Consider the following 57431-nt stretch of genomic DNA (forward strand, 5'->3'; position numbering starts at 1 on the left):
GGGCTGGTTCATTTCGGCTCCTTGACAGCCACTAACATACTACCATACTAGTTGCCAAGCGAACGAGAACGGCTGCTAAGGCCGCCGCTTCACAGGGAGGAAAAAAGAATGCGTCACTGGCTGACAAGAACAATCCTGGCGACCGCTGCTGCCGTCTCCTTCGGCGGCATGGCGATGGCCGCCGACTATACGCTCAGCGTCAACACCGCGCTGACCACCGACGACCCGCTCTACAAGGGGCTCGAAGCGTTCCGCGAAAATGTCGCCGAGCGGACGGGCGGCGCGCTGGAGGTGAAGCTCTTTCCCTCCTCGCAGCTCGGCAAGGACGAAGACGTGCTGGAGCAGGCGAAGGCCGGCGCTCCGGTCGCCGTCGTCGTCGATGGCGGACGTCTTGCCGTCTATGTGGAGGAGCTCGGCGTCCTCGGCGCGCCCTTCCTGGCGAGCGGCTATGACGGCATGCGCAAGGTCGTCACCTCGCCGCTTTTCGAGGAATGGGTGACCAAGCTGCACGATACAGGCGGCCTGCAGATTCTCTCCTTCAACTGGTGGCAGGGCGAGCGTCATCTCCTGACCAACAAGCCGATCGAAAAGCCCGCCGACCTCAACGGCATCCGCATGCGCACCCCGGGCGCGCCGGTCTGGATGGAGACCATCCGCGCCATGGGCGCCACGCCGACCCCGATGGGCTGGACGGAGGTCTATTCCGCCCTCCAGCAGAAGGTGATCGACGGCGCCGAGGCGCAGGATCCGGCCACCTACGGCGCCAAGCTCTACGAGGTGATCTCCAACATCACCAAGACGGGTCACATCAACCTCATCACCGGCCTCGTCACCTCCGGACAGTGGTTCGATTCGCTGCCTGAGGAATACCGCACGGCGCTGCGCGAAGAGGCGCTCAAGGCCGGCGACATTGCCTCCTACGGCACGCGCGACGCGCTCGCCGAGATCGAGAAGAAGATGGAGGCCGAAGGCGTCACCATCTCCGAGATCGACGTGACGCCGTTCCGCGAGGCGACGGCTCCGGTCTACGACAAGCTCGGTTACGGCGACCTGCGCGACAAGCTCAGGGCGATCGCCGCACAATAGGCCGCTCCCGCATGAGAGCGAGACAGGCGGCGGCCGGCTTGTTCCCACCGGCCGCCGTCGCCCATACTGGCGGGCGGACAGGCGTTTCTGCGATGATGGGCGTTGTAGCCAGGATCGAGCTTGCCATCGGCATCCTCCTGCTCGCGGCGACGACGCTTCTCGTCTTCGCCGCGGCGATTGCGCGCTTTCTCGGCCATCCGATCATCTGGTCGGTGGATCTCGCCCAGCTCCTCTTCATCTGGCTGTGTTTCGTCGGCGCCAACCGGGCGCTGCGCGCCCGCGCCCATCTCGGCGTCGATCTTCTCGTGCGCCGGCTGCCGCCGATGGTGCGCCTCGTCATCGAGATCGCGCTCGCCCTCCTCGTCGTCGGCTTTCTTGTCCTGCTCGCCGTCGAAGGTACCAGGCTGACGCTGCTCAACAGCCAGCGCCTCTTCGGAGATTCCGGCATTCCCTATGCCTGGGTGACGATGGCCGTCCCGGTCGGCTGCGTCATCCTCGCGCTGACGACCCTTGGAAACATCGCCGAGGCGGTGCGGCGTTATTCCGAGCGCAAGGTGCTCGTCTTCTCGCGCATCGCCCAGAACGGGCCGCAGATTGAACCGGAAGGGGAGGCGCCGCTGTGATCCTCGTCGGCATCCTCTTTGCCGTCCTGTTGCTCCTCGGTCTGCCGGTCGCCTTCGCCATCGGCCTTCCGGGCTTCTACTGGTTCATGCAGTCCGACATCATGCCGATGTCGATCGGCGTGCAGAAGATCGCCTCGGTCTCGCAGAGCTTCCCGCTTCTGGCCGTGCCGTTCTTCGTGCTCGCCGGCCATCTCATGAACGAGAGCGGCATCACCGAGCGGCTCTTCGTCTTCTCCCGCGCCACCGTCGGCTGGATCGCCGGCGGGCTCGCCCATGTGGCGATCGTCCTGTCGACGCTGATGGGCGGCGTTTCCGGCTCGGCGGTCGCCGACGCCGCGATGGAGGCGCGCATCCTCGGCCCCACCATGATCGCCGAGGGCTATTCGCGCGGCTACACCGCCTCCGTCATCGCCGTCGGTTCGCTGATCACGGCGACCATTCCGCCGAGCCTCGGCCTCATCCTCTACGGCTATGTCGGCGGCGTCTCCATTGGCCAGCTCTTCCTCGCCGGGATCGTGCCGGGCCTCCTCATGATGACGGTGCTGATGGTGACGGCATGGGCCATCGCCAAGCGCCGCGGCTACCGCTCCGACGCCGCCGAGCCGCCGAGCTTCGGCCGCGTGCTGACCGCGCTCTGGTCGGCCAAATGGGCGATCGCCTTTCCGGTGCTCCTCGTCGTCACCATCCGCGGCGGCCTCTTCACGCCCTCCGAGGTCGGCGCCATGGCGGTGGTCTACGCCATTGTCGTCGGTTTTCTCTTCCACCGCGACCTCACCGTCCGCAAGGTGCTGAAGGCCTTCGAGGATGCCGTCAGCGACATCGGCATGATCATGCTCATCATCCTGATGTCGGGCATGATCGGCTACGCCATCATCTTCGAGCAGCTGCCGCAGGATATCGCCGCCTCGATGATGGCGCTCTCCTCGCAGCCCTACGTGATCTTCGGCCTCATCCTGCTCATGCTCTTCATCGCCGGGCTCTTCGTGGAGAGCACGGTGCTCGTCCTTCTCCTGACGCCCATCTTCGTGCCGATCGTCACCCGCCTCGGCATCGATCCGGTGCATTTCGGCGTCCTGATGATGATCATCGTCACCCTCGGCTCCATGACGCCGCCGGTGGGCGTGGCGATGTACACGGTGTGCAGCCTGATCGATTGCGACGTCGGCGAATACGTCGTGGAATCCGTTCCCTTCGTGCTCGCCGTCCTGGCTCTCGTCATCGCCCTGATCTTCCTGCCGGGCGTCGTCCTCTTCATCCCGCACGCGGTTTTCTGACGCCTGCCGGGCGCGCGCCTCTCGGTTGCGTGGCGGCGCGGAGCGGCCATAATGGCGCGGCCAGACAAGGGGCGTTCGGCAAGCGATGGCAGACGCACAGGGCGGCAAGAGCCCGGCTTTCCGTGCCGAGGGCCTGGCCAAGGTCTACGGCACGGGGGAGGCGGCCGTGCATGCGCTCAGGGGCGTCGACCTTGAGATCGGCACCGGCGAGCTCGTCTTCATCCTCGGCACCTCCGGCTCGGGAAAATCGACGCTGGTCAACATTCTCGGCGGCCTGGATCGGGCGAGCTCCGGCCGGGTGCGTTTCCACGATCTCGACCTGACGGGCGCCTCCGATCGCGCGCTGACGCTCTACCGGCGCAACTCCGTCGGCTTCATCTTCCAGATGTACAATCTGATGCCGAGCCTGACCGCGCGTGAGAACGTGGCGCTGGTGACGGAGATCGCCGCCGACGCCATGAAGCCGGAGGACGCGCTCGCCGTCGTCGGCCTCCAGGAGCGTCTCGACCATTTTCCGGCGCAGATGTCGGGCGGCGAGCAGCAGCGCGTCGCCATCGCACGGGCTATCGCCAAGCGTCCGGAGGTCCTCCTCTGCGACGAGCCGACCGGCGCCCTCGACAGTCAGACCGGCATTCGCGTCCTGGAAGCGATCGAGAAGGTCAATGTGGACCTGTCGACGACCGTGGTCGTCATCTCGCACAACGCCGAGATGGCCGCGATCGGCGACCGCACCTTGTTCATGACCGACGGGCGCATCGTCAACGAGACCCGCAACGAGACCCGCCGCGCGCCGGCGAGCCTGGCCTGGTAGGGGGTGGCCGTGCTGCGCATCCTCGACCGGAAGTTCCTGCGCGATGTCTGGCGGCTGAAGTCGCAATACGCCGCCATCTCCCTCGTTCTGGCCTGCGGCGTGGCCATGACCGTCATGGCTTTCGGTGCGCTGAGCGCGCTCAGGGAAGCCCGGCAGGCCTACTATGCCGAGACTCGTTTTGCCGAGATCTTCGTCACCCTTCGCCGTGCTCCGGTCCGCGTCACCCGCCCGCTGGCGGCCATCGACGGCGTCGCGGCCGTCGATCCGCGCATCGTGGAATCCGGTCTCGTCGACGTGCCGGGACGGGTGCGGCCGGCGAGCGGGCGGCTCATTTCCCTGCCGCGACCGAATGGGCTTAACCGCCTGCAGCTGACGGAAGGGCGCTTGCCGGAGCGCCAGCGCGGCAACGAGGCGGTGGCGCTCGAAAGCTTCCTCTCCGCCAACGATCTGAAGCTCGGCACGACGCTCTCGGTTCTCGTCCGCGGCCGTCTCCTCGACCTCACCATCGTCGGCGCGGCACGCTCGCCGGAATACGTGCTGGCCTCCACGCCCGGCAGTCTCGTGCCGGATTCCGCCTCCTTCGCCGTCCTCTGGCTGGACGGGAAGGTTCTCGCCGCCGCCAGCGACCTCAAGGACAGTTTCAACAGCGTCGCTCTTTCGCTGACCTCCGGGGCCGATCCGCATCAGGTTCTTGCCGATGTGCGGCGCGAGCTTGCCCCCTATGGCGTGGTCGATGCGATCGGGCGCGCCGATCAGCCCTCGCATGCCTATCTGGAGGCGGAATTCACCCAGCTTGCGACCATCGGCCTGATGCTGCCGCCGATCTTCCTGCTCGTGGCCGGCTTTCTCGTGCAGTCGGTCCTGTCGCGCCAGTTCGAGACGGAGCGCACCCAGATCGGGCTCATGAAGGCCTTCGGTTTCACCGCCTGGGAGGTCGGGGCGCATTATGCGCGCCATGCCGCCGCCACGGGCGGGCTCGGGCTTGTCGCCGGCATCGCCTTCGGCCTCTGGCTCGCCGACGCCATCATGGGGCTCTACGCCGAGTTCTACCGCCTGCCGAACGTCGAGTTCGCCATCTCCTGGCCGGCAATCGGCGGCGCCGCGCTCGCCGTGGCCGTCACGGTCGCCATCGGCGTGTGGCGCCCGCTGGCGCGCACCATTGCCATTCCGCCCGCCGTCGCCATGTCGCCGCCCGCCCCTGCAGTCTACCGGCGCGGTATCTTCGACCTCTTCGGCCTGACGGGCGCGCTCGACGCGCTCTCGCAGATCGTTCTGAGGACGCTGGCGCGCTGGCCGCTGCGCGCCGCCATGACGAGCTTCGGCCTGTCGCTTGCTCTCGCATCGCTCGTCTCCACCGTCTTCATCTTCGATTCCCTCGACCTCATCATCGCGCGCGCCTTCTACGAGGCGAACCGCTGGCAGATGAGCGTCACGCTCGCCGAACCCGTGCCGATGCGCGCTCTCACGCCCATCACCGGCGCGCCGGGGGTGATCGCAGCCGAGGGCTCGCGCAACGTCGCCGCCGAGGTGAGCGCCGGCGCGCGTTCCAAGCGCGTCGGCCTGATGGGGCTGAAGCCCGGCGCGCGCTTCGTCCAGGCGACCTATCCGGACGGCACGCCGATCTCCATTCCGCGGGAAGGGGTCATCCTCTCCGAAGGTCTCGCCCGCCGGCTCGGCGTCGGCGCCGGCGACGATGTCCGCATCGCCGTGCTGGAGCGCCGCCGGCCGGTCGTCATGGCTAAGGTCGTCGCGCTCAGCGAGGAGATGACCGGCTTCACCGTGATGATGAGCGTGGATGCCCTCAACCGGATGATGGGCGAGCCGCCACTCGTCTCCACGCTCAATCTCCTCGTCGCCGAGGACGGGCGCGCCGGCCTTTACGGCCTCCTCAAGCGCACGCCGCTGGTCGTTGGGGTGGATAACCGCGATGCCGTGGTGAAGGCTTTCGAGGATCAGCTCGCCAAGGGGCTCCTGACCTCGATGATCTTCTATATCGGCTTTGCCGCGGCGATCGCCTTCGGCGTCGCCTACAACACCGCGCGCATCGCGCTTTCGGAGCGCAGCCGGGATCTTGCCGGCCTTCGCGTCCTCGGCTTCACCGCCGGCGAAACGGCCTATGTGCTTCTCGCCGAGCTCGGGCTGCTGACGCTCTTTTCCCTGCCGCTGGGCGCCTTTCTCGGCTATTGGGGCGCGGCCTATTTCGCCTCGGCCTTCTCGACCGAGTTCTACACCATGCCGCTCGTCGTCTCCGCGCGCACCTACGGCATTTCGGTGGCCGTCGTCGTGGCGACCGTGACGTTGTCGGCCCTTGTGGTCGCCTGGCGGATTCGCCAACTCGACCTCGTCGGTGTCCTGAAGACGCGGGAGTGAGGATGCGCAAGAGCCGTCTCAAATGGATCATCGCTCTCCTGGTCCTTGCGGGCCTGGCGGCTTGGCTTTTCTGGGCCTTCCGGCCGCGTCCGGTCGAGGTGGAGCTTTCGACGATCGGTCGCGGCACGGTGAAGGTCGAGGTCGTCGACGAGGGCAAGGCGCGCTACCGCGACGTCTACGCGATGACGGCGCCGGCACGCGGCCATCTGCAGCGCATCGAGCTGGAGGTCGGCGACGAGGTCGTCGCCGGCGAGACCGTCGTCGCCCGCATCGTGCCGTCGACGCCAGAGCTTCTCGACGTCAGAAGCCGCCAGGAGCAGGAGGCGAAGGTGCGCGCAGCCGAGGCCGCGATCTCGGCCGCCAAGGCGGAGGAGGAGCGTGCCCGCGCCGTGGCCGAGAACGCCAGGCGCGGTTTCGACCGTCAGGAGCGGCTTGCCCTCCGGGGCGCCGCCTCCGAGAGCGAGCTCGACGCCGCCCAGCGCGAGATGCGCGCCAGCGAGGCCGCGCTCGCCGCCGCGATTGCCGCCGTCTCGGTCCGCGAGGCGGAGCTGCGCGCTGCGCAGACGCTTCTGGAAGAGGTTTTCGAGCCGGCGGCCGGCGGCAACGCCGTCACGTCGGCGCCCCCGCCCGTCCTTTCGCTGCGCGCGCCGGTTTCCGGCATCGTCCTGCAGATTCCCGAAAAGAGCAGCCGGCCGGTCAATCCGGGCGACGCCATCCTCGATATCGGCGACCCAGGCCGGCTCGAGGTCGTGGCAGACTTCCTCTCGCAGGATGCCGTGCGCATCGAGCCGGGCGACAAGGTCTTAATCATCGACTGGGGCATGCCGGAACCGCTTCCGGGACGCGTGCGCCGCGTGGAGCCCTTTGCGCGCACGGAGGTCTCCGCCCTCGGCATCGAGGAGCAGCGCGCCAACGTGCTCATCGATCCGGCCGGCGATGCCGAGGGCTGGCGCCGCCTCGGACACGGCTACGAGGTGCGGGCAAGCATCACCGTGGAGGAGCGCGCCGATGTGCTGACCGTGCCGCTGGGCGCGCTCTTCCGCAAGGATGGCGCCTGGGCCGTCTACCGGCTGGCCGAAGGCTCCGCGCATCTTGCGGGGGTCACGCTCGGCGCGCTCGGAGAGACGGCCGCGGAGGTCAGGGCGGGGCTCGCCGAGGGCGACCGGGTCATCCTCTTTCCCTCCAACGCGGTGGGCGAGGGCGTGGCGGTCGCCGAGGCGCGGTCCGACGAGAATTCCTAGCTCCGGGGCGGCTTTGCCGCACCCGCCAATCGTCGCGCTGGCGCGGCGGCCCCTCGGACTGTCATCTTCCATGCATAATGTGTCATGAACGGTGGAAGACGGATTGATCGGAGAATGTCATGAAGATTGCGGTTCTCGGAGGTGACGGCTTTATCGGCTGGCCCACGGTCCTGCATTTGTCGAAGGCTGGCCACGAGGTTCACATCGTCGACAATTTGAGCCGCCGCTGGATCGACACAGAACTCGGCGTGCAGTCGCTGACGCCGATGGATTCGATTCAGGAGCGCTGCCGCGTCTGGCGCGAACTGACTGGCATCAACCTGCGCTTTCACCTCATCGACGTTGCCAAGGAATACGAGCGCCTAAAGCACTGGCTCGCCGAGGAGCGGCCGGCGGCGATCATCCATTTCGCCGAGCAGCGCGCCGCGCCCTATTCGATGAAGTCGGATCGCCACAAGACCTACACGGTCGACAACAACATCTCCGCCACCCACAACATCCTCAACGCCATGGTGAGCGTCGATCTCGATGCGCATCTCGTCCATCTCGGCACGATGGGCGTCTACGGCTACGGCACGGTGCGCGCGCAGATCCCGGAGGGCTACCTGCCGGTGAAGATCAAGGCGGAGACGGGCGAGTGGGAGGATCGCGAGATTCTCTATCCGGCCAATCCGGGCTCGGTCTACCACATGACCAAGTGCCTCGATCAGCTCATCTTCCAGTTCTATGCCAAGAACGACGGGTTGAGGATCACCGACCTCCACCAAGGCATCGTCTGGGGCACCAACACGGCCGAGACGAGGATGCACGAGCAGCTGGTCAACCGTTTCGACTATGACGGCGACTACGGCACGGTGCTCAATCGCTTCCTCATCCAGGCGGCGGTCGGCTACCCGCTCACCGTCCACGGCACCGGCGGCCAGACCCGCGCCTTCATCCACATCCAGGATTCGGTGCGCTGCATCGAGATCGCTCTCAAGAACGCTCCCAAGTCGGGCGAGCGCGTGAGGATCTTCAACCAGGCGACGGAAACGCACCGCGTGCGCGATCTCGCCGAGCTGGTCGCGAAGATGACCGGCGCGAAGATCGCCAACCTGCCGAACCCGCGCAAGGAGGCCGACGAGAACGAGCTCTCCGTCTGCAACGAGCAGTTCCTGGCACTCGGCCTCGACCCGATCCGGCTGGAGGAGGGGCTCCTCTCGGAGGTGATCGATGTGGCGCGCAAATACGCCTACCGCATCGACAAGACGCGCATTCCCTGCGTCTCCGGCTGGACGAAGGAGCGCAACGCCGCGATCAACGCCCATCCGGGCTCGCCCAAGCTGACCGCGATCTCGTAAGCGCCTCATGGCAGAGGCCGCCTATGCGACGCTGGTCGCCAACGCCGACTATCTGATTGGCGCGCGGGCTCTCGCCCGCTCGCTGCGGCTGACCGGATCGGCAGCACCGCTCCTCGTGCTGGCGCCGGCGGGCCTTGTCGGCCTCGACGCGCTGGAGGCCGATGGCGCGCGCATCGTTCCGGTCGAGCCGCCCGACGTCTCCGAGGCTTTTCGCGAGCGCCACAGCCGCGACAGGCAGCATGCGGCGGCGCCTTTCACCAAGGGCGGGAAGCCGGCCTTCCATGACCCGCTGATGAACTTCGCCAAGCTCCGCATCTGGGAGCTGGAGGAATACGAGCGCATCGTCTTCGTCGATGCCGACGCGATATTTCTCAGGAACTGTGACAGGCTCTTCGCCTATCCTGAATTCTCCGCCGCGCCGAACGTCTACGACGCTCTCGACGGTTTCCACCGGCTGAATTCCGGCGTCTTCGTTGCAAGGCCCGACAGGCGCACCTACCAGGAAATGCTCGCCGCGCTCGATGCGCCGGAGGCTTTCTGGCCACGCACCGACCAGACCTTCCTGCAGGCGCATTTTCCCGACTGGCACGGCCTGCCTTACACCTACAACGTCCTGCAATACGTCTATTTTCGCCTGCCCGAGCTCTGGCACTGGCCGGCGCTGAAGATCCTTCACTACCAGTATGAAAAGCCCTGGCAGGAGGACCATCCGAAGCGCGCCGAACTCGGACCCCTCATCGATCTCTGGTGGGCGGTCCTCGACGGAAAACCGCTTCCCGAAAGCCTGGACAGCCCGCACGGCAAGGCATGAGCGAAGCCCCGCTCGTTCTCGTCACCGGCGGCACCGGCTATGTCGGCCAGCTCGTCGCCCGCCACCTCGCCGGCGCCGGCTACCGCATTCGCCTCGCCTCGCGCAGCCGGCCGCCGGAGGGCCGCTTCGCCTTCGCCGAAGACTGGATGCCTTTCGATCTCGACCCGCAGGCCGATTTCTCGGGCGCGCTTTCCGGCGTCACCCATCTCGTCCACGCTGCTTTCCTGCACGTGCCCGGCCGCTATCGGGGCGGGGAGGGGGACGACCTTGCCGGCTTCCGGCGCGCCAATGTTGACGGCTCGCTCGCCTTCTTCGCGGCGGCGAAGCGGGCGGGCGTGGCGCGGGCCGTCTTCCTGTCGAGCCGCGCCGTCTACGGTCGCCAGCCGGGACCGCTCGAGGAAGACACGCCTGCCGATCCCGATACCGAATACGGCCGGGCCAAGCTGGAGGTGGAAGAAGCGCTTGCTACCATGTCCGCCCCGCTTCTGCATGCGGGTGCGCCGCTCTCGCCGCTCGCTGCCGATGCGAGCCCGCTCGCCGCCCCCGCCGTTTCGCTGCCGGAAAAAGACGCTACCCCCGGCTTTGCCGGCGCCTCGCTGCGCGTCACCGGCGTCTACGGCCTCGTCGAGCCGCTTCAGCGCACGAAATGGTTCAGCCTTGCGTCCGAAATCCTTGATGGGACTCTGGAAGTCGCGCCCCGCGCCGCAACCGAGGTGCATGGCGAGGATGTCGGCGCGGCCGTCCGCATCCTGATGGAATCGGATCGTGCGGCACTTGCGCCAAGGTCCTTCAATTGTTCCGATCTTCTCCTCACCAACGCCGAGATCGTCCGGGCGCTTCGGGATGCGCTCGACATTGCCGGCCCGGTGCCGGAGGAAGGCGGGAAGGAAAACGTTGCGGCCATGCGCTGCGACCGCCTCCACGCGCTCGGCTGGCGGCCTGGAAGCCGGGCCCTGTTCGAGCGCACGGTTGCGGAGCTGGCGGCGCGGAGCGGGGAAAGCCGCATCCACTGAGGCATCGCCGCCGTTGAATATGAGCGGTCGCTGCACTAACCCGGGGAAGTTGCGCCTTGGGCGCCGGGGAGCACATACGGCATGACGAAACCGCCATTCCGCGAGCATTCGCAGCGCGAGATGCTGATCCGGGAGCTGCATGCGCGCCCATCCGAGCCGCTGAAGGCGCCGCTGCGTGTCTCGCAGTTCGCCGCGCTTTCCGGCGAACAGTCGCTGGATGCCGACCGCGAGCATCTGGCCAGGCTCTGCGCCCGGCTTGGTGGCGGCGCTCCGCCCGAAGGCGCCAAGCACCATACGGCCGATCTCGGCGGCCTCACCGTCAAATGGGAGCGCCACACCGAATTCTGTTCCTACACCTTCTTCCGCCGCGCCCATTTTTCCGATCCCTTCGCCGATACGGTGGTGGAGGAGCTGCCGGACGACTGGCTCGCCGAGGTCCCGGGCGAGATCCTCTCGGCCGTGCATCTGGCGATCGTGCCGGCCGACGTGGAGATGCCCTCGGCGGAGGAAATCTCGCTCCGCCATTTCAACGGCAATCCGCTGATCGGAAACGTGGTGGCCGGCGGCAAGGCGCTGGTCTGGGCCGATTTCCGCCTGCACTCGGACCATTTCACCCGCATCCTCATCCAGGACAAGGGCCTCGACCAGCCGCATGCCGGGCGCACCGTGCAGCGTCTGGTGGAGCTCAACACCTACCGCGCGCTCGCCCTTCTCGCTCTGCCGATCGCCCAGGAGGTGACGCCGAAGCTGCGCGCCGTCGACGAGGCGCTCGCCGACATTTCCACGCGCATGGCCGACAGGTCGGACAAGACGAGCGACGCCGAGCTCCTGGGTCGCCTGTCGCAGCTTTCCGCCGAAATCGAGAGCATCGCGGCGCGCACCTCCTACCGCTTCGGCGCGTCCAACGCCTATTACAGTCTGGTGCAGCAGCGGCTTGTCGATCTCCGCCTGGAGCGGCTGGGCGAGGTGCTGACCATCGACGGCTTCCTGGAGCGGCGCATGGGGCCGGCCATGGCCACCTGCGAATCGACCCATGACCGCCAGGAAGTGCTGGCTCAGCGCGCCTCGCGCGTCGGCTCCCTCCTGCGCGCCCGCGTCGAGGTCGGGCTGGAGGAACAGAACAGCCGCCTGCTCAATTCCATGAACAGGCGCGCCAAGATGCAGCTGAAGCTGCAGCAGACGGTCGAGGGCCTGTCGGTGGTGGCGATCAGCTACTATGCCGTCGGCTTGGTCGGCTATCTCGTCAAGGCGGCCGAAACCGCCGGCGCGCCGATCAATGTCGGCCTCGCGACCGGCATTGCCGTGCCCTTCGTCCTCCTCCTCGTCTGGTTCGGCGTGCGCAAGCTGCGCGAAGAGGTGGTGGGGGAGGACGGGGAGTGAGCCCGCAAGGTGGCGCGTCCCTCCGTTAGCAGCTTCTTCGCCATGATCGCCTAAACCGCTGGCCCGGCCCGGTCCTGGCCGGAAAATGGCTCCGCCGTCGAACGGAGGAGCGTGGATGGGCGAGGTTGTTCGCCTCCGGCCGGGCATGCGTGGCAGGCCCGCGCGCAAGGTCGGGCAGCCGCGGCGTCGCAGGGCAGTGACCCCGCAGGCGCCGAGAGCGCGTCGGCCGGCGCCCACCAGACGCCGCGCACCCTTCTGGCTGCCGCTCGCTGTACTCCTTGTCGCCAGCGGTCTCGGCGTTTTGGCGTTTGATTTCTGGCCGGCTCCCACGGGCATAGCCGTGAGCCGGGATTTTGCCGTCTGTCGCGGCCGGGGCCAGCCGACCTGCGTCGTCGATGGCGACACGATCCGTTACCGCGGCGAGCGCATCCGCCTTCTCGACATAGACACGCCGGAGATCTTTAGCCCGCAATGCGCGAGCGAGAGAGAGTGGGGAAGGCGGGCGATGTACAGGCTCGTGGAACTTCTCAACCAGGGATCGTTCGAGATCGTCGCCGGTTTTGGCAATGACCGCGACGTCTACGGCCGCCAGCTTCGTCGTCTCGTCCGCAACGGGAATTCCCTTGGTGACATGCTGGTGGAGGAAGGCCTCGCGCGACGCTGGACCGGCATGCGCGGCGGCTGGTGCGGCTGAGACCTGCAGGCCTCCGCTCGGCTCATTGCCGATGCCCGCAAAGGCTGGGCGAGTTCGCGAAGAAATCGCCATGAAAGGGCAGGGTCGCCTTCACCCAGCCGGCCGGCGGCGAGGACGCAGGGAAGAAGGAGCCGGTGCTGCGGGCGGCCGTGCGCTCGGGGGAGAATCATTGGCTGATGTTCGTCGGCCGTGTTCTTGAAGGGGGCTGATGGGCCTCTATCTGATCTACGATTCCGGCACCAAGCTGATTGCCGCCGAGCATCCGACGATCGGGCCCGTCCGCCTGTTCGGGCAGGAGATCTGGCTCGGCTGGCTGATGATGGCCGCGCTCGCCTATTCTGTGGTCCCGCCCGTCATCCTCGGGCGACTGAAGCAGCCTGTCGCCCAGAAGCTGCAGGACAAGGTGCTGCATACCGATGCCCTGATGCAGAAGGCCGACTGGATGACGGGCCTTGCCGCCATTGCCGGCATCACCGGCTTGGGCTTCGGCCTCTGGTGGGCAGATTCGGCCGCCGCCATGCTAATTGCCTTCGACATCGTTCATGACGGATTCCGCGCCTCGCGCGTCGCCATGGCCGAGCTCGCCGACGGCGCGCCGAGGGAGCTGGAGAGCCCGGCTCTCGCCGCTGAGGCGAAGCGGCTGAGGGACAGCCTCGCCGAACGCTTTCCCGGCGCCGATATCAGGCTTCGCGAGACCGGCCGCTACATGGTCGCCGAAGTGCACGGCGCCAGGGCACCGGAAAACGACGTCGATCCAAAGGATTACTGGCCGGGAGATCCCGAGCGCGCCTGGCGCCTGGCGGGGCTTTCATTCGCGCCCTGACGGGAGCCCAGGGCGGGCGATGGGAGCCGCGCAACGGAGATTAGCGCCGCCTCAGGCGTCCTCCCGCTGGAGCACGAAGAAATAGGGATCGGGCGAGCCTTCGATCTGCATCATCCCGAGAAGGCGGCCGTCATCGCTCTGGCGGAAATGGTCGATGATCGGCTGGTTCTCGTAGACCATCGCGGCGCTCTCCACGCCCTCGAAGGATCGGCGCTCAAGATGCGCGGCAGGCCGCTCTGTCTTCAGATGCGCGATGGCGCGGCGAAAGAGAAACGCCGCAGCCCCGCTCTTTGCCAGTCCCGGCATTTTGAGCACCAGGCCGAGGGGGAGTTTCTTCGGGTCGATCGCGACGACGCCGCCGCTGCCGTCCCGGAAGAGGAGGGGATGCGCGCTGCCATCGGCGCAAAAGCGCTTTCCGTACCAGCCGCAGGTGCCGAGCAGGCCGTCGAGCGGATGACCGGTCGAGATTTCCTTGCCGCGCCATGTGCCGGCCATCGCCGCCGCGTCGACGGCTGGCAGGGAGCGGAACCAGGAAAGCGCCTCTTCGCTCGACATCGCCTGCCGGGCGTCTTTGATGTCGCGGACGGTGCTGAGCGTGTCCGCCGTCTCGCTTTCGCCGGAGATGACGCTGAACGAGCCGTCGGTCTCCATCACCACGGCCTCCACGGAGGAGCGCCGCGAAATCCCCTGCGCGCGGATCGCGGCGAGAACCTCCTCCGGCGTCACCCGTTCCTTGCGCAGGCTCGCCGTCATGTAGCGCCCCCGGAAGAAGAGGAGGGTCGGCTCCGCCTTGACGATGTCCTGGAAAGCTTTCGAGCGGACCGAGGCGAAGGCGACCATCCATTGCAGGGCGCAAAGAAGCGCCAGCGCCAGAAACCCCTCCGACAGCGAGACGCTCTCCGACAGGAGGAGGCTTGCGAGGATGGAGCCGAAGGCGACGGTGACGATAAAGTCGAAGGCGTTCATCTTGGAAAGGGTGCGCTTGCCGGTGATGCGCAAAAGCACGACGAGCCCGCCATAGCCGAGCGTGCCGACCACGATCAGCCGAAAAAGGTCGTCCCAGCCATCGAAGAACATCGCCGCTCCTTGCATCGCCGGCGCTCTCGCCGCGATCGCGTTCGCAAGAGCAACAGCCCGCGGCCCAGCCGGTTCCCTGCTGTCGGCCTGGCCACCGAACGGTGCCGCGTCGCGGCCGCGGCCGAGCCCGGCGGCCGACGATCCCCGCTGTTCATGTCGCGGTGATCGAGGCATTCTGGAACGATGAAAGAGACACCGCTCAAGGCCGCCGGCGCGGAAGAAGCGCATGGCCGCAACCTCTGAAGGCACCCATTCCGAACCCGTGCTGAAGAAGGAAGTCTGTGTCTTCGGCGGCACGGGCTTTCTCGGCCAGCGGATCGTGTCCCATCTTCTTGCGCTCGGCTGCGGCGTGCGGGTCGTCTCGCGCCACCCCCACGAACCGACGAGGCCGCATGTCGCTGCGGTGAAGGCCGATATACGCGATCCGGCTTCCCTCGCCGGCGCGCTTGTCGGGGCCGATGCGCTGGTGAACGCCGTCAGCCTCTATGCCGAAACGCCGGATCTGAGCTTTGCCGATGTGCATGTCACCGGTGCCGCCGCCCTGGCACGCGCCGCCAGCGAAAGCCGTATTGCGCAATTCGTCCAGCTTTCCGGCATCGGCGCCAACCCGGATTCCGATTCAGCCTATATCCGCGCCCGCGGCGAGGGCGAGGCGGCCGTCAGATGGGAAAAGCCGAACGCCGTCATCGTTCGGCCCTCGGTGATGTTCGGGCCGGAGGACGGCTTCCTGGAAACGCTCCAGCGCATCATCCGCCTTTCGCCGGTCCTGCCGCTCTTCGGCTCCGGCGACGCGCTTCTCCAGCCGGTCTATGTGGAGAACGTCGCCGAGGCGATCGCCCGCATCCTGACATGCGACGATCATCACAAGCTCTACGAGTTCGGCGGTCCGAGGATCTACACCTACCGCGAGATCGTCGAGACCATCGCAAGGGTGCGCGCACGCCGCCTGCCGCTCCTCCTGCCGACGCCTTTTGCGGTCTGGCGGGCGGCCGCGCGCGCCGGCTCCACGCTCGGCCTGCGCGCCGTTTCCACCACCGAGATCGAACTGATGGAGCGGGACAACGTCGCGAGCGATCTGCCGGGCCTGGCCGAACTCGGCGTCACGCCCACCTCCATCGAGACGTTTCTCTACGAGAACTGATGTGCGTCCCCGCAAGAAAAGCGCCCGCCGCTTGCGCGGCGGGCGAGGCTGTGCCGGCGCGGGGGGACGCCGACGAAGAGCGGCCGCGCTTCTCAGGCGGCCGGCATCGGGTGATGGATGCAGATGTTCTTCAGCTGCTGGTAGGAGGCGAGGGCCTCCAGCCCTTTCTCGCGGCCGAAGCCGGAGAGCTTGTAGCCGCCGAAGGGAAATTCCACGTCGAGCCCGACGGCGAAGGAGTTGATCCAGATCTGGCCGGCCCTCAGCCGCTCGCCGAGGGAAAGCGCGGCGTTGATGTTGGTCGTGTGCACGCCGGCGACGAGCCCGAAAGGCGAATCGTTGGCGATGCGCACGGCATCTTCCGGTCCGTCGAACGGGATCACCGTCAGCGCCGGTCCGAAGATCTCCTCGCGCGCGATCCGGCTCTCGTTGCCGGCGCCGACGACGAGGGCAGGGCGCACGAAGGCGCCCTCGGCATAGCGCGCATCGCTCGGCGTCTCGGCGCCGAGGAGAAGTTCGCCTTCCTTGCCGGCGAGTTCGTAGTAGCGCTCCACCTCATCGCGGTGCCCGGCATTGATGAGAGGGCCCATGCCGGGATCCTCGATGCCCGGGCCGATCGTGATCTCGCTGATGTGGCGGTGCAGGCGCGCCACGACCTCGTCGTGCACGGAGCGCTCCACGAGGAGCCGTGTGCCGGCGTTGCAGACCTGGCCGCAATGGGTGAGGAAGCCGCCGGCGATCACCGGCAGCACCTTGTCCATATCCGCATCGGCGAAGAGGATCTGCGGCGATTTTCCGCCCAGTTCCATGGCGCAGGGAATGGCGTGCGAGGCGGCGGCGACCATGACGCGCTCGCCGGTCGGCACGGAGCCGGTGAAGGTGATCTGGTCGACGCCCCTATGCCGCGCGAGGAGGTCGCCCGCCACCGATCCGCGGCCGTTGACGAGGTTGACGAGACCGCTCGGCAGACCCGCTTCCTGGCAGGCCTTGACGAATTCCCATGCCGTGACGGGCGTGTCCGTCGCCGGCTTGATGATGACCGCGCAGCCGGCCGCCAGCGCCGGGGCGACGCCGCGCGCGATCAGCTGGAAAGGGTAGTTCCAGGGAATGATGTGCAGGCTGACGCCGATCGGCTCCTTCACCGTCCAGTCGGACCAGTCCGGGCCGAGCGGGATGGAGCTGCCGTGCATCTTGTCGACATGGCCGCCGTAGAACTCGAAGAAGCGGGCGGCGCAATCGACCTCCCAATAGGCGTCGCGCAACGGCTTGCCGCTGTCGGCGACTTCCTTGCGCGCGATTTCCTCGCGCCGGCTCATGATGACCTCGCCGATCTTCATGAGGATGCGGCCGCGCTCGAAGGGGCGCATCTTGCGCCAGGGGCCCTCGTCGAAGGCCGTCCGGGCCGCCTTGACCGCGAGATCGACCTCGCGCTCGCCGCCGCGGGCGAATTCGGCGATCGTCTTGCCTGTCGCCGGATCGAGGCTCTGACCGACGCCGTCGCTGCCCTCGGTGATGGTCTCCTCGCCGCAGACGATGGGGATGATTTCGTTGGCCAAGCTGTTCTCCCTGATGGGCGCACACGGGTCCGGAAAAGCCTCCGGGCGAGCGCCATTGCAGTACCTGTGCAAGTGTGTATACAATCATGCCTAGATTGTCGACATCATTTGATGGAATCGCCGGCCTGATGCCAGGCGGCGAAGGAAGGGTGGCCTGTGCGAGGATCGACGTGGAGCTAGGAATTGGAGGCAGGCGGGCCCTTGTGACCGCTGCGTCGAGAGGGCTGGGCAAGGCTTCCGCTCTCGCGCTTGCAGGCGAGGGCGCAAGGCTGGCCGTTGCGGGGCGCGATATGGCCGTGCTCGGCGAACTCGTCGAGGAGTTGAAGGCCGCGGGCGCCGAGGAAGCGCTTGCCGTCCATATGGACCTTGCCGATCGCGAGACGCTGAAGCCGGCCGCCGAAAAGGCCGCTGCCGAACTCGGCGGTATCGACATCTTCGTCGGCAATTGCGGCGGCCCGCCCTCCGGCCCGTTCCTTTCCATCTCCCGCGAGACCTGGGAGGAGGCGATCTCCTCGATCTTCCTGTCGATGGTCGACCTGTCGCATGCCGTCATCCCGCATATGCGGACCGGAAGGTGGGGGCGGATCGTTTTCGTCACCACGGTCGGCGTGAAGATCGTCCAGCCGAACATGGTGCTTTCCGATTCCATCCGCCTTGCGACCGTCGGCCTTGCGAAGTCGCTTTCCCACGAATTCGCCGGCGAGGGCATCGTCGTGAACTGCCTCTGTCCGGGTCCCTTCGCGACGGACCGGATGGAGGACCTCATCACCGCCAGCATGGCGCGTGACGGGCTCGACCGGGCCGCGGCCGAGGCGCTCTGGCTGGACGAGGTTCCGGTCGGGCGTTTCGGAGATCCGGCCGATTTCGGGGCGATGGTGGCGCTGCTCTCTTCCGAGCGCGCCGGCTTCGTCACCGGTACCGCCATCGCGCTCGACGGAGGCAAAAGCCGTGCCTATTGACCTTTCTGCCATTTCCGGCCGCCGGCCGACCGGCGGCGACGCCATCGTCGCCTGGCTGAAGAGCGCCGGCGTCGAGCATCTCTTCTCCGTCTCCGGCGGCCCGATCAATTCGGTCTACCGCGCCTGCGCGGAGATGGACCTGCCGCTCGTTCACACCCGCCACGAGGCCGCCGCCTGCTTCATGGCCGAGGCCGCCTCGCGCGTCACCGGCAAGGCCGGCGCGGCCATCGTCACGCTCGGCCCGGGCGTCACCAACACGGTGACGCCGGCCATGGTGGCGAAGATGGCCGGCACGCCGCTCCTCATCATCGGCGCCCAGGCGGGCACGGGCAGCCTCGATCGCGGGGCGGGCATGTCCTACGACGTGCTTCCGGCGATGGCCGCGGTGACCAAATGGTCGGCGCGCGTCATCGATGCGGCCCGCCTTCCCGAATATCTCGACATGGCCTGGCGCCACATATGGGCGGGCCGGCCGGGCCCGGTCTTCCTGGAGGTGCCGACGGATATTCTCTCGGCCGCTGTGGAGGCGGGCCTGCTGCAGGCTCTTCCCGACGCGCCGCCGACGGCTTCCGCGCCAGGCCTTTCTGGCGCGGACGGCGAGGCGATCGCGAAGGCCTTTTGCGAGGCGAAGCGGCCGCTGCTCCTCCTCGGCGACGAAGTCTTCTGGCACCTGCCGGAGCGCGCCCTTGAAGCCATCGAGCGCCACCATCTTCCCTTCGCCACGATGCGTCTCGCCAGAGGCGTCGTCGACGAGCGTCATCCGCTTTGGGCAGGGCCCGGCTACGCGCCCTGCAACCCCACTTTGCGCCGCGCGCTGGGCGAGGCCGATTGTATTCTCCTCCTCGGCCACCATTTCGAGTTCGACCTGGAGTTCGGCAAAGGCCTCGGCGAAGGCACCAAGGTGATCCAGTCGAGCGCGGATGCCGAGCTTCTCCACCGCAGCCGCCGCGCCGACATCGCGGCCAACGCATCGGCTCGTGACGTGCTCGCGATGCTGGCCGAACTTCCGGCCCTTGCGGCGGACAAGGCGTGGGTGGACGGGGTCACGGCCGGATGGGCCGCCGAGCGCGATGCGCAGGCGGGCGAGGGCGGCAACGACGGCATGCATCCGGTCGCCGCGGTCGATGCCGTCTGCGACGGTGCGCCCGACAACGCCATCTTCGTCTCCTCGCACGGCAACGTCGATTTCTGGGCGGATGCGCGCCTCAGGTTTTCGGCATCCGGCAGATATCTGAGGGCAGGCCAGTCCGGCTCCCTCGGCGCCGAAGTGCCTTATGGCGTCGGCGCCAGCTTCGCCGATCCACAGGCACCGGCCATCGTCTTCGTCGGCGACGGCGGTGTCGGCTATCACGTGACGGAGCTCGACACGGCCGAACGGCATGGGCGCAACGTCATCATCGTGGTGCTTGACGACCAGCTATGGGGCGCGATCGCGCTGCCCCAGCGCCAGAGCTTCGGCGAAACCTATGCGATGGACCTGCCGCGCCGCGACTGGGCGAAGGTAGCTGAAGGCCTCGGCGCCACTGGCGTCTTCTGCGCCGATCCGGCCTCGCTGCGCTCGGCCATCGCCGAGGCGGCCGAAAGGGGCGGTCCGACGCTCATCCATGTGCCGGTGAGAAGCGTGATCAGCCCTTACATGGCCTACATTTCGTGACGTTTCGAGAAGAGGGATTTGCCTGATGCAGATATGGAAAAATGGCGATGCGACAGGCGTGACGCCGCCCAATCACTTCGGCGGTCTCAACGTCCTCGATATCGTTCCCTTCGCCGGCAACAAGTTCTCCGTGCAGGTCTCCAAGGCCCCCAAGGGCGGCGGCGGCGAGATGCATCATCACGATCACTGGTCGCAGGTCTTCTACGTCGTCGAAGGCCAGCTGACCTTCGAGACCGGCAAGGAAGCCTTCACCCTGACGAAGGGACAGGCGGTCCTCTTCGAGCCGGGTGATCCGCACTACACGATCAATAACGGTGAGGAAGAGAGCACCACTCTTGTCATCACCGTCGACGAGAAATAGCCGGATGGCGACCAGCTTTTCCCAGACCGAGGCCTCGACCGGCGGGGAGGGCCAATATAGACAGGCACTCATGGCCCAGGCCGAGACCGCGACAAAGCCAGACATGGAACCGGATGCGCAAAAGCCGTCTTCGGCCTATCTCGTGCGCGTCCTGGAAGACGACATCCTCAACAACGTGCTGAAGCCCGGCGATCGGCTCGACGAGCAGACGCTCGCCCGCCGCTTCAGCGTGTCGAGGACGCCGGTTCGCGAGGCTCTGCGCCAGCTTGCCTCCTCGGGCCTTCTGGAGATCCGCCGCAACCATGGTGCGACGGTCAAGCGCGTCACGGTCGCCGAGCTGATCGAGATGTTCCAGGTCATGGCCGAGTTCGAGGGCCTTTCCGCCCGGCTGTGCGCGCGCCGCGCCCTGCCGGAGGAAATCGCCGAGATGCGCCGCTTCAACGAGGAATGCGACGCTCTGGCGAAGGCCGCGGACCATTATGGCTTCTACGCGGCCAACAACCGCATGCACGAGGTCATCTACGCCGCTTCCGGCAACAACTTCCTCGCCGAGGAAAGCCGCAAGCTCCGCAACCGCATCAACGTCTACCGCCGGCACATCACCTTCCAGCCGCGGCGGATGCAGAATTCGGTCTTGGAGCATGCGCGCATCATCGATGCGATCGAGGATGGCAACGAGGAAGCGGCCCACCGGCTGATGCGCGAGCATGTCGATCTGCTCGCCGGCTCGGCGGCGGACGTCGTCCAGGCGCTCGAGACCCGCAACCGCAAATAGCCGCCTCGCTGCCGCCTTCGGGCGTTGCCGAGACCGCTCCGCCTCCGGCCGGACGGCCGTGGCCCCACATTCAAGAATGACCCCCGATCAACCTGCCGACAGGTGAGTCCCGTGACCAATCTTCTCCCCCGCCAAGTCCTCGATCAGGCGGTCCATGACCGCTCGCTGGCGCGTTTTGCAAAGGTCGGCATCCGCCTGCCGCTGATCGCCGAGCTTGCCGAGCCCGCAAAGATCCCCGCCGACATCTCCGAGGCGCTCGCCGGGGTCGACCCGGATTCCCCCGATCCGCTGAACCTCTTCCGCGTGCATTGGCACAACACCGACGACCGCCGCGCTCTCGCCGACGTGCCGGCCCATATCGTCCTGCCGTCGGAGCTGACCGGCGTGAAGGCGAAGATCATTGTCGCGCTCGGCGACCGCTTTCCGATGATCGGCGCCCACAAGGTGCTGGCCGCCTATGGCTGCCTGGTGCCGCGCCTCGTCTCCGGCCAGATCGACCTTGAAGCCCAGCGCGCCGTCTGGCCCTCCACCGGCAATTACTGCCGCGGGGGCGTCGCCATCGCCCGCATCCTCGGCTGCCGCTCCGTCGCCATCCTGCCGGAAGGCATGAGCCGCGAGCGCTTCGCCTGGCTGGAGAAGTGGACGTCCTCGCCCGACGACATCATGCGCACGCCCGGCACGGAGAGTAATGTCAAGGAGATCTATGACGCCTGCAACGCGCTGGCGAAGGATCCGAAGAACCTCATCCTCAACCAGTTCTCCGAGTTCGGGAACTACATCGTCCATCGCGCCGTCACCGGCCGCGCGCTTGAAAAGGCCTTCAACAGCGTGAAGGGCGAGGGCGCCCTGAAGGCGCGTGCCTTCGTCTGCGCCTCCGGCTCGGCCGGCACGCTCGGCGCCGGCGACCATCTGAAGGCGGCCCTTGGCGCCGAGATCGCCGTGGTGGAAGCGACGGAATGCCCGACGCTGCTGCGCAACGGCTATGGCGAGCACAACATCCAGGGCATCGGCGACAAGCACGTTCCCTTGATTCACAATGTCTTCAATACCGACTATGTCATTGGCGTTTCTGACGAAAGCTCCGACCGGCTCAACCTTCTCTTCGCCTCCGGGGAGGGCCGGGACTACCTTGCGAACCGCCGCGGCATCGCGCCGGAGCTGATCGAAAGCCTGAAGCATCTCGGCCTTTCCGGCATCGCCAATGTCGTCGCCTCCATCAAGCTCGCGAAGTACCTCGACCTCGGCGAGGAGGACGCGCTGCTGACCGTCGCGACGGACGGCGCGGCCATGTACGAGACGGAGGGCGAAAAGACGCTGGAGGAGGATTTCGGCGGCCGCTTCGATGCCGTTTCGGCGGGCGAGGTGTTCGGCGAGCACCTTCTTGGCGCCGGCACCGGCGACCTTCTGGAACTGACGCGCCCGGAGCGCGAGCGCATCTTCAACCTCGGCTACTACACCTGGGTGGAGCAGCAGGGCATCGCGCTTTCCGAGTTCGACCAGCGCCGCAGCCAGGCCTTCTGGGACGGCCTCATGGACCTCGTGCCGGCCTGGGACGCGATGATCGCCGACTTCAACAGGGAGGCCGGCACGCTCTGAGCCGGCTCACGCCTGGCCGCTCGCGTTCCTGCCGCTTTCCAGGAGCGAGCGGTCGAAGACGCCGCCCGGCTCGAAACCCTCGTTGAGGAAGTCCGCAAAGGCGCGCACGGCCGGGCGCATCGTCTGACGGCGCAGATAAAGGCTCATTACCTGCACGGGCGGCAGCGTTTCGGCGATCGGATGCGCCATCACCTTGCTGCCGTCATAGGTGATGGAGGTGCCCGGCAGCGCGTTGTGGATCGTATAGCCGTGGCCGTGGCCGACGAGGCCGCGGATGAGTTCGTAGGATTTCAGCCGATAGGCGATCCGCGGCATGATCTTCGAGCTGGCGAAGAGGCCGAAGAAGTAGTCGCGCGAATGCGGCAGGTCGAGGAGGATGAAGGGCTCGTTCGCGACCTCCTTCAGGCTGATCGATTTCTTCCCGGCGAGCGGATGGTCCGCCCCCAGCAGGATGTAGGGGGGCAGGTCCGTGAGCCGCTCTCCGGTGATCTCCTGGGGCAGGGCGTAGGTATAGGCGATGGCGATCTCGGCGCGGCCCGACAGCAGCCAGTCGATGATGTCCTGCTGGTTGCCTTCCTCCATGCGCACCGTGATGCCGGGCTGCCGCTTGGCGAAATCGGCCAGGAGGCGCGGCATGTAGCGGGTCGCGAGCGTGGCGAAGCAGCCGACGGTGATCTCGCCCGCCACCGAGGAGCCGAGCGTGGCGACGCTCGTCTCGAAATCCTGGGCATGCTTGATGAGAAGCCGCGCCTCGTGGACGAATTGGCTGCCGGCCACGGTCGGCGTCACGCCGCGCGCATGGTGGCGCACGAAGAGCTGCGTTCCGAGGTTCGCCTCCGCTTCCGCGATGGCGGCCGAGATCGCCGGCTGCGAGACGTTGAGTTGGCGCGCCGCACCCGTCACGCTGGCGGCGTCGGCCGTGGCGACGACATAGGTGAGCGACCGCAGCGAGAAGGGCATCGGAAAACCTTATGCAAAAGGCCGAAAAAAACTATTTTGCCGATGCACTCCGCTGCGTCAACCTGAAGCGGGTTGTCCATCCAAGAGCAGCCCGGTCCAAGGGAACGGCATCGGATTGGAGATGCCGCGATACAGGAGAAAACTCCGATCGCGGCGCTCCCGGGAAAGATCTCGGCAGCGGCAACGCTGCGTCCACACGCCTCACAAAGAGCAGGGGAACAGCAATGCAATTCAACAAGCTCAAGCTTGCGGCGGTAACCGCCGTCGCCATTCTCGCCGGTGTCACGGCAGGACAGGCGCAGACCAGCCTGAAACTGGCGGTCGAGACGACGCCGGGCGATCCGCTGAACGTCATGCTGACGGCGTTCAAGAACGACCTGGCGGAAAAGGCCGCGGACGATCTCGATATCGAGTTCTTCGAGGCCGGCGCGATGGGCGACGAGGGCGCCCTGATGGAGATGATCCGCGCCAATCAGGTGCAGGTCGTGCCGCTCGGCTCCGATATCGTCCAGCTCGACGACAAGTTCGCGGTCTTCGACGCACCCTTCCTCTTCTCCGACAAGGAATCGGCCCGCAAGGCGCTCGACGGTGAGCTCGGCGACATGCTCGCCGCTTCCCTGCGCGAAGAGGCCGGCCTGCAGGTGCTGGCCTTCGGCGAGCTCGGTTTCCGTGCCATCAGCAACAACGTGCGCCCGATCGAGACGCCGGAAGACCTGAACGGCCTGAAGCTCCGCACGCCGGGCAGCGAGACGCGCATCCTCGCCTTCAAGACGCTGGGCGCGGCGCCGACCCCGATGAACCTCGGCGAAGTCTACGTCGCGCTCCGCCAGGGCGTGCTCGACGGTCAGGAAAATCCTCTCTCCGTCGTCAAGGAATTCTCGCTCTTCGAGGTGCAGAAATACATCTCGCTCACCAACCACGTCTATTCGCCGATCACCCTGGCGATGAACGCCGAAGCCTGGGACAGCCTCGACAAGGAGACCCAGGAGAAGGTGCTCGCCGCGGCCGAGGCCGGCGCGCAGAAGACGCGCGAGCTTTCCGACGAGAGCGATGCCAACCTCGTTGGCGAGTTCGAGGCGGCCGGCGTGAAGGTGAACAAGCCCGAGATCGCACCCTTCAGGGAAGCGGCCGCGCCGGTCCATGCCGCGATCGCCAAGATCGTCGGCGAGGACTTCATGACGAAGGCCAAGGAAGCGGCCGAATAGAGCCGAAGGGAAGCTCGATGTCCTTGTCTCGTGATGCCCGTCCCGCCTTCCGATACGACGGAAACGGTGAACGGGCCCGGATAGGCCTGATCTTCATGGCCTCCTCCATCGTCATGGAATCGGAGATGTGGGCGATGGCGGCCGAAGGCGTCGCCATCCACACGACGCGCATCAAGCTTCCGAAGGTCACGGTGGAAGGGATCGAGGAGATGATGAACGCTCCCGAATTGGAGAGCGCGGCGCGTCTTCTCGGTTCCGCCCCCATCGATGTCCTGTGCTTCGGAGGCACGAGCGCCTCGTTCCTCCACGGCACGGCCTACGATCATGCGCTCATTGAGAAGCTGAAGTCCTGGGCTCCCGGCCCGAAGGTGACGACGGCTTCCACGGCGACCCTGGCGGGCCTGAAGAAGGTGGGGGCGGGACCTGTCGCCCTCGCCACCCCCTATGTCGACGGTGTCCATGAAAGGGCGGTGCGCTTTCTCGAAGAGAACGGCCACCCGGTCGTGGCCGGTCGCAACCTCGGCATCGATTCCGATCAGGCCCTCGCCGAGGTGCCTCTCGACGACGTCTTCGACCTCGTCTGCTCGGTCGACCGGCCGGAGGCGAGCGCGATCTTCATCTCCTGCACGAACTTCTGGTCCGTCGGAGCGATCGAGGCTTTGGAGGCCGAGCTCGGCAAGCCCGTCGTCTCGGCCGTGCAGGCCTCGTTCTGGCATGCGCTCGATATCCTCGATGTCGACGGCGCGCGTCCGGGCTACGGCAGGCTTGTCGATTCCAGGGCCGCGAAGGGCGCCGACGCGCCATGATGGGCGCCAATCCGGGCAGCAGGCTCGACACTTCCGCTGAGGCGGGAAGGGCGGACCGCGCCATTGCGCGAGTCAATTACGGCCTCGAATGGATGGCGGTCTTCCTTCTCGGCCTCCTGGTCGTGCTCGTCTTCGCCAACGCGATGGGGCGCTATCTCTTCACCTATCCGCTTCCATGGACGGAGGAGATCGTCCTTATCCTGCTCGTGTGGATCGGCGGCACCGGCGTCCTTCTCGCCGCCCTGCGTGGCTCGCTCATCTGTTGCGACATGGTGACGGAGCGCCTGGGAGCCCGGCCCGCAAGGATCGTCGCGGTCCTGGCATCGCTGATCGGCTCGGGCGTGATGGCGTATTTCGCCTGGCTTACCTTCCAGTACATCCAGCTCTTTGGCGGGGATCTCTCGCCGATGCTCGGCCTGCCGAAATGGATCGCCATGGCCGGCCTTCTCTTCGCCACCGCCGGCCTTTCGGTGACCCTCATCATGCCTGTCTTCAGGCGATAGGAGACGACGATGCTGGAACTTGCCCTCGCCACCATCGTCGCCCTCTGCTTCCTGGCGTTGATCGGCATGCCGGTCATCATCGCCATGGCGACCGCCGTGGCGATCTTCGTCCTCTTCTCCGGCGGCTGGCAGCTCGCCCTGCCGCAGCAGACGCTGTCCGGCCTTTCCGACTACATCCTCATCACGCTGCCGCTCTTCATCTTCGCCGGCGGCATCATGAACCATTCCGGCATCGCCGACCGGCTCTTCGCCTTTGCGGCAGCCGCCGTCGGCTGGATGCGCGGCGGGCTCGCCCATGTGAACATCGCCGTCAGCCTTCTCTTCGGCGGCATGATCGGCACCTCGGTCGCCGATCTTGCCGGCACGGGCTCCATCATCATCCCGAAGATGAAGGAGAACGGCTATCCCGGCCCGCTCGCGGCCGCGCTGACGGCGACGTCCTCCGGCATCGGCGTCCTGGTGCCGCCGAGCTCGCCGATGATCCTCTATTCGGCGGTGACCGGCACCTCGCTCGGCGCGCTTTTCCTCGCCGGCATCGTACCGGGCATCCTGATGGCGATCGCGCTGATGCTCGTCATTTCCGTCATGGCGCGGCGCAAGGGCTGGAAGCCGATGCAGGGCTTTGCCTGGCTGCGCCTCGTCAGGACCGGCCGGGACGCGATCCTGCCGATGGGCCTTCCAGGCCTCATCATCGGCGGCCTCGTCTTCGGCTTCTTCACCCCATCCGAGGCCGGCGCCTTCGCCGTCGTCTACGCGCTTTTCCTCTCTTCGGTCGTCTACCGCTCGCTGACCTTCGCCGGACTGCGCACCGTGATGGTGCAGTCGGTCATGCTGACGGGCGAGGTGCTGCTGGTCGTCGGCTTTTCCGTGGCGCTCGGCTGGGCGCTGTCGCAGGCGCGGGTGCCGATCGCGCTCGCCGATCTTCTTGCCACGCTCTTTCCCTTCGAGACGAGCATTCCCCAGACGCTGGTGCTTCTGCTGCTGGCGCTGATTGCCGGCATGATCCTCGATCCGCTCATCCCGATGATCATGCCGGTGCTTCTTCCCTCGCTGCTGATGGCCGACATCGACCTCATCCATTTCGGCGTCCTCATCGTCGTCACCGTGGTCATCGGCCAGATCACTCCGCCGGTCGCGCTGGCATTGCTGGTGGCGGCGAAGATCGGCCGCGAGGAGGTGATCGCCGTGGTGCGTGCCAACACGCCCTTCCTGATCGCCCTCGTGGCGCTTCTCATCGTCCTGGTGGTGTTCCCCGGCCTGTCGACATGGCTGCCGCACCATCTCCTGTGATGAAGCCGCAAGAAACATGGGCCGTCCGGCCGAGGCCTGGCTTCGGCCCGTGCCGCCGGACTGCCATCTGGAACCCAAGGGAGAGAGCTGAATGTCGAGCGGGCTAGTTCAGATGCGCGAGGCGCAGGACGAGGAAAGCGGCCTCGGCGCGCTGGTCTTCTACAGCGAGTTCGACGATCCCGCCGAATGGGCCGACGCGCTTCGCGCCTACCTGCCGGAACTCGACATCCGCGTCTGGCCCGAAGTGGGCGAAGTTTCCGAGATCCACTACGCTCTCGTCTGGCGCCCGCCTTCCGGCTTCTTCGAGCCCTTCGAGGCGCTGAAGCTCGTCGTCAATCTCGGCGCCGGCGTCGATTCGCTCACCGGCCGGCCGGATCTGCCGGACCTTCCCATCTCGCGATTGTCGGATGCCGGCATGGTCGCGATGATGCGCAGCTACATCCTCTTCGCCGTGACCCGCTACGCGCGCGACATCCCGGAGTTCGAGGCGGCCAAGCGCCTCGGCGAGTGGCGCTACATCCATCCGCGCCCGCTCTCCTCGACGAAGGTCGGCATCCTCGGCCTCGGCATTCTCGGCTCGGCCGCGGCCGAGGCCCTCGCCTGGCTCGGTTACGACGTGCGGGGCTTCGACCGGCGCGAGAAGAGCCTCAAGGGCGTCACGAGTTTCCACCGCGAGGAGGATTTCGGCGCCTTCCTGGGCGAACTCGACATTCTGGTGAACATGCTGCCGCTGACGCCGGACACGCGCAGCCGGATCGGCCCTGACGTCTTCTCGGCCCTGCCGCAGGGGGCGAAGTTCATCAATGCCTCGCGCGGCGAGGTGGTCGACGAGCCGGCGCTCCTCGAGGCGCTTTCCTCCGGCCATCTCGGAGGCGCCACGCTCGACGTCTTCTGGCAGGAGCCGCTGCCGAAGGATCATCCCTTCTGGGCGATGGAGAATGTCTTCATCACCCCGCATCTGGCCTCCATCACCGTGCCGCAGGATGCCGCGCGCGACGTGGCCGAGAGCATCCGCCGCGTCCATGGCGGCGAGAGGCCCTTGCACGAGGTCAATCCGAAACTCGGCTACTGAGCCCGGGGCCGGGCAGGGTGCCCGGCGCCTATTCGCCTTCGCGGATCGCGGTGGCGAGCCGCCAGATCTCGTTGCCGTTGAGAGGCGTCTTCAGGACGCTGATACCGAGCGCGTCGGCCACGGCGTTGGCGATGGCCGCCGCCGGTCCGATGGCGCCGCCCTCGCCGAGGCCCTTGGCGCCGAGCGGCGTGCGCGGCGTCGGCGTCTCGATGTGGTGCACCTCGATGTTCGGGATCTCGGTGGCGAGCGGCATCAGATAGTCGGCGAAGCTCGTCGACAGCGGCTGGCATTCCTCGTCGTAGATGAAATGCTCCAGCATCGCCGAGCCGATGCCCTGCACGATGCCGCCGCGCACCTGCCCGTCGACGATGAGCGGATTGAGGATGGTGCCGCAATCCTCCACGGCGAGGAAGCGGCGAAGCTTCATCTTGCCGGTCTTGATGTCGATCTCCACCACCGCCGCGTGCAGCGCGTTCGCATAGGTGCCGTCGGCCGAGCCGTCGAGGCTGTAGGCGGCTTCAAGGCCCGGGATCATGCCCTCGGGCAGTTGGTCGACATTGCGTAGCGCGATGCGGCAGAGCTTCCGGATTTCGATGAAGCGATCCTCCGCGCCGTCCACCTGCGCCTTGCCGCCGTAAAGGACGATTTTCTCCTTGTCGGTCTGCAGGAGATGGCCGGCGATGGCGCGCAGCTTCTCGGCGAGGATCTTCGACGCCTCGTGCACGGCGCCGCCGCCGAGCGGGCCGCCGCGGCTGCCCCAGGTGCCGACCGAATAGGGTGTCGTCAGCGTGTCGCCCTGGCGCACATAGACGTTGGAAGGGTCGACGCCGAGCACATCGGCGGCGACCTGCGCCATCACCGTTTCGTGGCCCTGGCCGTGGTTCTGCAGGCCGACATCGACGATCACCTCGCCATCCGGCTCCATCTCCACGCGCGCGGCGATATAGCCGGTCTCGATCGGCACGCGCCGGCGCGTGAAATCGGGCGTGCCGTGCGCACCCTGCTCGATGAAGAGAGCGCAGCCGACGCCGATGCGCGTGTCGGACGAGGCCTTCGAGCGCGCCGCTTCCGCGATGTCGGCGGCAAGGAGATCGCGCGCCTTTTCAAGGGATTCGGCGTAGGAGCCCGGATCGTAGGTGAAGCCCAGCACGTTCTTGTAGGGAAAGTCGCGGATGACGTTCTTCAGCCGGATCTCGAAGGGATCCATGCCGAGCTCGGCCGCGATCTCGTCCATCAGCCTCTCCAGCGAGAAGACCGCCGAGGGTCTTGCGACGCCGCGATAGGTGCCGAGCGGGCATTTGTTGGTGGCGAGTGCCCGGAATGTGGCCTCGTAGGCCTGAAAGTCGTAGGGCCCCGGCATGACCTTCGCCGCCATCCCCGGATCGCCGGCCGCGGTGAAGGGGTAGGTGGAATAGGCTCCGACATCGACGCTGATATCGGCCTTGAGGCCGAGCAGGCGTCCCTCGGCCGAGACATAGGCCTCGAGCGTGTGCTCGTGGTCGCGCGCATGGATGGAGGCCATCATGTGCTCGCGCCGGTCCTCGATCCATTTCACCGGCCGCCCGGTCTTCATGGCGAGCCAGGGCACGAGCACCTCTTCGACGAAGACCTGTCCCTTGACGCCGAAGCCGCCGCCGACATCGGGCGCGACGACGCGCACCCGGCTTTCCGGCAGGCCGAGCTCCTCGCAGATATAGGTTCTGACCAGATGCGGGATCTGGGTGGAGGTCCACACCGTCAGGACGCGGCTCGCCTGGTCGTATTCGGCGACGACGCCGCGGCATTCCATCGGCACGCCCGTCTGGCGCTGGTTGTAGAAGGTGCGGCGGATGACATGCGCCGCCTCGGCCTTCGCCGCATCGAGGTCTCCGCCCTTCATCTGCCGCTCGATGAAGATGTTGCCCTTCCAGTTGTCGAAAATGGCGGGCATTTCCGGATCGCGCGCCTGCGCCATCGTGCCGACCACGGTGAGCGGGTCGTAATCGATGAAGACGAGCTCGGCCGCGTCCTCCGCATCGTAGGGATCGTCGGCGAGGACCGCGGCGACCGGCTCCCCGACGAAGCGGACCTTGTCTTCCGCCAGCACCGGCTGCTCGGAGAACTGCATCTCCGGAAAATCCTGATGGGCCGTCACCGCGATGCCGGCCGTGTCCTTGCCGGTGAAGACGATCGTCGGATAGGCGAGATCGGCGAGACCGTCCGTGTCGATCTCCAGGATCTTCGCATGGGCGTACTGCGCCCGCACGAAGGAAAGGTGCAGCATGTTCGGCAGTCGGATGTCGTCGATGTAGCGCGCCGTGCCGGAAAGCAGGCGCGTATCCTCCACGCGCTGGACGCGCGCGCCGACATGTCTCGGACGGTCAGCCTGCATGGTTCGCTCCCCCGCTCGCGGCCATCTGGTCGCCGATCGCCTTGCGCACCGCCGCGACGATGCCGTGATAGCCGGTGCAGCGGCAGATATTGCCGCTCATCGCTTCGCGGATCTCCTCGTCCTCCGGCATGCGCGCCTCTTCCACCATGCGCGAGACGAAGGGCACGAGGGTCATGATGTAGCCCGGCGTGCAGTAGCCGCATTGCAGCCCGTGCTCGCTGCGGAAGGCTTCCTGGAGGAGATGCTCCGCGCGTACGCCTCCGATGGACTCCACGGTGCGGATGGAGGCGCCGTCGCACTGCACGGCAAAAGTCAGGCAGGAAAGGCGCGGCACGCCCTCGATATGCACCGTGCAGCAGCCGCAGGCGCCCTGGGCGCAGCCGATATGGACGCCCGAAAGCCCGAATTCCTGCCGCAGCACATCGGCAAGCAGCCGGCGCGGCTCGACGCTCAGCCGGCGCCGGACGCCGTTCACCTCAAGTTCGATCTCTTGCATGGCTATTCCTGTCCTGCCTCGAGCGCCCGCTGGCAGGCCTTCTCCACGGCCCGGCTGGTCAGCTCGGCCGCCAGGCTGCGGCGATATTCGCTCGAGGCGACGTTGTCGCTGATGGGGTCGATGCCTTCGGCGAAGGCGCGCCCGGCGGCCCTGGCCTCGCAAGCGGAGAGCGGCTTGCCGGAAAGCGCCTCCTCGGCGGGGATGGCGCGGATCGGCTGGAGCTCGACGCCGGTTGCAACGATGCGGGCACCGGTGATGGAGCCGCCAGAGAACGTAATCTGCGCCCCGACCGAGACGGTGGCGAAGTCGCTGCGGCGCTCCGAGATCTCCATGAACGCGCCGGCGGAATGCGCCGGGGGGAGGGGGAACTCGACAGCGACGACCATCTCGCCTGCCTCCAGCGCCGTCATGTAGGCGCCGAGGAAGAAGTCGTCTGCGGCGATGCGTCGCTCCCCGTTCGCCGAGCGGGCGATGATCGTCGCGCCGTAGAGCATGGCGACGGCGGGCAGCTCGGCGGAGGGATCGGCATGGGCGATGCTGCCGCCGATCGTGCCGCGGCTGCGGATCGTCGGATGTCCGATCCACTGCACCGCGTCGTGGAAGGCGGCGAAGCGCTCGCCGATCACCTTCTCCTTCAGGTAGCGCTCGTGGCGAACCAGCGCGCCGACGCGCAGGACGTCGCCCTCCACCTCGATGAAATCCAGCGGCAGGCCGTTGATGTCGACCAGATGGGCGGGGCGCGCCAGCCTGAGATTCATCATCGGCACGAGGCTTTGCCCGCCGCCGAGGGGCCGGCCTTCCTCGCCGAATTCGGCAAGCAGCGCCAGGGCATGATCCAGGCTCTCGGCCCGGTGATACTCGAACGGGGTTGGCCTCATCACTCTTCCGTTTCTGAAAGGCAGGGCGCGGGCGTCGGCCCGCTTCGGACCGGCCCGAATGCCGTGACACAAATCCGCTAGCACGGAGCGCCACGATGCAGGAAACGTATCCTCGTCTTGTATGCAATGTCAAAAAGATTGTAGACAAGATGGAGGTCGAGCAATAGCCTGCATCACTGCTGGGCGTGGCGAGTGTTTGTGCATTTGCCCGTCTGGTGCAGTGTCGAACGCGGCTGGGAAACCGCGAACGCGGAGGTTCACAGGATGAGCATTCACAGGAATTTCGGCAGGACGGGCGCGGTGCTGGCGGCGCTCGGTATCGCGACTTTTGCAACCGGCGCCATGGCCGAGGATTCGGTCACGCTGCGCATGGTCGGCGCTTGGGCGCCGAGCGTGTCTCCCTATGCGGAGGTCGGCACCAAGTTCGCCGAGTTCGTCAACGAGAACTCGGGCGGCAAGATCACCATCAACTATGTCGGCGCCGACGATGTGGTGCCGACCTTCGACCAGCCGGAAGCGCTGGTGAACGGCGTCTTCGACGTCTGGTACGGCGCGCCGAACTACTGGGCCGGCATCATCCCGGGCGGCTATGTCACCGAGCTTTCCACCGAGCTCGTTCCCGATGGCGGCCCCGGCTCTGACATCTACGGCTACATGATCGACATGTATGCCAAGCACGGCGTGCGCTATCTCGGCCATGCCGCCGGCGACATCGGCGTCGGCTCGCACTTCCTGCTCTCCCAGAAGGAGGTCAAGGGCCTCGACGACCTGAAGGGCATGAAGCTGCGCGTGCCGCCGCTGACCCGCTACTTCGTCCATGCGGCCGGCGCCGAATCCGTCACGCTGCCGCCGAGCGAGGTCTTCCTCGCCATGGATCGCGGCACGGTCAACGGCTTCACCTGGCCGGTCGCCGACGGCTTCACCAACTACGGCTGGCAGACCGTTACCAAGTACATGGTCGACGAACCGATGTACCGCAGCGGCACCGGCATCGACATGAACCTCGACAAGTGGAACGAGCTGACCGAGGACCAGCAGAAGATCCTGCTCGACGCCGTCGCCAAGACGCAGGAATGGACCCGCGGCCGCTTCGCCGAGGCCCAGGACGAGCAGGAAAAGAAGATGCTCGAGGCCGGCATGCAGAAGCTGGAGCTTTCCGACGAGGAGGCCGCGCGCTGGACGAAGCTCGCCCAGGACTCGCTCTGGGAATATCTCGCCACCGTCATGTCCGAGGACGAACTTTCCGGCGCCAAGAAGCTGCTTGCGAGCAAGTAGCTCCGGCGTCTCGCCAGCCTTCAATGCTCACAAAGAGGGGATATAACCATGAGCAATCGAAAGACGAACTTTGCACTGGGAGCGGCGCTCTGCGCCGCCCTCATTGCCACGACCTCCGCCGGCTCGGCGCTTGCCGACGAGATCAAGCTGAGGATGGTCGGCGCCTGGGCGCCCGAATTCTCGCCCTCCGCCGATGTCGGCCACAACTTCATGAAGAACGTGAACCGCATCGGCGAGGGCAAGGTCCGCATCGACTATATCGGTGCCGCCGATGTGGTGCCGACCTTCGACCAGCCCGAAGCGCTGGTGAATGGCGTCTTCGACGTCTGGTACGGCGCGCCCAACTACTGGGCGGGCGTGGTCCCGGCCGGCGACATCACCGAGCTCTCGCCCTTCGATACGCCCGATAACGGGCCGGGCTCCGAGCTTTACGATTTCATGGTCGATCTCTACGCGGCGAAGGGCGTTCGCTATGTCGGCCACGCGGCTGGCCTGCCCGGCATCGGCGCGCACTACATCTCCTCGCAGAAGAAAGTGGAGAGCCTGGACGACCTCAAGGGCATGAAGCTGCGCGTGGCACCGCTGACGCGCCATTTCGCCCAGGCCGCCGGCGCCGAGCCGATCACTCTGCCGCCGAGCGAGATCTATCTCGCCATGGACCGTGGCACGGTGGACGGCTTCACCTGGCCGGTCGCCGATGCCTTCACCCGCTACAAGTGGCAGCAGGTGTCGAAGTACCTGATCGACCAGCCGATGTACCGCAGCGGCGTCAGCGTCAACATCAACCAGTCTGTCTGGGACGAGCTGCCGGATGACGTGAAGCAGATCATGCTCGACGCCATGGCCGAGACCCAGGAATGGACGCGCGGCTGGTTCCAGAAGAACCTCGACGAACAGATCGCCGGGATGAAGGAAGCCGGTATGGAGGTCCTTCCGATCTCCTCGGAAGTGTCCGAGGCCTGGACGAGCCTCGCCGAGGAATCGCTCTGGGACTACTACGAATCCGTCATGGATCCGGAGACCTTCGCCCAGGCGGAAAAGCTGCTCGAGCGCGGCAGCTGACGGGTTTCACCTGAGCATCCGGTGAGAAGGACATGACGAAACTCGGCCGCAATCTCGATCGCCTGCTGGGCTTCTTCGCCGCCATCGCCGGGGTGCTGCTGGTGGTGATGATGCTCGCGACCGTCGTGAAGGTCGCGATGCGGGCCGCGCTCAACCAGGGCATCCTCGGCATCGACCAGATCAGCGGGACGATGATGGTCTACATCACCTTTCTCGCCGCTGCCTGGGTGCTGCGCAAGGAAGAGCACGTTTCGGTCGAGATATTCGTCTCCTGGCTGCGGCCGGCCTACGGCCGGTGGCTGCAGGTGGCAAGCTCCCTCATCGGGGCCGCCGCCTGCCTCTCCCTTGCCTATTTCTCGACGAAAGCGGTGCTTCTCTCCCTGCATCGCGGCATCGTCGTCGCGGCCGAGCTGGAGATACCGCGTGCCATCAATCTCGGTGTCATCCCGCTCGGCTGCTTCATTCTCGGCATCGAGTTCCTGCGTCGGGCGGTCCGTTTCTATACGGGCCATAATCCCGTCCACCATCCCGAAGATCTGAGGATCTGAGCGCCATGGACCTGGAATGGTGGGGCTACCTGATAGCCTTCTTCTCCGCGCTCGCGGTGCTGATGCTGACCGGCCTGCCGGTCGCCATCGCCTTCCTGATCGTCAACATGATCGGGGCCTACATGCTCTGGGGCGGGCTTTCCGGCTTCAACCAGCTGGTTCTGAGCATCGACAGCTCGATCTCGACCTTCATCCTCGTGCCCGTGCCGATGTTCATCCTCATGGGCGCGATCATGTTCCATTCCGGTATCGCCAACCGGATGATCGGCGTCCTCGACCAGTGGCTGGGCTTCATCGCCGGCCGGCTGGCGGTTCTGGCGATCGGGGCAGGGGCGATGCTCGGCACGCTGACCGGCGTCGCCATGGGCTCGGTCGCCATGCTCGGCTCCACGCTCGCCCCGGAGATGGAAAAGCGCGGCTACGCCAAGGCGATGTCGCTCGGCCCGATCCTGGCAAGCGGCGGGCTCGCCATCCTCATCCCGCCCTCGACGCTCGCCATCGTGGTCGCGAGCCTCGGCGGCTTCTCCGTCGCAAAAATCCTCATCGGCATCATCGTGCCGGGCCTGCTGCTGGCGGCCATGCACATCGGCTATATCGTCATCAGGGTGACGCTCAATCCCGACCTGGCGCCGCCCTACGAGACGGAGCGGGTGCCGTTCGGCCGGCGCGTGAAGGACCTGTTGCTCTATCTCGTGCCGCCCGTCTCCATCGTGGTGATGGTGATCATCCTCATCTTCTTCGGCATCGCCACGCCCACCGAGGCGGCGGCCATCGGCACCTTCCTGACCTTCGTTCTGACGGCCCTCTACGGCAAGCTGAACTGGCAGCTCCTGCGTGTCGGCGTCGGTCAGGCGACCCAGCTTTCCGTGATGATCCTCTTCATCCTCACGGGCTCCGCCGGCTTCAGCCAGCTTCTTTCCTTCTCGGGCGCGACGTCGCAGATCACCCAGCTCGCCACCGACCTGCCGGTGCATCCGATCGTGCTTCTGATCCTGATGCAGCTGATCGTCGTCTTCCTCGGCATGTTCATCGAGCAGACCTCGATCGTGCTCGTCACGATCCCGATCTTCCTGCCGATCGTGAAGCAGATGGGCTGGGACCCGACCTGGTTCGGCATCATCATGATGGTGAACCTGGAGATGGCGACCATCACGCCGCCCTTCGGCCTGTCGCTCTTCGTCATGAAGGGGGTGGCCCCGCCCGATACCAAGATGACGGACATCTACGCGGCGGCCCTGCCGTTCATCTGCATCAACATCCTTCTGATGGGCCTGATGATCGCCATGCCGGCGCTCGTCCTGTGGCTGCCGGACTTCATGCCGTGAGCCGCAGCCTGTCGCCGGAGCCGATCCCCACCACACCCAAACTTCTTTGGAGGAAGCCGTGAGCACCAGCCGCCAGGAGATCCTGGACAAGATCGACCAGAGCCGCGAGGAGGCCGTCGAATTCCTGCGCGAGATGATTTCGATCCCGAGCGTCACCGGCGACGAGGCGGCCATCCAGGCCTACCTTTCGGATTACCTGAACAAGGTCGGGCTTGATGTCGACATGTGGGAGACGGACTGGGAGGAGCTGAAGAAGCATCCCGGCTACCGCCCGGTCGAGCGCGGCTACGAGGGCCGGCCCAACATCGTCGCCACGCTGAAGGGCGAAGGCGGCGGCAAGTCCCTTCTCCTCAACGGCCACACCGATGTCATCCCGGTCGGCAACGGCGAGGGCTGGAGCGTCGGCCCCTGGTCGGCCGAGATCCGCGACGGGCGCATCTACGGCCGCGGCTCCGCCGACATGAAGAGCGGCGTCGCCAGCCACATCCTCGCGGTGAAGTTTCTGAAGGAGCTAGGCGTCAAGCTGAAGGGCGACGTGCTCATCGACATCGTCATCGACGAGGAGGTCTCCGGCCACGGCACCCTCGACACGGTGGCGCGCGGCTACAAGGCCGATGCCGGCATCTCCGGCGAGACCAGCGACCTCGCCGTGCAGCCGGCCTGCATCGGCCGCATCTGGTTCGAGATCGCCATCAACGGCAAGCCGGCCGGCGTGCAGCAGCGCTACAAGGGCATCAGCGCCATCGAGCTCGGCTACAAGATCGTCAAGGCCGTGCAGGAGCTGGAGGACAGGCGCGTCGCCACCGTCACCCATCCGCTCTATCCGAACGCGCTCGATTCGCTCCCCTGCCTCGTCGGCAGCTTTCAGGCCGGCGCCTATCCGAGCGCCTTCCCGGCGACGGCGCTCCTGAAGGGCTCGATCGGCACGGTGCCGGGCGAGGACCATGAGGGCGTCAAGCAGAGCCTCGTCGATCATATCGCAGAGGTCGCCTCGAAGGACGAATGGATGAAGGACCATCCGCCGGTCGTGCGCTTCGTCGGCTACGACGCGGAGGCCTCCGAGATCGCGACCGACCATCCGATCGTCGATCTCGTTTCGCGCAACTTCAGGGAAGTCGCCGGGCGGGATCCGGAAATCAGCGGCCGCCAGGGTGCTGCCGATACGCGCTTCCTCAACAAATACGCCGATACGCCGACCGTCATCTTCGGCCCCGGATCGACGGCCGTGATGCATTCCGACGACGAGTACGTCTCGATCGACGACTACATCACCGCCATCAAGGTGATGGCCCTGTCGATCTACGACTGGTGCGGCCCCTCCGACTGAGGGGCGAGCAAAGCCGGCGCCCGTCCGCCTCGCATCGCGGGATTTTTCGGGCGGGCCGCCGACCCCATTCCAACAGCCACGCAGAACATTTCCATGCCACAGATCAATCAGGAGTTCCTTGTCGCCCATCCGCGGCGCGCCGTCTGGGAGCGCTTCCAGGATCTTCCGGAGGTGGTGCGCTGCCTGCCCGGGGCAACGCTCACCGAGCAGACGAGCCCGACCTCGGCCAAGGGAGTCATGACCGTCAAGCTCGGCCCCGTGCGTGCCAGCTTCGCCGGCGAGGCCGATATCGAGGCCGACGAGGAGAGCTGGACCGGCACGATCGACGGCAAGGGCATGGACAAGAGCCATGCCTCGCGGGCGAAGGCGAAAGTCGTCTATGTCCTTGAGGAAGCCGACGAGGGCGCCGGCACGGTGGTGAAGGTCACCGTCGACTATACGCTCTCCGGCTCGCTCGCCCAGTTCGCCCGCGGCGGCGTCGTCGATGCCATCGCCGATCAGATCACCGAGGATTTCACCCGCAATCTGGAGAGCGAGCTCAACGCGACGCCGGCCGCCGGCGCTGGTGCGGCCGCTCCCGCTGCGAGCGGTGAGGAGGGAGCCGCGTCTTCGCCTTCCGCGTCCGCGCCCCGGCCTTCTGCGCCAATGTCGCCCGCGCCGCCGAGGCAGAGTGCGCCGGCAGGTGAGCTCAACGCCCTGACCCTCATCTGGCGCGTCTTCGTCAAGAAGCTGAAGGCGCTCTTCGGCCGCTAGGCGCCGTCTTCCGAATGCGCGCAAAAAGAAAGCCCCGCCGGCCAGCTGGCGGGGCTTTCAAGTCTGGGTCGCCCCTGAGGTTCCCCCAAAGGGCGGCCCTCTTCGGCTGTCAGCCGCCGAAGCGCAGTGTGGCCGCCAGCTTCACGCTCATGCCCGGCTCGTAGACGACGGAGGTCGTGGTCGCGTTGAGCGGGTTGGCGTAGCGCACGTCGAAGAGGTTCTCGGCGCGGAAGGAGGCGCTGAAGTTCTCGTTGACGTCGTACTGCGCGAAGGCGTTCACCAGCGTGTAGTCCTTGGCGAAGGTGGCCGCGTCGGGGGCGACGTAGTGCTCCACCTCGCCGCCGAAGCTGAGCCGCTCGTCGAGCAGGCGGAAGCCGAGATGACCGCCGAACTTGGAGGAGGGCAGGGTGGTGATATCCTCCCGCACGCCGTCGGCGACGCGGTAGCCTTCGGTGAAGGAGACGTTGGCGCCGCCGAAGACCCAGCCGGCATCGTAGGTTCCCTCGAACTCCCATCCCCACAGCTTTGCCTTGGCGAAGTTCTGATACTGGTAGCAGATCGGCGCATAGCTCCCGGTGGCGAAGAGGTCGGCGCGCAGCGGACAGCCGCTCGTCGGATCGAAGGGCGAGAGCGTCTGCCCGTCGATGAAGTCCTCGACGTTGTTGCGGTAGTAGGCGGCCTTGAGGCGCAGCCGGTCGTCGGCGCGGAAGAGCCCGTCCCGCTTGTAGTTGACGCCGATCTCCCAGGTCTTGCCGACTTCCGGCTGAAGGTCCGGGTTCGGCAGGAACGGGAAGACGACGCCGGCCGGATGCAGGCCGCTGATCAGCGTCTCGCTCGTGGAGGGCGAGCGGTACCCCTCCGCATAGGTGCCGTAGACCTGAAGGCCTCCGAACGCCTCGCCCGAGAAGGGCGACAGCCCGAGCGTCAGGCGCGGCGAGACCCGGTCGCCGGAGCTCTTGGTATTGGTGCCCTCCAGCTCGTAGCTGTCGTAGCGCAGCGCTCCGATCGCCTCGAACCAGCCGATGTCCACCTTCTCCTGAACATAGGCGCCCCAGGTCTCGCGCGTGCCCGAGGGGGTGTAGAAGTCGCTGCCGCCGATCGGGCTCGACGTATCGACCTCGTCGCGCAGCCAGTCGCCGCCATAGGTCAGCTCGTGCTCGGCGATCCCCGTCGCAAAGCGAGAGGTGTTCCAGACGTCGATGCCGTAGGTATCGAGGTCGTAATTGGTCTTCGAGCCCGCGGGGATCGTCACCGGCCGGCCGGTCGACGGATTGAACTGCGAGACGTTCGCCCGGTAGGTCTGCTCCAGCCGCGCCATGTTGAGCGAGGTGTTGAGGTGGAGGTCGAGCCAGCTCTTTTCCTCGTCCGTGACGTGGTAGCGGCCGGTGAAGGTGTTCTGCTGCAGGTCGAGGTCGGAATTGCCCGACTGTTCGCTCCAGTCGTCGTCGGTACCGATCCAGCCGAGCTTCACCTCGCTGTTCTCGGTCGGGCGGATCGAGGTCTTCAGCATGCCGCTGAGGATGTCGAAATCGCTGTTGCGGACGGTATCGCCGGCGCCGTCCTCATAGGCGCCGTAGTCGCGCCAGACGACGTTGCCGAGAACGTCGATCCTGTCGTTGATCCGGTAGGCGCCGACGGCGCTCGTCGTCCAGCCGCTGCCGTTGGATTCGTACTGGCCCGTCACGGCGAGCGCGTAGGTCTCCCATTCGCGCAGGAAGTCGCGCGCATCCTTGGTCTCGAACATGACGACGCCGCCGATGGCGCCGGAGCCATAGGTGTTGGCCACGGGCCCCCGGATCACCTCCGCCTGCTTCAGCAGCAGCGGATCGACCCAGAAGACGCTCTGCGTACCGTGGCCGGAGCGCTGGAAATTCTGCCGCGCCCCGTCGACGATCACCTGCACGCGGCCGAAATCCTGCAGGCCGCGGATATTGATGGAGGAGTTGGTGCGCTTGGCGTCGGCCTGGATGCTGACGCCCGGTACGTCGTTGAAGAGACCGAGCGGCGTCGTCGCCATCTTGCGCGCGATTTCCTCTTCGTCGACGACGCTGACGGAGGCCATGCTCTCGTTCTCCGTCTCGCCGGTACGGCTGATGACGGAGATCGGGTCGAGGAGAACCGCTGCGTCGCTGGCCGGTGCGGCCTCCGCCCCCACGGCCGCTTCCACCGGCGCCTCCTGCGCTCCGGCCGCGGGCGCAAGCGCGATCACGGCAGCCCCCATGAGCAGCGCGCGGAGAAGGCCTTTGCGGGCCGCACTCCCGCTCGTTCCAGCCCCCGCATGCAGTACGCTGTGACTTCCCCGCATGACCCCAGTCCTTCCTTGTTGCGGCCTCACAAAAAGATGACGCCAAATTTCATATTTTGCTGGAGGTATAAAACCTGATATTTGGCGTCAACATTTTACGGACGGGATCGAGATCCGTGAGGAAAGCGTTGCACAATTGCATCAGTTCAGATGAGCGGCTGGCCGGGAAGGCTGGCGGGAAGGCGCATGGGGCCATCGGCAGGGGCAGGGTCGGCGAGTTGCTGATGGCCTTCCTGGTCGCGGCGATCCTGGCGCCGGGCACGACGTCGGCAGCCGAAAGGCTCCCCGATGAGGGCAAGCTCGTCGCCATCGGCGGTTCGGTGACGGAGATCGTTTATGCCCTCGGCGAGGAGGACCGCCTCGTCGCGCGCGACACGACGAGCACCTGGCCGGAGGCCGCGAAGGCGCTGCCCGATATCGGCTACATGCGCCAGCTCTCCCCCGAAGGCGTCCTCTCGGTCGGGCCGGACGGCATCCTCTCGATCGAAGGCAGCGGCCCGCCGGAGACGATGGCGGTGCTCGAATCCTCCGGCGTGCCGCTGGTCACCATCCCGGAAGGCTACAGCGCCGAAGGCGTGGTCCGGAAGATCGAGAAGGTCGGCGAGGCGCTCGGGGCGCAGGAGAGGGCAGCAAAGCTCGCCGGCTCTGTGAAGGCCGAGATGGAGAGGCTCGCAAGGACCGTCTCCGGCGTGAATGACCGCAAGCGCGTCCTCTTCATCCTCTCCGTCCAGGGCGGCAAGGTGCTTGCGGCGGGCACCGACACGGCCGCCGACGCCATCATCCGCCTTGCCGGCGGCGTCAATGCCGTGACGGGCTATTCCGGCTACAAGGCGCTCACTGACGAAGCACTGATCGAGGCGGCGCCCGACGCTATCCTGATGATGGATCGGGGCGAGGCGGACGGGCACGCGGCGGCCGGGATCCTTCAAAGTCCGGCCCTGAAGGCGACGCCGGCGGGCGAGGCGGGGAACCTCATCCGCATGGACGGGCTCTATCTCCTCGGATTCGGTCCGCGCACGCCCGATGCGGCCCGCGAGCTTTTCGCCGCGCTCTATGGCGAGAGCGCCCTCCACTGAGGCAAAGGGAGCGCCGGAAGATGTCCCTCGACAGTTTTGCCGCCCCCGCCAGCTTCGGCCGCCGGCACATCGAAGGCGACCGCTCCCTTTGGGCAAGGGTGGCGCTGGTCGCCCTCCTGGCAGCGTTCGTCCTGACCTTCTTCTTCAGCCTGACGGCGGGCGCCTCCGACGTCTCGCCGCTGCCGCTCCTGCGGGAGCTTTTCTTCTCCGGCGGGGAGGGGGTGAGCGCGCGCGACAGGCTGATCATCGGCGAAATCCGCCTGCCGCGGGCGATCCTGGGAAGCCTGGTCGGTGCTTCGCTCGCCGTCTCCGGCGCCGTCATGCAGGGCCTTTTCCGCAACCCGCTCGCCGATCCCGGCCTTGTCGGCGTCTCGGCGGGCGCCGGCCTCGGGGCGATTTCCGTCATCGTTCTCGGCACGACGGTGCTCGGCCCCTTTCTGGCTCTCTTCGGCATCTTCACCCTGCCGCTCGCCGCCTTTTTCGGCGGCCTCGTCTCCACCTTCATCCTCTACCGGGTGGCGACGCGGCGCGGGCAGACCTCGATCGCCACGATGCTGCTTGCCGGCATCGCTCTCGGCGCGCTCGCCGGGGCGCTGTCCGGCATCCTCGTCTTCCTTGCCGACGATGCGCAGCTGCGCGATCTCACCTTCTGGGGCCTGGGCTCGCTCGCCGGGGCGACCTGGACGAAGATCGCCGCCGCCGGCCCCATCATCCTCCTCGCCCTTCTGGCCGCGCCCTTCCTCGCCCGCGCGCTCAACGCCCTCTCGCTTGGCGAGGCGACGGCCCACCATCTCGGCATTCCCGTCCAGCGCATGAAGCTGATCGCCATCGTCTCGGTCGCCGGCGCCACGGGCGCCTCGGTCGCCGTCTCCGGCGGCATCGGCTTCGTCGGCATCGTCGTGCCGCATCTGCTGCGCCTGGTGATCGGGCCGGACAACCGCTACCTCATCCCGGCCTCGGCGCTTTTGGGCGCGGTGATGCTGCTTCTCGCCGACGCCGTCAGCCGCACCATCGTCGCCCCGGCGGAGTTTCCCATCGGCATCGTCACGGCCGCCGTCGGCGCCCCCTTCTTTCTCTGGATCCTGCTTCGCCGGCGCGGCGTGCTTGACCTGTGAGGCCGTCATGATCGAGGTGGAAAACCTGACGGTGAAGCTCGGCGGGCGCGTCATCCTGTCGGACATTTCTTTTGCCGCACGCGCCGGCGAACTGACGGCGATCGTCGGACCGAACGGATCGGGCAAGACGACGCTGCTGCGCGCCGTCTGCGGCGAGATCGCCTCGACGGGCGCGATCCGCCTCAATGGCCGCGACATGCGCCGTCAGAAGCCTTGGGAGCTTGCCGAGACGCGGGGCGTCCTGCCGCAGAAGACGGCGCTTTCCTTTCCCTTCACGGTGCTGGAGATCGTCCGGCTGGGCCTTGCCGGCGGCTGGTCGCGTCTGCCGAGGGCCGAGGCCGAAAGGCTGCCGCTGGAGGCGCTCCGCCGGGTCGATCTCGCAGGCTTTGCCGGCCGCTTCTACCAGGAGCTTTCGGGCGGCGAGCAGCAGCGCGTGCAGCTCGCCCGCGTTCTCTGTCAGGTCTGGACGCCCGTTCTCGACGGCGTGCCCCGCTGGCTGTTCCTCGACGAGCCGGTCTCCTCGCTCGATATCCGCCACCAGCTCGCCATCATGGAGCTCGCCGCCGATTTCGCCTGCGGCGGCGGCGGGGTGGTCACGGTCCTCCACGACCTCAATCTGGCGGCCATGTTTGCCGAGAAGATCGTGATGATGCGTCAGGGAAAAGCACATGCCGCCGGACGGCCGGAGGATGTGCTGACCGACGATCTCCTTGCCGAGGTGTTCGAGTGCCGTCTCGGCGTCGGCGCGGTGCCACAGGCGGGAGCGCCTTTCGTGCTGCCGCAATCGGCGCGAAACGTCCGCGCGGCCCGCGCATGAACCGGAATCGCTTTGTGCGCATTGGCCCGCAAGCGATTCACCCACAAGGCGAAAGGCCGGTTCGCTGCCCGAGCTCTAGCCGGCAGCTTCTTCGCTGAGGAGCGCCTGATAACGCTCGCGCAGCACGCTCTTCTTCACCTTGCCGGTGGAGGTGTACTCCAGCTCTTCGACCACGACGATCGCATCGGGAAGCCAGAGCTTGGGCACCCGCTCTTGCAGGAAGGCGCGGAGCGCGTTCTCGTCCAGCCTCTCGCCCTCCCGCGGAACGACCACCATGATCGGGCGCTCCATCCAGCGCGGATGCGGCACGCCCACGACGGCTGCTTCCGAAACGGTGGGAAACGAGATCGCCGCGTTTTCCAGATCGATGGAGCTGATCCACTCGCCGCCGGATTTGATGACGTCCTTGATCCGATCGGCGATGCGCAGCTGCCCGTCTTCGCTCAGTGCGGCGACATCGCCGGTGTTGAGCCAGCCGTCCGGGTCGCACAGAACGACGTCGTCGCGGCCGAGATAAGAGGTCGCGACCCAGCTTCCCCGCACCTGGAGCTGGCCGCGCGTTGCGCCGTCGCGCGGCAGCGGCTCGCCGGCATCGTCGACGATGCGGATGCGTGTGCCGAAGGTCGGCCGGCCCTGCGGCGCCGCTTTCCAGGCCTCCGATTCCACGTCCGTCCCGGTGGCGCGCATCGTTGCGGCATGGGTGGTCTCCGTCATCCCCCAGACCTGCAGCGTCCTGACGCCGAAATCCTGCGCCATGACGCGGATCAGTTCCGGCGGCGGCGCCGATCCGCCGGCCACGACCCGGTTGAGCCGGCCGAGATCCTGGCCGGTGCGCCGGCAATGCTCCAGCACGCCGAGCCAGATGGTGGGCACCCCGGTCGCCACCGTCACGCCGCCCTCCGTGATCATCCGATGGACGCTCGGTCCGTCGAAGCTGCGGCCGGGCAGGACGAGGCCGGCGCCCGCCATCGGCGCGAGATAGGGCGCGGCCCAGGCGTTGCAGTGGCAGATCGGGGCCATCGCCAGCACGGTGTCGTCATGACCGATGCCCCAGTAGTTTGGCGCCGCGATCGAAACCGCCGAGAGATAAGTGCCGCGATGCGAATAGAGGACGCCCTTCGGATCGCCGGACGTGCCGGAGGTAAAGCACAGCGTTGAGGCTGCCCGTTCGTCGAAGCTCGGCCATTCGAAGGCCTCGTCACCCTCCGCGATCAGCTCTTCGTAGCCGATGACACGGGCAATGCCGGGCAACGGTTCGGGCTGGCCCTCCGCCATCACGACGACCGTCTCGAGGTTCGTCAGATGCGGGCGCATCTCGGCGATCTGCGGCAGCGAGGCCGGATCGGAAAAGAGCATGCGCTCGCCGGCGACATTGACCGTATAGGCGATTTGTTCGGCCGCGAGGCGCGCATTGGCGGTGTGGAGGACGGCTCCGATGCCCGGCGCGGCGTAGAAGAGCTCGACATGACGGTGATCGTTGCCGCCGAGCGAGCCGACTACGCTGCCTTCGCCGAGGCCGTGCTTGCGCAGCGCCGAGGCAAGCCGGCGCGAACGCCCTTCGAGCGCTGCGTAATCGTAGCGCAATATCCCCTCAGGGCTCCACGAGATGACGGGAACGCGGCCGAAATTCTCGGCCGCGAACTGAAGGATCCGGCTGAGGAGAAGCGGCTCGTATTGAACCAAACCATGCATGGCTGATCAGTCTCGCGTTCAATCGAAGGTGCCACAAGCCATGACGTCCTCCGCGCTGGCTGTGGGCATCGATATGGCATGTGCTCGACCGATCATGTCAAGCATTTCCGAATATATATCGGCTTGTGTCGGGAGGGTAGGAGGGCACGCCATCCGATGGTGCATCGGCACAAAAAGCATGGAAATCAGAGAAAAGATGGCAGGCCGCCTGTGCACGGCGCATTGCATCTCATGATGCGGATGGGGATTTAAAAACCAAAATTTACTCGAAAAAAAACGTCACGCACATTGACCCGTCGCGCCTTCGCTGCGTAAGGAAAAGGTCTCCCGAAAGCCGCATGCGGAGCGTTGCGTCTGCCCATACGGCGAAGAGGAGACGGAGCGTAGCGCGCCGAACCCGGTCGCCCGCTCGCGATAAGAATACAAGGGAGAGAAGCGCGATGAGACAGAAATTAGGTGCCGTTGGCGTAGCCGCGATCGTGCTCACCGGCGCGATGGCGAGTTTCGCCCAGGCGCAGGACACGGTGAAGATCGGTATCCTGGGCGATCAGTCCTCGGCCTATTCCGCCATCGGCGGGGAGGGCTCGGTGATCGCCGCCCAGATGGCGGCGGAGGATGCCGGCGACGTGCTCGGCCATCCGGTGGAAGTCGTCTCCGCCGATCACCAGAACAAGGCCGATATCGGCTCGGCGATCGCCCGGCGCTGGTACGAGGAGGACGGCGTCGACCTGATCACGGACCTCGCCGGCTCTTCGGTCGCGCTGTCGGTGATCGAGCTGGCCCGCAACGAGAAGAAGATCGCCATCACCACGGCTGCCTCTTCCGACATCACCGGCCCGAACTGCTCGCCCTATGCCGCGCAATGGGTCTACGACACCTATGCGCTCGGCAAGGCGCTCGGCACCTCGGTGACCGAAGCCGGCGGCAAGAAGTGGTTCTTCATCACCGTCGACTATTCCTTCGGCCACGCGCTGGAACGCGATGCCACGACCTTCCTGGAGAAGGCCGGCGGCGAGGTCGCGGGCAGCGTGCGCGTGCCCTTCAATACTTCCGATTTCTCCTCCTTCCTCCTGCAGGCGCAGGCCTCCGGCGCCGATATCGTGGCTCTGGCCAATACCGGCGCCGACATGGTGAACGCGCTGAAGCAGGGCATCGAATTCGGCCTGCAGAACAGCGGCCAGTCCTTCGTCGGCCTCAACGTCTTCCTGACCGACGTGAAGGCCCTCGGGCTGGACAACGCCCAGGGGCTCGACCTCGTCGCGCCCTTCTATTGGGATCAGGACGATGACACGCGGGCCTGGTCGGCGCGCTTCGAGAAGAAGCTCGGACGCAAGCCCACCTACATCCAGGCCGGTGTCTACAGCGCCGTCAGCCACTACCTGAAGGCGGTCAAGGCGGCCGGGACCACCGACGCCGACAAGGTGATGGAGGAGATGCGGGATCTGCCGATCAACGACTTCATGACCGACAATGGAAAGCTGCGCATCGATGGCCGCGTGGTGCGCGACATGTATGTCTACGAGGTGAAGTCCCCGGCCGAATCGAAGGGCGACTGGGACTTCTACAAGCTCGTCTCACGCCTGCCGGCCGAAGAGGCCGTGCGCCCGCTCGACGAAGGCAACTGCCCCCTCGTGAAGGCCGGCAACTGACGCGGGCTTTTGATGGATCTGCCGCAGCGTTGCTGCGGTGTATGCGGGCCGGAGCAGACGCTCCGGCCCGCATGCGTTCTGGCAGGGGCGCTTTGGCGGCAGCCTTAAGGAGAGGGACGCCCAGGCGCCCCGCTGGCCGCGGCTATTTGCCGGCCGCTTCCTCGTCGAAGGCGGAGCGGGCGACGCGGAAGGAATCGACGGCGGCCGGCACGCCGCAATAGATCGCCACCTGCAGGAAGACTTCGCGGATTTCCTCCTTGGTGACGCCGTTCCTGAGCGCGCCGCGCACATGCATCTTGAGTTCGTGCGGCCGGTTCAGCGCGCTGATCATCGCAAGGTTCAGCATCGAGCGTATCTTCTTCGGCAGCTCCTCGCGGCCCCACACGGCGCCCCAGCAATATTCGGTGACCAGCTCCTGCATGGGCAGGTTGAAGTCGTCGGCGCTGGCGATCGATTTTTCCACGAACTCGGCGCCGAGCACCGATTTGCGGATTTCCAGCCCACGTTCAAAGGTTTTCTGGTCCATGCTTCATTCCTTCCGGGGAGGGTGTTGCGGCGCCGATGACGCCAAAGATCATCCGGCCGCCTCGGCCGCCGGACGGGCAAAGGGCGTCGGACGGGCTTGGCGCCACGCCCGGCGCGATCTCACGAATGGCGCTCGCGGATTTCGACGCCGGCCCAGTCCTCGACGACCTTGACCATGGATGTGAAGTCGGAATCGGGGCCGTATTTGCGGTTGGTGATGGCGAGCATCTGGCGCACCAGCGATCCGGCGATCATGGGCACGCCCATGGCCTCGGCCTCGTCGACGCACAGGCGCACATCCTTGTAGGAGAGGGCGGTGGCGAAGCCGAAGTCGAAGGTGCCCGGCAGCACGGCCTTGGGGAACTTGTCCTGCGTCGCCGAATTGCGGCCGGTGCTGACATTGATGATGTCGAGCATCACCTTCGGATCGATGCCGGCCTTGACGCCCATGGCGAGCGCCTCAGCGCTGAGGGCGATGGCGGCCGCGGCCAGCATGTTGTTGGCGAGCTTGACGACCTGGCCGAGGCCGGGCTCCTCGCCGACGAAGAAGACCTTGCCGAAGGTTTTGGCGATCGGCTCCACCTCATCGAAGGTCGCCTGCGGGCAGGAGACCATCAGGGCGAGCGTGCCGTTGGTGGCGCCGGCGATGCCGCCGGAGACGGGGCAGTCGACCCATTGCATGTTCTTCGCCGCCAGCCCTTCGGCGACCCGCTTGGCCGTGCCGGGGCCGGTGGTGGAGACGTCGAGCAGGATACGCGCCTTGGAGCCGGAGGAGACGCCGTCCTCGCCGAGCGCCACGCGCTCCAGGATGTCGGGCGTCGGCAGGCTGGTGAGGACGATCTCCGCCTGGTCGGCCACCTCGCGCGGCGAGGCGGCCTTCGTCGCGCCGAGGGCGAGGAGGGGCTCCAGCGCCGCCTCGTTCTTGTCGAAGACGACGAGCTCATAGCCCGCATCGATCAGGCGCTTCGACATCGGCCCGCCCATGCGGCCGATGCCCACAAAACCGAAAATACGCGTCACGTTCTTTTTGTCCTCTTCGATGTCTTGGCCGGTGTCCTGGCTGTCGGGCGCGGCAGGCCTAAGGGTCACGTCTCCTGCAAGGGGCGGCCCCGAAGCGCTCCAGCACGGCGGCGAGGGCCGCCGTCTTTTGGGTTTCAGTGCTTGGGGCGCCAGCGCAGGAGATATCTCTCCAGCCGGATGATGCCCATGTCGATGGCGAGGACGAGGGTGCTCGTCACGATGAGGCCGGCGAACACGCCCGTGGTGTTGAACAGACCCTGGGCCTGCGCCACGAGGTAGCCCATGCCGTGGGTGGAGCCCATGTATTCGCCGATGACCGCGCCGATGAGGGCAAAGCCGATCGAGACATGCAGGCTCGACAGGATCCATGACATCGCCGACGGCATGTAGACGTAGCGCATCAGCTGGCGGTCGCTCGCCTGCAGCATGCGGGCGTTGTTGAGGATGACGTTGTCGACCTCGCGCACGCCCTGCAGCGTGTTGAAGAAGACGACGAAGAAGGTGAGGGAGATGCCCAGCGCGACCTTGGAGGTCAGGCCGAGACCGAACCAGATCAGGAAGATCGGCGCGAGGATGACGCGCGGCAGGGCGTTGAGGATGCGGATATAGGGATCCAGCACCGCGCATAAGAGGTCGATGCGGGCGAGAGCCACGCCGAAGATGATGCCGAGGATCGTACCGATCACGAAGGAGAGAAAGGCCTCCAGCAGCGTCGTGCCGAGATGCAGCCAGATGAAACCGGTCGCGAACCACTTGTAGATGAGGGCGGCGATGTCGGTCGGCTTGCTGAAGAAGAATTCGTCGATATAGCCGAGGCGGGCGCCGAATTCCCACACCAGCACGATGAACACAAAGGTGAAGATCTGCAGGGCGAGGATGACCCAGCGGCTCGTATGCTTGCGCGTCGAGCTGATCGCGATGCCGCGGTCGGCGGCCACTCTATCGAGACTCATCGTAAGACCGTTTCACTTCGTCGCGAAGGTCCGCCCATATCTGCTGATAGAGGCGGGTGAACTTCGGATCCATGCGGATCTCGATCACATCGCGCGGCCGTTCCAGGTCGACGTCGTAGACGCCTTTCAGGTGTGCCGGTCCCGCGGACAGGACGACCACCTTGTCGGCGAGCGCGATGGCTTCCTCCAGGTCGTGGGTGATGAACAGAACCGTCTTGCGGTTCTCCAGCCACAGACTGAGAAGCTCGTTTTCCATGTTCTGGCGCGTCTGGATGTCCAGCGCGCTGAAGGGCTCGTCCATCAGCAGGATGCGCGGATCGACGATCCAGCTCTGGGCGATGGCGACGCGTTTGCGCATGCCGCCGGAGAGCTGGTACGGGAAGCGGTCCTCGAAGCCGGCAAGGCCGACGCGGGCGATCCACTTCTCCGCCTCGTCCGTCGCCTCGGCATAACCGACGCCGCGGAAGGTGAGGCCGAGCCGCACATTCTCCAGCACCGTGCGCCAGGGCAGGAGGGCATCCTGCTGGAAGAGATAGGCGGCGTGCTTGTTGATGCCCTGCAGCGGCTCGTTGAAGATCAGCACGTTGCCCTTCGGCGGCACGAGCAGTCCCGCCGCCACGTTGAGAAGGGTCGACTTTCCGCAGCCCGAGGGTCCGACGACGGCGACGAAGCTGCCGTCGTCGATATCGAGGGTGATGTCTTCCACGACCGTGTGGATGTCGCCTGCAGGCGTCGCGAAACGCACCGTCAGGTCCTGGAAGTGGATCGCCGACTCCGTCGGCGATCCGTTCGTCTCGGGCATGGCTCGCACCCCGTGAGCCGCAGCCGCAGCTGTCGTCTGCACTATTGGGTTCCCAGCTCTTTGTTCGCCGCGTCGGCGAATTCGTTGGTGTAGGTGTTCGCCAGGTCGACGTCCGCCGAAGCCAGTTCGGGCACCGATTCCTTCAGCAGCTCGAACGGGTGCTCGGCTGCCTCGGGCTCGATGCGGCCGGTCTCGGAGAAGATCTGCTGCATGTTGTTGATGATCTGCAGATACTGCTCGGGGTTCTCGCCGACGATGTCCGCAGGCATCGTGTCGACCCACTCCTGCGTCGTGTGGCTGTGCATCCAGCGCAGCGTCATCACCATCGCCTTGGCAAGGCGCCGGGCCTCCTCCTGGTGGGAATCGATCCATTCGGCGCGGGCGTAGAGCGAGGCCGCCGGATACTCGCCGCCGAACAGCTCCTTGGTGCCTTCCTCGGTGCGCGTGTCGGCGAGGATGCGGAACCGGTCCGGATCCTTCATCTGCAGCGGCGTGATGGAGGGCTCGCCGTTGACGACGGCGGCGACCTGGCCCTGCTCGGCCGCGGCGATGGTGGAGGCGGGCCCGCCCACGGCGACGATGGAGACGGAATTCTCGTCGACGCCATCCTTGCGCAGGATGTATTTCAGGAGGAAGTCGGTGGCCGAGCCGGGGCTCGTCACGCCGACGCTCTTGCCGGCGAGATCCTTGACCGTCTTCACCTCGTCAAAGGAGGGCGGGGCGACATAGAGCGCCATGCCCGGCAGCTTGGTGGTGAGCACGATCGCTCTCACGTCCTTGCCCTTGGAGGCGAAGGTGATCGTGTGCTCGTAGTAGCCCGAGGCGACGTCGATGGAGCCGCCGATCAGCGCGGTGGCGACGAGCGAGCCGCCGTTGATGCTGACGAGTTCGGCGTCGAGGCCGGCCTTTTCGAACATGCCGAGTTCGCGGGCGAGGATGATCGGCATGTACGGCACGAAATGAAAGCCGGCGACGCCGATATTCACCTTCAGCTTGTCCTGTGCCACGGCCGGCGCCGACAGGGTCGTGGCGGCGAGAAGTCCGAGACCCGCCGCCGCACAGAAGAGGCGTCGCGTCACCATTCTTACCTTTGATCGAGCCATTCTTATTCCTCCCTTGATCGTTTTTTTTGCTCCCTGCGGAGCGTTCGGGCTGGCCTGAAGCCGGGCCGTCGTCGGGGGCTCTGCCGCCTGCCTAGATCGCGGCTGCGATGGCGTCCCCCATCTCGCTGGTGCCGACGCGCTTGTCGCCCGGCCTGGCGATATCGGCGGTGCGATAGCCCTGCGCGAGGGCCGCACCGACTGCCTTCTCGATGCGCTCGGCGCCTTGCGGGCAGTCGAGCGAAAGCCGAAGCATCATGGCCGCCGACAGGATGGTGGCGACGGGATTGGCGATGTTCTGTCCGGCGATGTCGGGAGCCGATCCGTGGATGGGCTCGTAAAGGCCCTTCTTGGTGCCGCCGATCGAGGCGGAGGGGATCATGCCGATCGAGCCCGAGAGCATGGAGGCCACGTCGGAAAGGATGTCGCCGAACAGGTTCGGCGTCAGCATCACGTCGAAGCGGGTCGGCTCGCGCACCAGCATCATGGCGGCGGCGTCGACATACATGTGCGTGAGTTCCACCTGCGGATATTCGCGCGCGACCTTCTCGACCGTCTCGCGCCAGAGCTGCATGGCCTCCAGCACATTGGCCTTGTCGACGGAGCAGACGCGGCGCTTGCGCGTCATCGCCGTCCTGAAGGCGACGTGGGCGATGCGCTCCACCTCGGATTCGGCGTAGACCATCGTGTTGTAGCCGACGCGCTCGTTGTCCTTGGTGCAGATGCCGCGCGGCTGGCCGAAATAGAGGTCGCCCGTCAGTTCGCGGACGATGACGAGGTCGAGGCCCTCGATGATTTCCGCCCGCAGTGGCGAAGCGTCCTTGAGTTCGGAAAAGACCGATGCGGGCCGGATATTGGCGAAGAGCTCCAGATCCTTCCGCAGCCGCAAGAGACCCTGCCCGGGGCGCTTCGCCCCAAGGTGCTCGTATTCGAAGCCGCCCACCGAGCCGAAGAGAATGGCATCGCACCACGCGGCGAGTTCCTGGCTCTCCGGCGGCAGCGGATCGCCCGTCGCGTCATAGGCTGCCGCACCCACCAGGCCTTCGCGCATCTCCATGGAGATGCCGTGCGGCTCCAGCGCCTTGAGCACCTTGACGGCTTGGGCGACGATCTCCGGCCCGATGCCGTCTCCGGCCATCACAGCGACTTTCATTGTATTGCTTTTCCGTACCACCCTAGACGCTGCGAAGCGTATTCTGGGCGGAGGAAAACTGTCAACCAAAATCCCGATATTAATTCGAGTTTTTGCTAGGAAGGCGCGGTTTTCCGAGAGTTAGTCGTCATAAAATCGAAGCAATATCGTAGCTTGTCATTGACACCGGGGCCGTCCGGGTGTGGGCTGGCGAGGATGGGATTCAAGCCGCGCGAAAAGCCCTTGAAAGGCGCGTATGGCGGCGGGGAGGAGCCTTCGAATGGGTGCGACGATCATCGAGAAAATCCTGGCCCGAACCTCGGGCGCAGCCGTCGTGGGGCCGGGCGAGATCGCCGTGTGCCGGCCCGATATCGTCGTCCAGCTCGACATGCCCTTTTACGTCGACGGCTTCTGGTACAGGCCGAAGAAGGTCTACGATCCGGACAGGATCGCCATCATCTTCGATCATGGCATGCCGGCCCCCACGATCAAGGAAGCCTCCGGCATGGCGGAGGGCCGGCGCTTTGCCAGGGAATTCGGGTTGAAGCACGTCTATGATTTCGGCCGGCACGGCATCTCGCATGTGGTGGCTGCGGAGAAGGGGCTCGCCCGCCCCGGCGAGCTCCTGGTGAACTGCGATTCCCACAGCTGCGCCGCCGGTGCGCTCAATTGCGCCGCGCGCGGCGCCGGCCCGCTGGATGCGCTGCAGGCGATGACGCAGGGGCTCGTCTGGTATCCGGTGACGCCCACGATCCGCTACGAATTCACAGGCGCGCTCGCGCCCACTGTCAGCGGCAAGGATGTCTTCTTCCATATCGCCCAGGTCTATGGCGGCCACAGCAATATGAGTGTGGAGTTTGGCGGCCCGGGGCTCGCCGCTCTCGCCATGAACGAGCGACGCACGATCGCGACGATGTGCGCCGAGATCGGCGCGGAATTCGCGCTCTTCGAATACGACGCCATCACAGCGGAATATCTGGAAGGCCGTATCGACCGGCCGGCGGAGCCGGTGGCGCCCGATGCCGACGCCGAATACGCCGATCGGCGCGTGATCGACCTTGCAGAGGTGGAGCCTTACGTGATGCTCCCGCATGCCGTGCCCAACAACGGCGTGCCGATCTCGCGCTTCGACCGGGAGGTGGCGATCGATCAGGCCTTCATCGGCTCCTGCGCCAACGGGCAGATCGAGGATATCCGGATCGCCGCGGGCATCGTGGCCGGCAGGCAGGTGGCGCCGGGCGTCCGCCTCATCGTGACGCCGGGTTCGCAGGACATTTACCTGCAGGCCGTTCGCGAGGGGCTGGTGGAGACGCTGACGGTGGCCGGGGCCGTCGTCACCAATTCCACCTGTGGCGCCTGCCTCGGCTACCACATGGGCGTTCTCGCGCCGGGCGAAGTCTGCCTGACGGCGAGCACCCGCAACTTCAAGGGCCGCATGGGAAGCTCGCAGGCCGAGATCTACATGGGCTCGCCGGCCACGGTCGCCGCCTCGGCGATCGCAGGGGTGATCACCGATCCGCGCGGCTCCATCGCCGGCACGGCCTGACAGGAAAGGACGAGGGTATGGATCTCGTGCGCGAAGGCCGGGTGTGGAAATTCGGCGACCAGATCAACACCGACCTGATGCTGCCGGGCTCCGCCTTTCGGCTGCCGAAGGAGGAGCAGCACATGCTCTGCTTCGAGGCGATCCGGCCGGGCTGGGTGAAGGAAGTTCGCGAGGGCGACATCCTGATCGGCGGGCGGAATTTCGGCCTCGGCTCGGGCCGGCCGGTCGGCGCCGTGCTCCACACTTGCGGCATCCGGGCGGTCCTCGCGGAATCGATCAACGGCCTGTGCCTGCGCAACTGCATCAATGTCAGCCTGCCGGCGATGAACTGCCCGGGCGTGTCGGCGCTGTTTGAGGAGGGTGACACGGCCCGTATCGACTTTCGCCGCGGCCGGGTGGAGAACCTGACGCGCGGCGGCGAGATCGATGCGATGCCGCTTCCGGGCATCCTCGTGGACATCGTTCAGGCGGGCGGCATCGTGGAGATGCTCATCGCGCAGGGCTTCATCGAGTCCGAGCCGTTCCTGGCAGCCCGCAGCTGAGGGCGCCCCGCCGCTTCGGATGCGCCTAACGCCTATTCCGCCGCCTGCAGTTCCGGCTCTCCGGCACGCAGCCTTTCCAGAAGCCCGGCGCGCCGGGCCGCGGCTTTTTCCATCGCCGCCGCCTTGATCGGTCCGAAGCCTCGGATTTCCTGAGGCAGGCCGGCGAGATCGACGGCAAGCGCATGGTTCTGCGGGGTGAGGCGGTCCGCGATCTCGCCCACGTCCTGCTCGAAATCCTCCACCAGTCGCCTCTCGGCGCGTCGCTCCTCGGTCCGGCCGAAAGGATCCAGCGGCGTGCCGCGCAGCCATTTCATCCGCGCCATCGTGCTGAGCACCGGCAGGATCCAGCCGCCGAAGCTCATCTTGCGCGGCAGGCCCGTCGCCGGGTCCGTGCGCGCCAGGATCGGCGGCGACATCAGGATGCGCATGCTCTTCGTCTCGCCGAGCTGGGCGCGCAGGTCTCGGGCGAAGGCGCCGTCGGTGTAGAGCCGCGCCACTTCGTATTCGTCCTTGTAGGCCATGGCCTTGAGCGCCGAGCGGGCGACGGCCTCGGCAAGCCCGCTGCGGCCGGGCGCAAGCCGGGCTTCCGCCTCGCGTGCCTTTTCCACCAGCCTGCGATAGCGCGCGCCATAGGCTCGGTTCTGGTAGGCCGTGAGCTCCGCGACGCCCATCTCGACGTAATCGTCGAGCGAGCGCGGCGTCTCTTGCGAAGCGCTGTTCAGGATCGAGCTGGCAAGGCCCGGATCGGCCGCCAGCGCCCGGCCCCAGGCGAAGGCGCGCTTGTTCATCGCCACCGCCGTGCCGTTGAGCTCGATGGCCCGCTCCATGGCAGCCGCGCCGACGGGCAGGAGGCCTTGCTGGCACGCATAGCCGAGCATCAGCATGTTGGTGGCGATCGCGTCGCCCATCAGCCGCGTGGAGAGCTCCGCGGCGGCGATCTCGCGGATCGCCTGCGTGCCACCGGCGGCCCGTTCGATCCGCGAGCGCAGCATCGGCTCCTGGAAGTCCAAAAGGGGATTGCGGGTGAACTCGCCGACCGGCGCGATATCGGCGTTGAGCACGATGGCCGAATGGTTCGCCTGGATGCGGCTCAGCATCTCCGGTGCGGCGGTGAACACCATGTCGGCGGCGATGACGAGGTCGGCCCCGGCTGCCGGGATGCGGGCCGCGCCGATCTCCTCGGCATTGCGCGCCACGGTGATGTGGCTGGAGACCGCGCCGCCCTTCTGCGCCATGCCGGTGAGGTCCAGCGCGCTCGCCGCCTTGCCCTCCAGATGGGCGGCCATGGCGAGGAGGGCGCTCGCGGTGACGACGCCGGTGCCGCCGATGCCGGAAATGAGGACGCGGCGGGGCGCCTCGACGGTCATGACCTCGGCCGCCGGCACCTCCGGCGGGGCGCGGTCGGGCACGTTGGCGGCCAGATTGCCGCCGGCCACGGTGACGAAGCTCGGGCAGAAGCCCTTCAGGCAGGAATAATCCTTGTTGCAGGCGCTCTGGTTGATGCGGCGCTTGCGTCCGAACGGTGTTTGGACCGGCTCCACCGCGATGCAGTTGGATTTCACCGAGCAGTCGCCGCAGCCCTCGCAGACGCGCTCGTTGATGACGACGCGCAGGTCCGGGTCTTCCATCGTGCCGCGCTTGCGCCGGCGCCGCTTCTCCGCCGCGCAGGTCTGGTCGTAGATGAGGATGGAGACGCCCTCCGTCTCCCGCAGTTCCTTCTGCACCCGCTCCAGGTCGTCGCGATGCTCCACCCTGGTCTGCGGGGCGAGCCCCTCGCGCGATGTGTAGCGTTCCGGCTCGTCGGTGACGACGACGATGGCCGAGGCGCCCTCCGCGTCCACCTGCCGGGTGATCATCGGAACGGAAAGTGGCCCGTCGAAGGACTGTCCGCCGGTCATCGCGACCGCATCGTTGAAGAGCACCTTGAAGGTGATGTTGGTCCTGGCGGCGATGGCGGCCCGGATCGGCATGATGCCGGAATGGAAATAGGTGCCGTCGCCCATATTGGTGAAGACGTGCTTCTGGTCGGTGAAGGGCGTCTGGCCGACCCAGGAGGAGCCTTCGCCGCCCATCACCGTCAGCCCGTCGGTTCTGCGGTCCATCCACTGGGCAAGGCTGTGGCAGCCGATGCCGGCGATCACGCGGCTGCCGTCCGGCACCTGCGTCGAGGTGTTGTGCGGACAGCCCGGGCAGTAGAAGGGGATTCGGGAGACCGGCGCGGGCGCCTGCGGCGCCTGCGGTTCGCTCAGCCTCTCCAGCCGCGCCCGGATGCGCTCCGCGGCTGGCGTGTCGAGCAGGCCGCGCCCGATGATCGCGGCGAGGAGCTGCGGCGTCGTCTCGCCGTCGCGCGGCACCAGGATGGAGCCGTCGGTGTCCTGCTTTCCGACGATCTGCGGCCGCTCGCCGGCCGGCCGGTTGTAGAGAAGGTCCTTGAGCTGCTGCTCGATGACGGGCCGCTTCTCCTCCACCACGAGGAGCCTTTCGTGACCGGCGGCGAAGCCGGCCGCGCCTTCCGGCTCGAGCGGAAAGGGCATCGCCACCTTGTAGAGCGACAGGCCGAGCTCGGCGGCGTCCCCAGGCGACAGGCCGAGGAGGCGCAGCGCCTCGAAGACGTCGAGATAGGCCTTGCCGGACGCCATGATGCCGAAGCGGGGCCGGGCGGCCTTGAAGATCGTCTTGTCGAGCCCGTTCGCTCGCGCAAAGG

General features: G+C 66.6%; 50 protein-coding genes (1 of these 50 running past the window's edge). 35 read left to right on the forward strand and 15 right to left on the reverse strand.

Annotation, left to right across the window (positions count from 1 at the left end; translation table 11 throughout):
• The first annotated feature begins 108 nt into the window (after positions 1–108).
• The 12 genes from CLD20_RS15895 to CLD20_RS15950 all read left to right on the forward strand — a co-directional run bounded on the left by CLD20_RS15895 (position 109) and on the right by CLD20_RS15950 (position 13466).
• Positions 109–1086: a C4-dicarboxylate TRAP transporter substrate-binding protein gene (locus CLD20_RS15895; protein WP_224407645.1), complete on the forward strand. Its 978-nt coding sequence runs from the start codon at positions 109–111 to the stop codon at positions 1084–1086.
• Positions 1087–1124: 38 nt separating this feature from the next.
• Positions 1125–1709, forward strand: coding sequence for a TRAP transporter small permease (locus tag CLD20_RS15900; RefSeq protein ID WP_224407646.1), 585 nt, complete (start codon positions 1125–1127; stop codon positions 1707–1709).
• Positions 1706–2983 (forward strand): TRAP transporter large permease, encoded by a 1278-nt coding sequence (locus CLD20_RS15905; protein WP_224407647.1) that lies wholly within the window; start codon positions 1706–1708, stop codon positions 2981–2983. The genes CLD20_RS15900 and CLD20_RS15905 overlap by 4 nt, the downstream gene beginning before the upstream one ends.
• Before the next feature lie 85 nt (positions 2984–3068).
• Entirely contained in the window at positions 3069–3794 is a 726-nt protein-coding gene (locus tag CLD20_RS15910) for an ABC transporter ATP-binding protein (RefSeq protein WP_224407648.1), read from the forward strand.
• 9 nt (positions 3795–3803) lie between these two features.
• On the forward strand, positions 3804–6164 hold the full coding sequence (locus CLD20_RS15915; protein WP_224407649.1) for an FtsX-like permease family protein: 2361 nt from the start codon (positions 3804–3806) through the stop codon (positions 6162–6164).
• A 2-nt stretch (positions 6165–6166) separates the two neighbouring features.
• On the forward strand, positions 6167–7405 hold the full coding sequence (locus CLD20_RS15920; RefSeq protein WP_224407650.1) for an efflux RND transporter periplasmic adaptor subunit: 1239 nt from the start codon (positions 6167–6169) through the stop codon (positions 7403–7405).
• A gap of 119 nt (positions 7406–7524) precedes the next feature.
• Positions 7525–8745: an NAD-dependent epimerase/dehydratase family protein gene (locus CLD20_RS15925; RefSeq protein ID WP_224407651.1), complete on the forward strand. Its 1221-nt coding sequence runs from the start codon at positions 7525–7527 to the stop codon at positions 8743–8745.
• A 7-nt stretch (positions 8746–8752) separates the two neighbouring features.
• Positions 8753–9556, forward strand: a complete 804-nt coding sequence (locus CLD20_RS15930; protein ID WP_224407652.1) for a glycosyltransferase family 8 protein — start codon at positions 8753–8755, stop codon at positions 9554–9556.
• Positions 9553–10569: an NAD(P)-dependent oxidoreductase gene (locus tag CLD20_RS15935; RefSeq protein WP_224407653.1), complete on the forward strand. Its 1017-nt coding sequence runs from the start codon at positions 9553–9555 to the stop codon at positions 10567–10569. The genes CLD20_RS15930 and CLD20_RS15935 overlap by 4 nt, the downstream gene beginning before the upstream one ends.
• Positions 10570–10650: 81 nt before the next feature.
• The gene (locus CLD20_RS15940) at positions 10651–11949 is read left to right on the forward strand and encodes a DUF3422 family protein (protein WP_224407654.1); all 1299 of its coding nucleotides are present in this window, start codon (positions 10651–10653) and stop codon (positions 11947–11949) included.
• A gap of 340 nt (positions 11950–12289) precedes the next feature.
• Positions 12290–12643, forward strand: a complete 354-nt coding sequence (locus CLD20_RS20440; RefSeq protein ID WP_224407655.1) for a thermonuclease family protein — start codon at positions 12290–12292, stop codon at positions 12641–12643.
• A gap of 208 nt (positions 12644–12851) precedes the next feature.
• Positions 12852–13466, forward strand: a complete 615-nt coding sequence (locus tag CLD20_RS15950; RefSeq protein ID WP_224407656.1) for a cation transporter — start codon at positions 12852–12854, stop codon at positions 13464–13466.
• 51 nt (positions 13467–13517) lie between these two features.
• Here CLD20_RS15950 and CLD20_RS20445 read toward each other — a convergent pair whose 3' ends face one another.
• On the reverse strand, positions 13518–14543 hold the full coding sequence (locus CLD20_RS20445) for a GXWXG domain-containing protein (protein ID WP_370636916.1): 1026 nt from the start codon (positions 14541–14543) through the stop codon (positions 13518–13520).
• Between the two features lie 226 nt (positions 14544–14769).
• Here CLD20_RS20445 and CLD20_RS15965 point away from each other — a divergent pair, with 226 nt between their 5' ends.
• On the forward strand, positions 14770–15684 hold the full coding sequence (locus CLD20_RS15965) for a complex I NDUFA9 subunit family protein (protein ID WP_224407657.1): 915 nt from the start codon (positions 14770–14772) through the stop codon (positions 15682–15684).
• A 92-nt stretch (positions 15685–15776) separates the two neighbouring features.
• Here the strand turns inward: CLD20_RS15965 and CLD20_RS15970 are convergent, their stop codons facing one another.
• Positions 15777–17237: an aldehyde dehydrogenase family protein gene (locus tag CLD20_RS15970; RefSeq protein WP_224407658.1), complete on the reverse strand. Its 1461-nt coding sequence runs from the start codon at positions 17235–17237 to the stop codon at positions 15777–15779.
• A 203-nt stretch (positions 17238–17440) separates the two neighbouring features.
• Here CLD20_RS15970 and CLD20_RS15975 point away from each other — a divergent pair, with 203 nt between their 5' ends.
• The 5 genes from CLD20_RS15975 (at position 17441) to CLD20_RS15995 (ending at position 22582) form a co-directional block, all read left to right on the forward strand.
• Entirely contained in the window at positions 17441–18196 is a 756-nt protein-coding gene (locus tag CLD20_RS15975; protein ID WP_370636917.1) for an SDR family oxidoreductase, read from the forward strand.
• Positions 18186–19850 (forward strand): thiamine pyrophosphate-binding protein, encoded by a 1665-nt coding sequence (locus CLD20_RS20450; protein ID WP_224407660.1) that lies wholly within the window; start codon positions 18186–18188, stop codon positions 19848–19850. Before CLD20_RS15975 ends, CLD20_RS20450 begins: the two co-directional genes overlap by 11 nt.
• Before the next feature lie 25 nt (positions 19851–19875).
• The gene (locus CLD20_RS15985; RefSeq protein ID WP_224407661.1) at positions 19876–20211 is read left to right on the forward strand and encodes a cupin domain-containing protein; all 336 of its coding nucleotides are present in this window, start codon (positions 19876–19878) and stop codon (positions 20209–20211) included.
• A 4-nt stretch (positions 20212–20215) separates the two neighbouring features.
• Entirely contained in the window at positions 20216–20986 is a 771-nt protein-coding gene (locus CLD20_RS15990) for a GntR family transcriptional regulator (protein ID WP_224407662.1), read from the forward strand.
• Positions 20987–21097: 111 nt separating this feature from the next.
• Positions 21098–22582, forward strand: a complete 1485-nt coding sequence (locus tag CLD20_RS15995; protein ID WP_224407663.1) for a pyridoxal-phosphate dependent enzyme — start codon at positions 21098–21100, stop codon at positions 22580–22582.
• 6 nt (positions 22583–22588) lie between these two features.
• Here CLD20_RS15995 and CLD20_RS16000 read toward each other — a convergent pair whose 3' ends face one another.
• Entirely contained in the window at positions 22589–23542 is a 954-nt protein-coding gene (locus CLD20_RS16000; RefSeq protein ID WP_224407664.1) for a LysR substrate-binding domain-containing protein, read from the reverse strand.
• A gap of 224 nt (positions 23543–23766) precedes the next feature.
• Here CLD20_RS16000 and CLD20_RS16005 point away from each other — a divergent pair, with 224 nt between their 5' ends.
• From CLD20_RS16005 to CLD20_RS16025, 5 genes are all read left to right on the forward strand, one after another.
• Positions 23767–24747, forward strand: a complete 981-nt coding sequence (locus tag CLD20_RS16005; RefSeq protein ID WP_224407665.1) for a TRAP transporter substrate-binding protein — start codon at positions 23767–23769, stop codon at positions 24745–24747.
• Positions 24748–24764: 17 nt separating this feature from the next.
• Positions 24765–25553: an Asp/Glu racemase gene (locus CLD20_RS16010; RefSeq protein ID WP_224407666.1), complete on the forward strand. Its 789-nt coding sequence runs from the start codon at positions 24765–24767 to the stop codon at positions 25551–25553.
• The gene (locus CLD20_RS16015; protein WP_224407667.1) at positions 25553–26056 is read left to right on the forward strand and encodes a TRAP transporter small permease; all 504 of its coding nucleotides are present in this window, start codon (positions 25553–25555) and stop codon (positions 26054–26056) included. Before CLD20_RS16010 ends, CLD20_RS16015 begins: the two co-directional genes overlap by 1 nt.
• Before the next feature lie 9 nt (positions 26057–26065).
• Entirely contained in the window at positions 26066–27346 is a 1281-nt protein-coding gene (locus CLD20_RS16020) for a TRAP transporter large permease (protein ID WP_224407668.1), read from the forward strand.
• Between the two features lie 91 nt (positions 27347–27437).
• Positions 27438–28418, forward strand: coding sequence for a glyoxylate/hydroxypyruvate reductase A (locus CLD20_RS16025; protein WP_224407669.1), 981 nt, complete (start codon positions 27438–27440; stop codon positions 28416–28418).
• Between the two features lie 28 nt (positions 28419–28446).
• Here the strand turns inward: CLD20_RS16025 and CLD20_RS16030 are convergent, their stop codons facing one another.
• The 3 genes from CLD20_RS16030 to CLD20_RS16040 are packed head-to-tail and all read right to left on the reverse strand — an operon-like array spanning position 28447 to position 32163.
• Positions 28447–30789 (reverse strand): xanthine dehydrogenase family protein molybdopterin-binding subunit, encoded by a 2343-nt coding sequence (locus tag CLD20_RS16030; RefSeq protein ID WP_224407670.1) that lies wholly within the window; start codon positions 30787–30789, stop codon positions 28447–28449.
• Entirely contained in the window at positions 30779–31285 is a 507-nt protein-coding gene (locus CLD20_RS16035; RefSeq protein WP_224407671.1) for a (2Fe-2S)-binding protein, read from the reverse strand. The genes CLD20_RS16030 and CLD20_RS16035 overlap by 11 nt, the downstream gene beginning before the upstream one ends.
• A gap of 2 nt (positions 31286–31287) precedes the next feature.
• Complete coding sequence (locus tag CLD20_RS16040) at positions 31288–32163, reverse strand: xanthine dehydrogenase family protein subunit M (RefSeq protein ID WP_224407672.1); 876 nt, start codon at positions 32161–32163, stop codon at positions 31288–31290.
• Positions 32164–32427: 264 nt separating this feature from the next.
• On the opposite strand from CLD20_RS16040, the gene dctP reads away from it, so the two are divergent.
• The 6 genes from dctP to CLD20_RS16070 all read left to right on the forward strand — a co-directional run bounded on the left by dctP (position 32428) and on the right by CLD20_RS16070 (position 38453).
• Entirely contained in the window at positions 32428–33438 is a 1011-nt protein-coding gene (gene dctP / locus CLD20_RS16045) for a TRAP transporter substrate-binding protein DctP (protein ID WP_224407673.1), read from the forward strand.
• Between the two features lie 48 nt (positions 33439–33486).
• Complete coding sequence (locus CLD20_RS16050) at positions 33487–34500, forward strand: TRAP transporter substrate-binding protein (RefSeq protein ID WP_224407674.1); 1014 nt, start codon at positions 33487–33489, stop codon at positions 34498–34500.
• 32 nt (positions 34501–34532) lie between these two features.
• Positions 34533–35048, forward strand: a complete 516-nt coding sequence (locus tag CLD20_RS16055) for a TRAP transporter small permease (RefSeq protein WP_224407675.1) — start codon at positions 34533–34535, stop codon at positions 35046–35048.
• A gap of 5 nt (positions 35049–35053) precedes the next feature.
• Positions 35054–36373, forward strand: a complete 1320-nt coding sequence (locus CLD20_RS16060; RefSeq protein ID WP_224407676.1) for a TRAP transporter large permease subunit — start codon at positions 35054–35056, stop codon at positions 36371–36373.
• A gap of 58 nt (positions 36374–36431) precedes the next feature.
• Positions 36432–37700: an ArgE/DapE family deacylase gene (locus tag CLD20_RS16065; protein ID WP_224407677.1), complete on the forward strand. Its 1269-nt coding sequence runs from the start codon at positions 36432–36434 to the stop codon at positions 37698–37700.
• 93 nt (positions 37701–37793) lie between these two features.
• A complete protein-coding gene (locus CLD20_RS16070; RefSeq protein WP_224407678.1) occupies positions 37794–38453 on the forward strand; it encodes an SRPBCC family protein in 660 nt (219 codons plus the stop codon).
• Between the two features lie 109 nt (positions 38454–38562).
• Here CLD20_RS16070 and CLD20_RS16075 read toward each other — a convergent pair whose 3' ends face one another.
• The gene (locus CLD20_RS16075; protein ID WP_370636918.1) at positions 38563–40620 is read right to left on the reverse strand and encodes a TonB-dependent hemoglobin/transferrin/lactoferrin family receptor; all 2058 of its coding nucleotides are present in this window, start codon (positions 40618–40620) and stop codon (positions 38563–38565) included.
• 362 nt (positions 40621–40982) lie between these two features.
• On the opposite strand from CLD20_RS16075, the gene CLD20_RS16080 reads away from it, so the two are divergent.
• From CLD20_RS16080 to CLD20_RS16090, 3 genes are read left to right on the forward strand one after another with little or no spacing between them, the layout of a single operon-like run.
• The gene (locus tag CLD20_RS16080; RefSeq protein WP_224407680.1) at positions 40983–41834 is read left to right on the forward strand and encodes a hemin ABC transporter substrate-binding protein; all 852 of its coding nucleotides are present in this window, start codon (positions 40983–40985) and stop codon (positions 41832–41834) included.
• Positions 41835–41854: 20 nt separating this feature from the next.
• Positions 41855–42949, forward strand: coding sequence for an iron ABC transporter permease (locus tag CLD20_RS16085; protein ID WP_224407681.1), 1095 nt, complete (start codon positions 41855–41857; stop codon positions 42947–42949).
• A gap of 7 nt (positions 42950–42956) precedes the next feature.
• Positions 42957–43766 carry a heme ABC transporter ATP-binding protein gene (locus CLD20_RS16090; RefSeq protein ID WP_224407682.1) on the forward strand — a complete coding sequence of 270 codons (810 nt, stop codon included), beginning with the start codon at positions 42957–42959 and terminating at the stop codon, positions 43764–43766.
• Between the two features lie 75 nt (positions 43767–43841).
• On the opposite strand, the gene CLD20_RS16095 is transcribed toward CLD20_RS16090, so the two are convergent.
• A complete protein-coding gene (locus tag CLD20_RS16095) occupies positions 43842–45458 on the reverse strand; it encodes a long-chain-fatty-acid--CoA ligase (RefSeq protein ID WP_224407683.1) in 1617 nt (538 codons plus the stop codon).
• A gap of 440 nt (positions 45459–45898) precedes the next feature.
• Between CLD20_RS16095 and CLD20_RS16100 the strand changes: the two genes are divergently transcribed.
• Positions 45899–47107 (forward strand): ABC transporter substrate-binding protein, encoded by a 1209-nt coding sequence (locus tag CLD20_RS16100; RefSeq protein WP_224407684.1) that lies wholly within the window; start codon positions 45899–45901, stop codon positions 47105–47107.
• Positions 47108–47249: 142 nt separating this feature from the next.
• Here the strand turns inward: CLD20_RS16100 and CLD20_RS16105 are convergent, their stop codons facing one another.
• The 6 genes from CLD20_RS16105 to leuB form a co-directional block, all read right to left on the reverse strand.
• The gene (locus tag CLD20_RS16105; protein ID WP_224407685.1) at positions 47250–47633 is read right to left on the reverse strand and encodes a carboxymuconolactone decarboxylase family protein; all 384 of its coding nucleotides are present in this window, start codon (positions 47631–47633) and stop codon (positions 47250–47252) included.
• 119 nt (positions 47634–47752) lie between these two features.
• Positions 47753–48652, reverse strand: a complete 900-nt coding sequence (locus CLD20_RS16110) for an NAD(P)-dependent oxidoreductase (protein ID WP_224407686.1) — start codon at positions 48650–48652, stop codon at positions 47753–47755.
• Between the two features lie 134 nt (positions 48653–48786).
• Positions 48787–49605 carry an ABC transporter permease gene (locus CLD20_RS16115; RefSeq protein ID WP_224407687.1) on the reverse strand — a complete coding sequence of 273 codons (819 nt, stop codon included), beginning with the start codon at positions 49603–49605 and terminating at the stop codon, positions 48787–48789.
• Positions 49592–50407 carry an ABC transporter ATP-binding protein gene (locus tag CLD20_RS16120; protein WP_224407688.1) on the reverse strand — a complete coding sequence of 272 codons (816 nt, stop codon included), beginning with the start codon at positions 50405–50407 and terminating at the stop codon, positions 49592–49594. Before CLD20_RS16120 ends, CLD20_RS16115 begins: the two co-directional genes overlap by 14 nt.
• 41 nt (positions 50408–50448) lie before the next feature.
• Entirely contained in the window at positions 50449–51489 is a 1041-nt protein-coding gene (locus CLD20_RS16125; protein WP_224407689.1) for an ABC transporter substrate-binding protein, read from the reverse strand.
• Positions 51490–51601: 112 nt separating this feature from the next.
• Entirely contained in the window at positions 51602–52660 is a 1059-nt protein-coding gene (gene leuB / locus CLD20_RS16130; RefSeq protein ID WP_224407690.1) for a 3-isopropylmalate dehydrogenase, read from the reverse strand.
• Positions 52661–52919: 259 nt separating this feature from the next.
• Here leuB and CLD20_RS16135 point away from each other — a divergent pair, with 259 nt between their 5' ends.
• Together CLD20_RS16135 and CLD20_RS16140 are read left to right on the forward strand one after the other, a co-directional pair.
• A complete protein-coding gene (locus tag CLD20_RS16135; protein ID WP_224407691.1) occupies positions 52920–54185 on the forward strand; it encodes an aconitase/3-isopropylmalate dehydratase large subunit family protein in 1266 nt (421 codons plus the stop codon).
• Positions 54186–54202: 17 nt separating this feature from the next.
• Complete coding sequence (locus CLD20_RS16140) at positions 54203–54727, forward strand: hypothetical protein (RefSeq protein WP_224407692.1); 525 nt, start codon at positions 54203–54205, stop codon at positions 54725–54727.
• 32 nt (positions 54728–54759) lie between these two features.
• Here CLD20_RS16140 and CLD20_RS16145 read toward each other — a convergent pair whose 3' ends face one another.
• Positions 54760–57431 carry the 3' portion of an indolepyruvate ferredoxin oxidoreductase family protein gene (locus tag CLD20_RS16145; RefSeq protein ID WP_224407693.1) on the reverse strand. It continues 766 nt past the right edge of the window, so only the last 2672 of its 3438 coding nucleotides appear in the window; its start codon lies off the right edge, out of view; its stop codon occupies positions 54760–54762.

This window comes from Afifella sp. IM 167 (assembly GCF_020144925.1).
Classification (GTDB): Bacteria; Pseudomonadota; Alphaproteobacteria; order Rhizobiales; family Afifellaceae; genus Afifella.

Bases quoted from the DNA above. Each gene is read 5' to 3' on its own strand.
- CLD20_RS15895 (WP_224407645.1), top strand. From the start codon at position 109: ATGCGTCACTGGCTGACAAGAACAATCCTGGCGACCGCTGCTGCCGTC.
- CLD20_RS15910 (WP_224407648.1), top strand. From the start codon at position 3,069: ATGGCAGACGCACAGGGCGGCAAGAGCCCGGCTTTCCGTGCCGAGGGC.
- CLD20_RS15920 (WP_224407650.1), top strand. From the start codon at position 6,167: ATGCGCAAGAGCCGTCTCAAATGGATCATCGCTCTCCTGGTCCTTGCG.
- CLD20_RS15925 (WP_224407651.1), top strand. From the start codon at position 7,525: ATGAAGATTGCGGTTCTCGGAGGTGACGGCTTTATCGGCTGGCCCACG.
- CLD20_RS15930 (WP_224407652.1), top strand. From the start codon at position 8,753: ATGGCAGAGGCCGCCTATGCGACGCTGGTCGCCAACGCCGACTATCTG.
- CLD20_RS15935 (WP_224407653.1), top strand. From the start codon at position 9,553: ATGAGCGAAGCCCCGCTCGTTCTCGTCACCGGCGGCACCGGCTATGTC.
- CLD20_RS15940 (WP_224407654.1), top strand. From the start codon at position 10,651: ATGACGAAACCGCCATTCCGCGAGCATTCGCAGCGCGAGATGCTGATC.
- CLD20_RS15950 (WP_224407656.1), top strand. From the start codon at position 12,852: ATGGGCCTCTATCTGATCTACGATTCCGGCACCAAGCTGATTGCCGCC.
- CLD20_RS20445 (WP_370636916.1), bottom strand. From the start codon at position 14,543: ATGTTCTTCGATGGCTGGGACGACCTTTTTCGGCTGATCGTGGTCGGC.
- CLD20_RS15965 (WP_224407657.1), top strand. From the start codon at position 14,770: ATGGCCGCAACCTCTGAAGGCACCCATTCCGAACCCGTGCTGAAGAAG.
- CLD20_RS15985 (WP_224407661.1), top strand. From the start codon at position 19,876: ATGCAGATATGGAAAAATGGCGATGCGACAGGCGTGACGCCGCCCAAT.
- CLD20_RS15990 (WP_224407662.1), top strand. From the start codon at position 20,216: ATGGCGACCAGCTTTTCCCAGACCGAGGCCTCGACCGGCGGGGAGGGC.
- CLD20_RS16000 (WP_224407664.1), bottom strand. From the start codon at position 23,542: ATGCCCTTCTCGCTGCGGTCGCTCACCTATGTCGTCGCCACGGCCGAC.
- CLD20_RS16005 (WP_224407665.1), top strand. From the start codon at position 23,767: ATGCAATTCAACAAGCTCAAGCTTGCGGCGGTAACCGCCGTCGCCATT.
- CLD20_RS16010 (WP_224407666.1), top strand. From the start codon at position 24,765: ATGTCCTTGTCTCGTGATGCCCGTCCCGCCTTCCGATACGACGGAAAC.
- CLD20_RS16015 (WP_224407667.1), top strand. From the start codon at position 25,553: ATGGGCGCCAATCCGGGCAGCAGGCTCGACACTTCCGCTGAGGCGGGA.
- CLD20_RS16020 (WP_224407668.1), top strand. From the start codon at position 26,066: ATGCTGGAACTTGCCCTCGCCACCATCGTCGCCCTCTGCTTCCTGGCG.
- CLD20_RS16025 (WP_224407669.1), top strand. From the start codon at position 27,438: ATGTCGAGCGGGCTAGTTCAGATGCGCGAGGCGCAGGACGAGGAAAGC.
- CLD20_RS16030 (WP_224407670.1), bottom strand. From the start codon at position 30,789: ATGCAGGCTGACCGTCCGAGACATGTCGGCGCGCGCGTCCAGCGCGTG.
- CLD20_RS16035 (WP_224407671.1), bottom strand. From the start codon at position 31,285: ATGCAAGAGATCGAACTTGAGGTGAACGGCGTCCGGCGCCGGCTGAGC.
- CLD20_RS16040 (WP_224407672.1), bottom strand. From the start codon at position 32,163: ATGAGGCCAACCCCGTTCGAGTATCACCGGGCCGAGAGCCTGGATCAT.
- dctP (WP_224407673.1), top strand. From the start codon at position 32,428: ATGAGCATTCACAGGAATTTCGGCAGGACGGGCGCGGTGCTGGCGGCG.
- CLD20_RS16050 (WP_224407674.1), top strand. From the start codon at position 33,487: ATGAGCAATCGAAAGACGAACTTTGCACTGGGAGCGGCGCTCTGCGCC.
- CLD20_RS16055 (WP_224407675.1), top strand. From the start codon at position 34,533: ATGACGAAACTCGGCCGCAATCTCGATCGCCTGCTGGGCTTCTTCGCC.
- CLD20_RS16060 (WP_224407676.1), top strand. From the start codon at position 35,054: ATGGACCTGGAATGGTGGGGCTACCTGATAGCCTTCTTCTCCGCGCTC.
- CLD20_RS16070 (WP_224407678.1), top strand. From the start codon at position 37,794: ATGCCACAGATCAATCAGGAGTTCCTTGTCGCCCATCCGCGGCGCGCC.
- CLD20_RS16080 (WP_224407680.1), top strand. From the start codon at position 40,983: ATGGCCTTCCTGGTCGCGGCGATCCTGGCGCCGGGCACGACGTCGGCA.
- CLD20_RS16085 (WP_224407681.1), top strand. From the start codon at position 41,855: ATGTCCCTCGACAGTTTTGCCGCCCCCGCCAGCTTCGGCCGCCGGCAC.
- CLD20_RS16090 (WP_224407682.1), top strand. From the start codon at position 42,957: ATGATCGAGGTGGAAAACCTGACGGTGAAGCTCGGCGGGCGCGTCATC.
- CLD20_RS16095 (WP_224407683.1), bottom strand. From the start codon at position 45,458: ATGCATGGTTTGGTTCAATACGAGCCGCTTCTCCTCAGCCGGATCCTT.
- CLD20_RS16100 (WP_224407684.1), top strand. From the start codon at position 45,899: ATGAGACAGAAATTAGGTGCCGTTGGCGTAGCCGCGATCGTGCTCACC.
- CLD20_RS16105 (WP_224407685.1), bottom strand. From the start codon at position 47,633: ATGGACCAGAAAACCTTTGAACGTGGGCTGGAAATCCGCAAATCGGTG.
- CLD20_RS16115 (WP_224407687.1), bottom strand. From the start codon at position 49,605: ATGAGTCTCGATAGAGTGGCCGCCGACCGCGGCATCGCGATCAGCTCG.
- CLD20_RS16120 (WP_224407688.1), bottom strand. From the start codon at position 50,407: ATGCCCGAGACGAACGGATCGCCGACGGAGTCGGCGATCCACTTCCAG.
- CLD20_RS16125 (WP_224407689.1), bottom strand. From the start codon at position 51,489: ATGGTGACGCGACGCCTCTTCTGTGCGGCGGCGGGTCTCGGACTTCTC.
- leuB (WP_224407690.1), bottom strand. From the start codon at position 52,660: ATGAAAGTCGCTGTGATGGCCGGAGACGGCATCGGGCCGGAGATCGTC.
- CLD20_RS16135 (WP_224407691.1), top strand. From the start codon at position 52,920: ATGGGTGCGACGATCATCGAGAAAATCCTGGCCCGAACCTCGGGCGCA.
- CLD20_RS16140 (WP_224407692.1), top strand. From the start codon at position 54,203: ATGGATCTCGTGCGCGAAGGCCGGGTGTGGAAATTCGGCGACCAGATC.